This window comes from Microbacterium sp. NPDC089696 (assembly GCF_044749125.1).
Lineage (GTDB): Bacteria > Actinomycetota > Actinomycetes > Actinomycetales > Microbacteriaceae > Microbacterium.
The window spans coordinates 504,371-560,260 of the sequence record NZ_JBIVHF010000002.1 but is presented as its reverse complement, the minus strand read 5'-3'; the positions used below and the strand labels follow the sequence as shown (position 1 = coordinate 560,260).

Genomic DNA, 55,890 nt, shown 5'->3' with positions numbered 1-55,890 from the left:
CGACCCGCGCAGCGCTCGACCAGGCGCTCACGGCACCCGCCGGCGGACGCCAGCTCATCGAGGTCCCCCTCGCACGCTGACCGACGCTCCCGTGCGGTGCGTCGGCGGTGGCAGGATGGGCGCATGAACGCGCACTCCTGGTCCCGCATCCTGCAGGTCGGCGAGGGCTTCCGCCTCGCCGACGTCGACCCCTCGAGCACGCCCGGATACCACGGGCACAAGGCCGAGGGAGAGCGCGATCTCGCCGCCGGTCTCGACGAGCTGAACATCCTGCAGGAGCGCCTCTTCGCCGAGAGTCGCGTCGGAGTCGCGGAGGACTCCGTGCTGCTGATCCTGCAGGCCATGGATTCGGCGGGCAAGGGCGGGATCGTGCGCCATGTGGTCGGCGGCGTCGACCCGCAGGGCGTGATGCTGACGGCGTTCAAGGCGCCGACCGCCGAGGAGCGCGCGCACGACTTCCTGTGGCGGGTCGAGAAGCGTCTGCCGGAGGCGGGGTTCATCGGGGTGTTCGACCGCTCGCACTACGAAGACGTGCTGATCGGGCGGGTGCGCTCCCTCGCGCCGGCCGACGAGATCGAACGGCGCTACGGGGCGATCACGGCGTTCGAGGACGCCGCAGTGGCGGCCGGGACGCGCATCGTCAAGGTCATGCTGCACATCTCGCCCGAGGAGCAGAAGTCCCGCCTGATGGAGCGTCTCGAGCGGCCCGACAAGTACTGGAAGTACAACCCCGGCGACGTCGACGAGCGGATGCTGTGGGACGAGTACATGGCCGCGTACCAGACCGTCTTCGAGCACACCTCGACCGCCGCGGCGCCGTGGCACGTGGTCCCGGCCGACCGCAAGTGGTACGCCCGCCTCGCGGTGCAGGAGCTGCTGCTCGACGCCCTGCAGCGCGTCGATCCGCAGTGGCCGGCCGCTGATTTCGACGTCGAGGCCGAGAAGAAGCGCCTCGCCGCGAGCTGACGAGACGCGCCTCGGCGCCCGCGAAACGCCTCAGGCCAGTGCGTCCACGAGCGGCCGGAACTTGACCCGCGTCTCGAGCAGCTCGGACTCCGGGTCCGACCCCGCGACGATCCCCGCGCCGGCGTACGCGGTGACGGCGATGCCGTCCGCGGCCGACGAGAACTGCGCGCAGCGCAGGGCGATGGCCCATTCGCCGTTGCCCGCGGCGTCCACCCATCCGACCGGGCCGGCGTAGCGCCCGCGGTCGAAGGGCTCGAGCTCGCGGATCGCGGCGATCGCGGCGGGTGTCGGCGTGCCGGCGACGGCCGCGGTGGGGTGCAGCGCCCCGACCAGGTCGAGCGACGAACCGCCCTCGGCGAGCTCGCCCTCGACGTCGGTCGCGAGGTGGAAGAGGTTCGGCAGCTTGAGCAGGAACGGCTGCTCGCTCGCGGCGAGGGCGCGCGTGTGCGGACGCAGCGACGCGAGCACGCTCTGCACCGCGTACTGGTGCTCGTCGAGGTCCTTCGTGCTGGAGGCGAGGTGGGCGGATGCCGCGACGTCGGCGTCCGCATCCGCGCCGCGCCCGATCGTGCCGGCCAGCACGCGGGCCGTGACGGTGCGGTCCTGCACGGTGACGAGCGTCTCGGGGCTCGCGCCGATCAGACCGTCGACGGCGAACGCCCAGGTGTCGGGGTAGCCGGTGGACAGCGCCCGGACGAGACGGCGCAGGTCGGATCCGGCGGGGATGCTGCCGGTGAGATCGCGCGCGAGAACGACCTTGCTCAGCTCGCCCGTGTCGATCCGCCCCAGCGCCGCGCGCACGGAGTCCTGGTAGCCCTGCGGGCTCTGCGCTCCCGGGCCGACGGTTCCCGCCCAGTGCGGCCCGTACGGCCGGGTCTCGGCATCCGCGTCGGTCGTGCCGATGCTCGTGAGCCAGGTGCGACCGCGATGGCGGCCGATCACGCGCGAGGGCACGATCAGCACGCTGTCCGCGGCGGAGTCCTCGTCGAACGCGAGCGCGCCGAAGGCGACGAGCCCGGTGCCGGGAAGACGCAGCGGATCGTCGATGTCGGCGCCGTCGGTCAGGGCACGCCAGGCCTCGGCGATCGCCGCGGAGCGCATCGTCCCCGTGCCCGCGGGCACGCGGACCGTCGAGACGACATCGGCGCCGACGGCCACGATCCCGTCGCCGCGACGCAGCCACGCCAGCGGCCGGTCGGGGTCGGCGTAGGCCAGGGGGTCCTCGATCGGATCGATCTCACGGGTCCGCACGACCAGCCTGCTGCTCACGCCTCCAGCCTAGTTCCGCCTCGGGGCCCTCTCGTCGTTCTCGGCATACCCTGAGGGCATGACCGACGCACGACCCGCACCCGGTGCCCAGATGACTTTCCAGTGGCGCAAATGGGACGGATCGCCGCACTGGCGCCACGACTGCGTGTACCTCGGCGCCGATGACTGGGGCGATTGGCTCGGGCAGCCCACCGGATGGCTCAGCGCCCGGCCGGGGGCGTCTTTCGTCGCCGAGACCCCGAACGTCACCCTGATCCCTCGGCGGACCGACTTCGCCCTCACCGTCAACCGTGCTCACCCGCGGGGGATGCGCGTGTACATCGACCTCGGCTGGGAGATCGGGTGGTCGGACGATCCGCTCCTGGCCACGGGGATCGACATGGACCTCGACGTCGTGCGCGTCGTGGGCGAGCGCGGCACCTGGGTCGACGACCGCGACGAGTGGGCCGAGCACAGCGCGCTGTTCGGATACCCGCCCGAGGTCATGACGGCGCTGGAAGAGCTGGCGCTCGACCTCGAGGATCGCGTGCGTGCCCAGGTGGCCCCCTTCGACGACGCCACGGCGGACGTGTGGCTCGACCGGCTCGAGGCCCTCGGGCTGCCGCCCAGGTCGCCCGCCTAGACTGGACGTGTGACCCCGAACGATGTGAACCGCGCCGACCTCGGCAAGGACCCCGACCGCGTCAGCGGCATGTTCGATCAGGTCGCCGCGGGCTACGACCGCACGAATACGGCGATGACGGTCGGCAACGACGCGCTCTGGCGTGCGGCCACGACCCGCGCCGTCGCGCCGAAGCCGGGGGAGCGCATCCTCGACCTCGGCGCGGGCACGGCCTCGTCGTCGGCCTCCCTCGCCCGCAGCGGGGCCGAGGTCGTCGCCGCCGACTTCTCGCCGGGGATGCTCGCCGAGGGCCGTCGTCGTCACGGCAGCATCCGCAACCTGTCCTTCGTGCAGTCGGATGCGACCGACCTGCCGTTCGCAGACGACGAGTTCGACGCCGTCACGATGTCGTACGCGCTGCGCAACGTCAACGACCCGAAGAAGGCGCTGCGGGAGCTGCTCCGTGTGACGAAGCCCGGCGGTCGCCTCGTGATCAACGAGTTCTCGACGCCGCCGGCGCCCCTGTTCCGCTCCGCCTACCGCTTCTACAACTCCCAGGTGCTGCCGCGGGTCGCCCGCGTGGCCGGCACGAACGGCGAGGCCTACGACTACCTGAACGAGTCGATCAGGGACTGGCCCGACCAGAAGACGCTCGCGGCGTGGATCCGTGACGCCGGGTGGACCGACGTCGCCTACCGCAACCTCTCCTTCGGCATCGTGGCGCTGCACCGCGCACGCAAGCCTCGCACCGGCACGACCGCGTGAGCATCGCGCGCGAACCCGCCCCACGGACGACGGTAGGCTGATCCCGTGACTTCGAGCCGCGTTGCCCCGGGTTCGCGACTGGCGAGCCGTCTCGGTTTCAGCGACCGCGTCTTCATCGGCACGGCCGGTCGCCGCATCGCCCAGGCCATCGAAGACGGGCTGGAGCGCGTCGAGACGGGTCTCGCCGAGGACGTGAGGGTCGCCGACCCGCTCGCCGACGCCGCGAGCCGCTACCTGTACGAGGCCGGCGGCAAGCGCATCCGCCCCGTGCTCACCCTCCTCGCCGCCCAGCTCGGCGACGGCAACACGGAGCAGGTCATCGACGTCGCCAAGGCGCTCGAGATCACTCACCTGGGCTCGCTGTACCACGACGACGTGATGGACGGCGCCGATCGCCGTCGCGGCGTCCCGGCCGCGCAGACCGTGTGGGGCAACAACATCGCGATCCTCACGGGCGACATCCTCTTCTCCCGCGCGAGCCAGCTCATGTCGCGCCTGGGCGAGCGGGCGATCCGCCTGCAGGCCGACACGTTCGAGCGTCTCGTGCTCGGTCAGATGCACGAGACCATCGGCGCTCAGCCCGACGACGACCCGATCGAGTTCTACATCCAGGTGCTGGCCGACAAGACCGGATCGCTGATCGCCGCCGCGACGCAGGGCGGCGTGATCTTCTCGAACGCGCCGAGCGAGTACGAGGAGCCGCTGCGCGTGTACGGCGAGAAGATCGGCGTCGCGTTCCAGCTCCTCGACGACGTCATCGACCTGTCGTCGAACCCCGAGGACACCGGCAAGGTGCCCGGCACCGATCTCCGTGCGGGCGTGCCGACCATGCCCTACCTCCTCCTCAAGGCCGAGACCGACGACGGTTCGATCGACCTCGCCGCGCGCATCGACGAGGGCGTCGCCCGCATCGCCGACGGCGCCGACCCCATGATCCTCGACGGTCCGCTCGCCGAGCTGCGTGACCACACCGGCACGCAGAAGACACTGGCGCTCGCGCACACCTGGACACAGGATGCGATCGACGCGCTCGCCCCGCTCCCGCGCGGCACCGTGCGCGAGGCGCTCACGCGCTTCGCCGAGACCCTCGTCGAACGCTCCAGCTGATCCGGACGCGGCCCACGGCCGCGCGGATCCGGGCGTGACGGCACACGAAAGGACCCTCTTATGACCAAGCTCAGACTGGCCATCGTCGGCGCGGGCCCCGCCGGCATCTACGCCGCCGACATCCTGCTGAAGGCCGAGCGCAAGTTCGACGTCTCGATCGATCTGTTCGAGCAGCTTCCGGCGCCGTACGGCCTCGTCCGCTACGGCGTGGCCCCCGACCACCCGCGCATCAAGGGCATCATCACCGCGCTGCGCGACGTGCTCGACCGCGGCGACATCCGCCTCTTCGGCAACGTCCGCTTCGGTGAGGACATCACGCTCGACGACCTCAAGAAGCACTACAACGCCGTGATCTTCGCGACCGGCGCGATCCGCGACACCTCCCTCGACATCCCGGGCATCGACGCGGTGGCCTCCTACGGGGCGGCGGACTACGTCAGCTGGTTCGACGGGCACCCGGACGTGCCGCGCGAGTGGCCGCTCGACGCGGCATCGGTCGGCGTGCTCGGCAACGGCAACGTCGCGCTCGACGTCGCCCGGATGCTGGCGAAGCACGCCGAGGACCTCCTCGTGACCGAGGTGCCGGAGAACGTCTACGACGGTCTGAAGGCCAGCGAGATCACCGACGTGCACGTGTTCGGTCGTCGAGGCCCCGCCCAGGTGAAGTTCACGCCGCTCGAGCTGCGCGAGCTCGGCGAGCTGCGCGACGTCGACATGGTCGTGTACGACGAGGACTTCGACTACGACGACGCGTCGAAGGACGCCGTGGCCAGCAACAAGCAGGTCATGGTGATCGATCGCATCCTGCAGTCGTGGCGCAAGCGCGATTCCGTCAACAACGCGGGCGGCACGGCTTCGCGTCGCCTGCACCTGCACTTCTGGGCGCGTCCGGTCGAGGTCCGCACCGACGACGCCGGACGGGTCGCCGCTCTCGTGTACGAGCGCACGCAGCCCGACGGGCAGGGCGGCGCCGTCGGCACGGGGGAGATGCGCGAGGTGCCGCTGCAGGCGCTCTACCGCGCGATCGGCTACTTCGGCTCGCCGCTGCCCGACGTGCCGTTCGACAAGAAGCACGGTGTGATCCCGAACCGCGAGGGCCAGGTGCTCGCGAAGGACTCCAACCAGCAGGTGCCCGGCATCTATGCGACCGGCTGGATCAAGCGCGGACCCGTCGGACTCATCGGGCACACCAAGTCCGACGCCATGGAGACCGTGCGGCACATCATCAACGACCAGGGGTCGTGGTGGCACCCGGAGGATCCCTCCGAGGAGGCCGTGGTCGCCCTGCTCCAGGAACGCGGCGTGCGCTGGACCGATCTCGACGGGTGGCACCGGCTCGACGAGCACGAGATCGGACTCGGCGCCCCGCAGGAGCGCGCCCGGGTCAAGGTCGTTCCGCGCGAGGAGATGGTGCGCGTCTCCCGCGGCGAGTGACCGTCATCGGATCGTTGCCCGTCCGCCGCGTGTCGGAGCAGGTGCGTCAATAGGCTGAACGCATGCGACTGCGTCCTCTGCTCGTGCTCGGCACGGCCGCCCTCCTCCTGCTGACCGCCTGCGCCCCGGAGCCCACGCCGAGCCCGACGCCGACCCGGTCGCCGTCGGCCACGCCGACCCCCACCCCGACCCCCGAGCCGATCGTCGAACCGGACGCCGCGTTCGCCGTGACCTGCGACGACGTCGCCGCGGAGATGGCGGGACTGGTGGGCGAGCCGAGCACCCCGGTGAACCCGGCGTTGAGCATCGTGTCGGGGCCGGGATGGCTCCCGGGACCCGCGCAGTACATGTTCCAGCGCGCCGCCGGCATCGCGTGTTCGGCCGGCGACACGACTCGCAACTGGGAGGTGTCGATCGCTCCCGGTGCCGAGTCGATCGTGGCGGGCGCCACGGAGCGCGGCGGGTACTGGGGCGAAGTGGGCTGGTGCGACGCCGGCACCTGCATGTTCGAGTTCCCCGACGGCGGTGTCTTCGTCTCCGCCTCGATCCGCGACTCCGTGATCGGCGCAGGCGACACCGAGCGCGTGAGGGAGGCCCTGCGTCGACTGGCGGCCTCCGCGGCGGCCAGCATCCGCGAGGTCGCGTACGTCGACAGCGACATCGTCGGCATGCCGTGCGAGCACTTCATCACGGAGGAGGGCGTGCGCGACGTCGCGGGCGAGGACGTCACCCTGTCCACGAAGTTCGAGGGGTGGGGCATCCCGGCCGAGATCTACGAGGTCGTGAACGGCTCACGCATCTGCTTCTTCATGTCGACCGAGGGGGACATGGGGACGGCTCGGAGCTATCTGATGGTCACGTCCCTCCCTGCCGGAGCCTGGGCCTTCGAGAAGCAGGTCGGCACGGCCGTCGACATCGAGGGAGCGGATGCCGCACTCGCGAGCGAGGGGCAGCACGGTCAGCGCTACCTCGACCTGCGGATCGGCCTCGACTGGATCCGCCTGATGACCTTCGACAACGGCTCGGGTGCCGCCGACCCGGCCGCGTACGCCGCGACCGTCGTGCGCAGTCTGACCACGGGCGTCACGGCTCCGGAGTGATGACCGGCGTGAGCTAGCCTGGCCGCATGGCTGACTGGATCCCCGACGTCCTCGGAGACGAGTTCGAGCAGCTGACGCTCACGCTCGAGCCCGACGACGAGGGGGACGTGGTCGCCACGGTCGTGCGGGCGCTGCCCTCCGAGCGCGGGTGGTGGGAGCGCTGGCGGGGGCGGACGCGGATGCTGGAGGACGTCGACGTCCTGTACGTGCACGGGTGGTCGGACTACTTCTTCCAGAAGCGTCTCGCGCGGTTCTGGACGGGGCGCGGCGCCCGGTTCTTCGCGCTGGATCTGCGGAAGTACGGACGGAGCCTCCGTGACGGTCAGACTCCGGGATTCGTGACGGATCTCACCACCTACGACGAGGACATCGCGGCCGCGCTCGATGCGATGGGCCGCGGTGCCGAGGGCACGGGTTCCGGCCGGCGCCTCATACTGCTCGGTCATTCGACGGGCGGTCTCACACTGAGCCTGTGGGCGTCGCGACACCCCGGCACCGCATCCGCGGTGATCCTCAACAGCCCGTGGCTCGAGTTCCAGGTGGCCTCGGCCCGTCCCCTCATCGCCCCGGTGGCGGAGCTGCAGGCGCGCTGGGCGCCCCGGGAGGTGGCGCCGCAGGTCGACCTGGGCTTCTACACTCGGGCGCAGCAGGAGGTCGCCGACCCTGACGACCCCGTGGAGGTGAACCTCGCGTGGCGCCCCGCGCAGACCATGGCGGTCCACGCCGGCTGGTTCCATGCGATCCTCACGGGGCATGCGGCGGTGGCGGCGGGCCTCTCGATCGCCGCCCCGGTGTGCGTGCTGCTGTCGGCCCGGTCGGCGACTCCGACCCGATGGTCCGACGACCTCACGCGGGCGGACTCTGTGCTCGTGGTCGACGACATCGCCCGCGCGGCGCTTCGACTCGGACCGTCGGTGACGGTCGAGCGCATCGACGGCGCTCTGCACGACGTCTTCCTCTCACGGCACGATGCCCGCGAGGACGCGTATGCGAGGCTCGACCGCTGGGTGCGAGGCTGGTCGGCGCTCGGCTGATGACCCCGGCGGAGCGCTCAGACGCCGTACATCGCGCGAGCGAGTCGCTCGGCGTCGTCGGCGTCGCCGCGCAGGATCGCGTCGTGGAATCCGCGGTAGATGCGCTGCATCGTCTCGCGGCCGCTCGCGGGGATCGACCACTGACGGAGGTTGCGGGCGAGCGCCATGCTGGCGTCGCGCAGCAGGATCTGGTGCTGCACGTTCCGGCTGTGATCGCTGAGGAAAGTGAAGACGGTCCAGCGGATGTCGAACGTCCGCAGGTCGTCGTGGGGACTCTCGTACAGCTCCTCGACGAGGAGGGCGGCGCTCTCGCGCTCGTGCAGGGTCATGCGAGCGACACCCATGCGTGCGGCCATGCCGGCCTGGTAGCCGGCGAACTCGAGTGTCTGCTCGACCACCTCGGGAGTCACCGAGGTGACCTCCGTGTAGCGGCTCGGATACATCACGACGAGTCCGAGCCGCTCGAGCCGCTGCAGAGCCTCCCGCACCGGCGTGCGCGATACGTGCAGCTCCTCCGCGACATCCACGTCACGGATGCGATGACCCGGCTCGAGCTCGCCGGTGACGATCTGCCCGCCGATGTGCCGGAAGACCTCTTCCGCGAGCAGCTGTTTGCTCTCGCGCACACCCGTCGTCGAACGGTTGTTGTTCATGAACTGCCCCCAGACGCGTTCCCAGACCGGAGCACCCCGAAATGCCCGGAACGCCACTACATCACGAAGTCGATCACTCTGCCAATAATCCACAGGTGTACACGAGGGGCGTTCACACGGACTCGCGCCGAAATGTGATCGCACGCCCGATCGAGCGATGAGGGTCGTGGGTGCCGACGACGACGGGGGCGGATGCCGCAGCATCCGCCCCCGTCGTTCTCGACCGTCGCGCGTCAGCGGTAGTTGATGAACTGCAGGTCGATGTCGAGGTCGGAGCCCTTGAGCAGCGCGATAACGGACTGGAGGTCGTCGCGGCTCTTGGACTGCACGCGGAGCTCGTCGCCCTGGATCTGGCTCTTCACGCCCTTGGGACCCTCGTCGCGGATGATCTTGTTGATCTTCTTCGCGTTCTCCGAGGAGATGCCGTCCTTGAGCGACGAGGCGATGCGGAACTCCTTGCCGCTCGCGAACGGCTCCCCCGACTCGAGGCTCTTGAGCGAGATGCCGCGCTTGATGAGCTTGGACTGGAACACGTCGAGCACGGCGTTCGCGCGCTCCTCGGTGTTCGCGGTGATGAGGACCTGCTCGCCGCTCCAGGCGATGGAGGCGCCGGTGCCCTTGAAGTCGTAGCGCTGCTCGATCTCCTTGCGCGCCTGGTTCAGGGCGTTCTCGGCCTCCTGGTGATCCACTTTCGAGACGATGTCAAAGGAACTGTCAGCCATGACGAAAGTGTATCGACCGCACCGGGATCCCGCTGATGCGCCGTGATTCTGAAAACGTTTCCACTCCTGCGCCGGTCACGGACACCGGTCACAGGTTGATATCAACCGCCGCTTCCGTTTCGCATCAGTCTCCGATCGATGCATACTGTAAGCGCTTGCAGTTCTGCAGGCGATCAGTTCCCAGAGAGGCACACACCAATGAAGGTGACCAAGAGGGGCATCGTCGCCGCCGGCGCCATCGCCCTCGTTTCGACCCTTTCCCTTGCCGGCTGCTCTCCCGCGACGAGCGGGGATTCCGCGGAGTCCGAGGGCGGCACGCTGACCGTCTGGGTCGACGCCGAGCGCGTCGACGCCCTGCAGGGTGCGGCTGACGCGTACCAGGAGAAGACCGGCGTCACGGTCAAGCTCGTGGGCAAGTCCGTCGACGACATGAAGGACGACTTCATCCAGCAGGTCCCGACCGGCAAGGGGCCCGACGTGGTCATGGGCGCGCACGACTGGCTCGGCGAGCTGTCGACCAACGGCGTCGTCGCGCCGCTCGAGCTGGGCGACTCGGCATCCGACTACCTGCCGGTCGCGCTCCAGGCCGCCACCTACGACGGCACTGTCTACATGCTCCCGTACGCGGTCGAGAACATCGCCGTGCTCCGGAACGCGGACCTCGTGCCGACCGCACCGACGAGCTTCGACGACATGATCTCGAAGGGCGCCTTCGTCGTCGAGCAGGGTGCCGAGGGCAACCCGTACCACCTGTACCCGTTCCAGACGGCGTCCGGGGCGCCGGTGTTCGGCACCGACGACTCGGGCGGCTACGACGCGACCGACCTCCAGCTCGGTGGCGACGGCGGCTACGCGTTCGCGGACTGGCTCTCGGCGCAGGGCGCGGCAGGGACGCTGAACACCGACATCGACGGCGAGATCGCCAAGCAGCAGTTCCTCGACGGCACCGCCGCCTTCTGGCTCACCGGACCGTGGAACGTCGGCCCGGCGATCGACGCCGGCATCAACGTCGCGATCGACCCGATCCCGAGCCCCACCGGCGAGACCGCGTCGCCGTTCGCCGGGGTCAAGGGCTTCTTCGTGAGTTCCGAGTCGAAGAACAAGGTCGCCGCGAACGACTTCCTCGTGAACTTCATCGGCACCGAGGACGTGCAGCTCGAGCTGTTCGAAGCCGGCAACCTCCTGCCCGCTCTGACGGCGGCGGCCGACACCGCGGCAGCCGACCCGATCATCGCCGGCTTCCAGGCCGTCGGCGCCGAGGCCGTCCCGATGCCCGCCATCCCCGCCATGGGAGCGGTCTGGCAGTTCTGGGGCGTCGCCGAGGCCGCGATCATCAACGGCGCCGACCCCACGACGACGTGGCAGAAGCTCGTCGACGACGTCACGGCCGCGATCAAGTAACCCACCCAGCACCACCCCTGCCGGGGCGGACCTCGTCCGCCCCGGCAGAACCACGACGGGGACGAGATGACTGACACCGCCGAGCCCACGGCTCCTCCCACCAAGCGCCAGCGCCAGGCCGCGCGCATCGCCGAGGCCGCATCCGCTCCGATCGGCTGGATGCTGCTGAAGATCCTGCTCCTCGCGGTCGTCGACGCGATCGCGCTGTACGCGGTGTTCGTCCTCGCCGGGAAGCACGAGTGGCTCGTGCTCGGCCTCGTGGTCGTCGTCACGATCCTCGTCAACCACATCTACTTCTCGCGGCGGCGCGTGCCGGCGAAGTACCTCACACCGGGGATCATCTTCCTCGTCGTGTTCCAGGTGTTCACGCTCGCGTACACCGGGTACATCGGCTTCACCAACTACGGCACCGGCCACAACGGCAGCAAGGAGCAGGCCGTCTCCTCGCTCCTCGCGTCGGCGCAGGAGCGGGTCGAGGACTCTCCCACCTATCCCGTCACGGTGGTCGAGCAGTTCGGCACGTACGGGCTGCTGGTGACCGACCCCGACTCCGGTGATGCGCTCCTCGGCACGGCCGAGCAGCCGCTGCAGGAGGTCGACGCCGAGTTCGAGGGCGGGCAGGCGGTGGCGGTCGACGGATGGACCACGCTCCCGCTCGCCACGGTGTTCACGCTCTCGGCCGAGCTCGAGAAGCTCTCGGTGCCGTTCAGCGACGACCCGAACGACGGCGCGCTTCGGGCTCCCGATGGGCAGAAGGGCTACCTGTACGTCTCGACGCTGGAGTACGACCAGGCCGCCGACACGATCACCGACACCGAGACCGGCACCGTGTACTCCGACATCGGCACCGGTGCGTTCACGGATGAGGACGGCGCCGAGCTGCTCCCGGGGTGGCAGACCACGGTCGGCGTCGACAACTTCGTGCGCGCCGTCACGGACGAATCCATCCGCGGCCCCCTCATCTCGGTCACCGTGTGGACGTTCGTGTTCGCGCTGCTGTCGGTCGCGACCACGTTCTTCCTCGGACTGCTGCTCGCCCTCGTCTTCAACAACACCCGGATGCGGTTCCGCAACGGGTACCGGATCATCCTGATCCTCCCGTACGCGTTCCCCGCGTTCCTGTCGGCCCTCGTCTGGGCGGGCATGATGAACGAGAGCTTCGGATTCCTCAACCAGGTGGTCTTCGGGGGCGCGGACATCCCGTGGCTCACCGATCCGACGCTCGCCAAGGTGTCGGTGCTCCTGGTGAACCTCTGGCTCGGCTTCCCCTACATGTTCCTCGTCTGCATGGGCGCCCTGCAGGGCATCCCGGAGGACGTGAACGAGGCGGCCGTGATGGACGGCGCGAATCCGTGGCAGATCTTCCGCCGCATCAAGCTGCCGCTGCTGCTCGTGACGGTCGCCCCGCTGCTGATCTCCTCGTTCGCGTTCAACTTCAACAACTTCAACCTGATCTACATGCTCACGAACGGCGGTCCGCGCTTCGACGACGTGAGCATCCCCGTCGGGCACACCGACATCCTGATCTCGATGGTCTACAAGGTGGCGTTCACCGGGCAGACCCGCGACTACGGACTCGCGTCCGCGTTCACCATCCTGATCTTCCTCGTGGTCGCGACGATCTCGATCATCAGCTTCCGCAAGACCAAGGCCCTCGAGGAGCTGAACTGACATGAGCACCACCGGCACCGCCGCAGCCCGCACCTTCGCCCCTCGCCGCCGATCCTTCGGCGCCTGGTTCGCCGACACCGGCTGGCGTCACGTCGTCGCGATCGTCGTCAGCGCCTTCGCGCTCTTCCCCCTGCTGTACGTCGTGTCGGCGTCGCTGAACCCCAACGGCACTCTGACCGGATCGAACCAGCTGTTCTCCGCGATCGGGATCGACAGCTACGTCCGCATCCTCAGCGACCCGCAGAACCCCTATGGGACGTGGTTCCTGAACACGCTGCTCATCGCGGTGGTGACGGGCGCCGTGACGGTCTTCATCGGCGCCTGCGCGGCATATGCCTTCTCGCGCATGCGCTTCGCCGGCCGCCGGGTGGGGCTCGTCACGATCGTCGTCGTGCAGATGTTCCCGCAGCTGCTCGCGGTCGTCGCGATCTTCCTGCTCATGTCGACCCTGGGGGACTGGTTCCCCGCGATCGGGCTGAACACCCACACGGGCCTCATCCTCGTGTACCTGGGCGGGGCCCTCGGCGTCAACACGTACCTCATGTACGGCTTCTTCAACACGATCCCGAAGGAGCTCGACGAGGCCGCACGCATCGACGGCGCGGGCCATGCGCGGATCTTCTTCACGATCATCCTGCGGCTCGTCGCGCCGATCCTCGCCGTGGTCGGGCTGCTGTCGTTCATCGGCACGGTCAACGAGTACGTGATCGCGAGCGTGATCCTCGTGGACGTCGACCAGCAGACGCTCGTCGTCGGTCTCACGAAGCTCGTCGCCAACCCGCGCTACGCGGACTGGTCGGCCTTCTCCGCGGGAGCGGTCATGGCCGCGATCCCCGTCATGATCCTCTTCCTCCTCCTGCAGCGGTACATCGTCGGCGGGCTGACGGCCGGCGCGACGAAGGGCTGATCCGGTCCGGCGTTGCGCCGCGTCCGGGCGACAGTGCGGCCGTACCGTGGAGGCATGGCACGAGTGGCGGGACGCAGCATCACGATGAGCTGGATCGCGGGCATCCTCTGCACCGGGATCGTCGTGGCACTCGTGTGGCTGTCCTTCCCGATCGTCCCCGTCCTGGCGTCCTTCGTCGGCGACGCGCTGCGATCCACGCTGCCCTGAGCGCGACCGCCGCGGTGGTGCCGCGACACGCCCGCGAGGTCGACGACACGTCGGCACGCCTCCGGTCGAGCGTCCCCGCGCGGCGATACCCTCGCAGAGCACACTTCCAAGGAGAGGCGCACCCATGAGTGACCCCGAGGTTCCCCAGCCCGAGCGGCCGAAGGACGTCGACGACGTCGTCGACAGCGCCAACGCTGGACTCGACGCCGCCGAGGCCGCGCGTGCCGACGTGCCCGCGTCGGGCGACGCCGCGGACGCAGCCTTCGTCCCGACGGACGACGTGCCCGCGCCCCGCACCGAGCCCGCGATCGACCCCGACCTCGCCGCGTTCGAGGCCGCCGAGCGCGACCACCCCGGAACGTTCTCCACGCCCGCGCTGAACGACCCGGCGTTCGCGCCGGCTCCTCCGGCCGCGGACGCGGACGCCACGGCCGCGTTCACGACGCCCGTCGCGCACGACTCCTCGTCGATGGCGGACGCCGCCTACACGGCGCCCGACGACACCGAGACCCGCGTGGTCCCGTCCGAGCCGATCGTCGCCGAGACGGTCGTCGCCGAGCCCGTGGTCGCCCCGGCGTTCGCCCAGCAGCCGATCTTCGTGCAGGCGCCCGAGCCGCCGCGTGAGCGCGGCAACCGGGGCACGGCGGGAGCCATCGGGCTCCTCGCGACACTCGTGTTCGCCGTCCTGTACCTCGGCGCCACCCTGGGACTCGGCGCCTTCACGGGCGACGTGACCGGAGAGAACATCGGACAGGCCGCGCTCGCTCCGCTGACGACCTGGGGCTACTGGGTCCCCGTCGTGGTGTTCTTCCTCGGATTCTGGCTTCTCGGGGCGTTCATCAACCGTGGACGCTGGGGTCTGTGGGTCGTGTTCGGCATCCTGGTCGGGCTGATCGCCTACGGCGGGCACCTGCTGGGCCAGCTGTTCGAGGCCCCGTTCTGGCTCCTCACCGCGCGCGAGGGAAACGAGCTGGTCGGCGAGCAGCTGTTCGCCCCGCTCGCGATCGCCGCCTTCGTGTTCGCCCGCGAGCTCACCATCTGGTTCGGCGCCTGGGTCGCCCGCAGCGGCGCCCGCAAGACCGAGCTCAACGCCGAGGCGCAGCGCGAGTACGAGCGCACGCTCGAGGCGGGCCCGACGCTCTCGAGGTAATCACGGACACCTCCTCGCCGAACCCCCGCAGGCCCGAGCCCGCGGGGGTTTCGGCCGTCCTGGCGCTGGTGCTCGCGGTCATCGGGTTCTTCGCGCTCGCGGTGTTCGGCCTCGGTGCGCTGAGCATCGCGACCGACGTCGACATCATCGCCGTGCCCGGTCTCGGTCAGGGGCCGGGGGTGTGGGGGATGCTCGCGGCGCTCCTCGCCTTCGCGCTCACGCTGGGGGCGGCGCTGCGCCGACGGCCTCCGTCGTTCCTGTCGGCGCCCGTGATCGCGCTCGCGACGGCGCTCGCTCATCTCGCGGGGGTATGGATCGCAGTGCTGGTGGGGCGGGGAGACCTCGTGATCGCGACCGCGGTGGTCGGCGGACTCGTCAGCGGGGGAGCGAGCCTCGTGCTGCTCGGCGCCGCAGCGGTGGCCGGATGGAGCGGGATCGCACTGAGACGCACCCGCGCGGAGCATCCTCGATGGCCCTGGGAGCGCGACGACGAGGAGTGACGCCCCGCCGTCCGGGAGGAAATCGCGGCGGCGACGCCGCGCGCGCCGTACGCTCATACTGTGGAGCGCTCGCTGGAGACGCAGGTCGACCAGGCCGTCGAGGCCTGGCTGCGCTGGGTGCCGCGCTGGGAGCCGGCCACCCACCGGGGGAGGGTCGCGCCCTGCCGGCGCTGCCTCGGCTCTCCGATCCTGTCGGCCGCGGGAATCGGCGCGAACGCGCCGCACGGCGTGCAGCACGGCCTCTCGACGCGCATGAAGACGATCGTCGACCATGCGGTCTCGGAGTACACGTCGCGCAACCTGCCGATGCTGCAGCAGGAGCTCGACCAGCAGGCCGCGCGCAACCGCGCGCGCAGCTACCGCCCGGGCGACGACCTCGACCCCGAGTTCGACGGGATGCCGCTGGACCCCGAACCCGTGCCCGGAGCGCCCTTCCTGTTCACGATCGCCGGTCTCGCCGACGACGAGGCCGCGGACCTGCCGCCCCTGCCCCCGCTCAGCGACGAGGCGAAGACGGCGCTGAGACAGGAGGTCGCGCTCGCCGACGAGTACGCCAATCTGGTGGGGCGCGAGATCTGCGGCATGCTGCTCCGCCACCGCATCCGTATCCAGGCCGCGATCTCGCAGCACGTCGAGCCGCAGATCGAGGCCATGCTGGCCGAGCTGACCCAGTCGCTCGACTCCCCGTTCGATCCCGATCTGCCCTAGCGACGTCGCGCCCGGCACTCATTTGACCGGCACGTTACGCGGCATTACACTTGACCAGGTGTGTGCACGTCTCGACGTGCGCGCTGGGCGTCGGCTCCATGGCCGGTCCGCCCCCACGGCATACCCACCACCACAAAAGCTCGTCGGTTCCGGCGTGCCGGTGGGTCATGATGTGAAACCCATCACGCTGTCACCGTGCAGCACTATGAGGAGAGAACGTGCCAACCATTCAGCAGTTGGTTCGCAAGGGTCGCTCGCCCAAGGTCTCGAAGACCAAGGCGCCGGCGCTCAAGTCGAACCCGCAGCAGGCCGGGGTCTGCACCCGCGTCTACACGACCACCCCGAAGAAGCCGAACTCGGCGATGCGCAAGGTCGCCCGTGTGAAGCTCCGCAACGGCACCGAGGTCACCGCGTACATCCCCGGTGAGGGCCACAACCTGCAGGAGCACTCGCTGGTGCTCGTGCGCGGTGGCCGTGTCAAGGACCTCCCCGGTGTCCGCTACAAGATCGTCCGTGGCGCCCTGGACACCCAGGCCGTCAAGAACCGTAAGCAGGCTCGCAGCCGCTACGGCGCGAAGAAGGGCTGAGTCCAATGCCTCGTAAGGGTCCCGCCCCGAAGCGTCCCGTCGTCAACGACCCGGTCTACGGCGCTCCGATCGTCAGCCAGCTGGTCAACAAGATCCTGGTCGACGGCAAGAAGTCGCTCGCCGAGTCGATCGTCTACAACGCCCTCCGCGGCGTCGAGGCGAAGAACGGCCAGGACGCCGTCGCCACCCTCAAGAAGGCGCTCGACAACGTGCGCCCCACCCTCGAGGTCAAGAGCCGCCGCGTCGGTGGCTCGACCTACCAGGTTCCGGTCGAGGTCAAGCCGCACCGCGCGAACACGCTCGCGCTGCGCTGGCTCGTCAGCTACGCCAAGGGCCGTCGTGAGAAGACGATGACCGAGCGTCTGCAGAACGAGATCCTCGACGCGTCGAACGGCCTCGGCGCCGCGGTCAAGCGCCGCGAGGACACGCACAAGATGGCCGAGTCGAACCGCGCGTTCGCTCACTACCGCTGGTGACAGCTTCGCCCGCTCCCGGCCACTCGCCGGGAGTGGGCACCCCCCTCTTCGCAGTACGACTGCACGAAAGATAAGGACACTCCTGTGGCACAAGACGTGCTCACCGACCTGAGCAAGGTTCGGAACATCGGCATCATGGCTCACATCGATGCTGGCAAGACCACCACGACCGAGCGCATCCTGTTCTACACGGGCGTCAACCACAAGCTGGGCGAGACGCACGACGGCGCTTCGACCACCGACTGGATGGAGCAGGAGAAGGAGCGCGGCATCACGATCACGTCTGCCGCCGTGACCTGCTTCTGGAACAACAACCAGATCAACATCATCGACACCCCCGGTCACGTGGACTTCACGGTCGAGGTGGAGCGCTCGCTCCGCGTCCTCGACGGCGCGGTCGCCGTGTTCGACGGCAAGGAGGGCGTCGAGCCCCAGTCCGAGACCGTGTGGCGTCAGGCCGACAAGTACAACGTCCCCCGCATCTGCTTCGTCAACAAGATGGACAAGCTCGGCGCGGACTTCTACTTCACGGTCGACACGATCGTCAACCGCCTCGGCGCCAAGCCGCTGGTGCTGCAGCTCCCGATCGGCGCCGAGAACGACTTCGTCGGCGTCGTCGACCTCATCGAGATGCGTGCGCTGGTCTGGCCCGGCGATGCCAAGGGTGACGTGACCATGGGTGCGTCGTACGAGATCCAGGAGATCCCGGCCGACCTCAAGGAGAAGGCCGACGAGTACCGTCAGCAGCTCCTCGAGACCGTCGCCGAGACCGACGACGCGCTGCTCGAGAAGTTCTTCGGCGGCGAGGAGCTCACGGTCGCCGAGATCAAGGGCGCCATCCGCAAGATGGTCGTCGCCTCGGAGATCTACCCGGTCCTCTGCGGCTCCGCGTTCAAGAACCGCGGCGTGCAGCCGATGCTCGACGCGGTCGTCGACTACCTCCCGAACCCCCTCGACGTCGGCGCCATCGAGGCGCACGACCCGAAGGACGAGGAGAAGGTCATCGAGCGTCACCCCGACGCCAAGGACCCGTTCGCGGCCCTGGCCTTCAAGGTCGCCGTGCACCCGTTCTTCGGTCGTCTGACCTACGTCCGCGTCTACTCGGGTCACCTCGACTCGGGCTCGGCCGTGATCAACTCGACCAAGGGCAAGAAGGAGCGCATCGGGAAGATCTTCCAGATGCACGCCAACAAGGAGAACCCGGTCGACTCGCTCACCGCGGGCAACATCTACGCCGTGATCGGCCTGAAGGACACCACCACCGGTGACACCCTCGCCGCGATCGACGCGCCCGTCGTCCTCGAGTCGATGACGTTCCCCGAGCCCGTCATCGAGGTCGCGATCGAGCCGAAGACCAAGGCCGACCAGGAGAAGCTGGGCACCGCGATCCAGAAGCTCGCCGAAGAGGACCCGACGTTCCGCACGGAGCTCAACCCCGAGACCGGTCAGACGACCATCAAGGGCATGGGCGAGCTGCACCTCGACATCCTCGTGGACCGCATGAAGCGCGAGTTCCGCGTCGAGGCGAACGTCGGCAAGCCGCAGGTGGCGTACCGCGAGACGATCCGCAAGGCCGTCGAGAAGCACGACTACACGCACAAGAAGCAGACCGGTGGATCGGGCCAGTTCGCCAAGATCCAGTTCAACATCGAGCCGCTCGAGCTCGACGGCGACAAGACCTACGAGTTCGTGAACTCGGTCACCGGTGGTCGCATCCCGCGTGAGTACATCGGCTCGATCGACGCCGGTTTCCAGGACGCCATGAACGTCGGCGTGCTCGCCGGCTACCCGATGGTGGGCGTCAAGGCGACCATCGTCGACGGTGCGGCGCACGACGTCGACTCCTCGGAGATGGCGTTCAAGATCGCGGGCTCCATGGGCTTCAAGGAGGCCGCTCGCCGTGCCAACCCCGTTCTGCTCGAGCCGCTCATGGCCGTCGAGGTCCGTACGCCCGAGGAGTACATGGGCGACGTCATCGGCGACCTGAACTCGCGTCGCGGTCAGATCCAGTCGATGGAGGATGCCGCCGGCGTCAAGGTCGTCCGCGCCCAGGTGCCGCTGTCCGAGATGTTCGGCTACATCGGCGACCTGCGCTCGAAGACCTCGGGTCGCGCCGTCTACTCGATGGAGTTCCACAGCTACGCTGAGGTTCCCCGCGCCGTGGCCGACGAGATCGTCCAGAAGGCCAAGGGCGAGTAACACTTCCTGGGAGCCGGGTTCCGGCTCGGCTCCCAGGTCGCCTACAACTTCACATTCCCTCTCTACTAAACTGAGAACCTAACCCGTAGAGAACCGGTCGCAATCCAGTGCCCGGCACCTCTACAACGACGTCCTGAGGAGGACCCAGTGGCTAAGGCCAAGTTCGAGCGGACCAAGCCGCACGTCAACATCGGAACGATCGGTCACGTCGACCACGGCAAGACCACGCTCTCCGCAGCGATCTCGAAGGTGCTTGCTGACAAGTACCCGTCCGACACCAACGTGCAGCGCGACTTCGCTTCCATCGACTCGGCGCCGGAAGAGCGCCAGCGTGGTATCACCATCAACATCTCGCACATCGAGTACGAGACCCCGAAGCGCCACTACGCACACGTTGACGCCCCCGGCCACGCCGACTACGTCAAGAACATGATCACGGGTGCGGCGCAGATGGACGGCGCGATCCTCGTGGTCGCCGCCACCGACGGCCCCATGGCTCAGACGCGTGAGCACGTGCTGCTCGCCAAGCAGGTCGGCGTGCCGTACCTGCTCGTCGCGCTGAACAAGGCCGACATGGTCGACGACGAGGAGATCCTGGAGCTCGTCGAGCTCGAGGTCTCCGAGCTGCTCGCCGCCCAGGGCTTCGCGGAGGACGCTCCTGTCGTCCGCGTCTCCGCTCTCAAGGCCCTCGAGGGCGACGAGAAGTGGACCCAGGCGATCCTCGACCTCATGCAGGCCGTCGACGACAACGTCCCGGACCCCGAGCGTGACCGCGACAAGCCGTTCCTGATGCCCGTCGAGGACGTCTTCACGATCACCGGTCGTGGCACCGTCGTCACGGGTCGCGCCGAGCGTGGCACCCTGGCCATCAACTCCGAGGTCGAGATCGTGGGTCTGCGCCCGACGCAGAAGACGACCGTCACCGGTATCGAGATGTTCCACAAGCAGCTCGACGAGGCATGGGCCGGCGAGAACTGCGGTCTCCTGCTCCGTGGCACGAAGCGTGAGGACGTCGAGCGCGGCCAGGTCATCGTGAAGCCGGGTTCGGTCACGCCGCACACCGACTTCGCGGGCACCGCGTACATCCTGTCGAAGGACGAGGGTGGCCGTCACAACCCGTTCTACACGAACTACCGCCCGCAGTTCTACTTCCGCACCACGGACGTCACCGGCGTCATCTCGCTGCCCGAGGGCACCGAGATGGTCATGCCCGGCGACACCACCGACATGACGGTCGAGCTGATCCAGCCGATCGCCATGGAGGAGGGCCTCGGCTTCGCCATCCGTGAGGGTGGTCGTACGGTCGGCGCCGGTACGGTGACCAGCATCATCAAGTAAGCATCTGCTTCCTGGCACAGGGGTCGGACCTTCGGGTCCGGCCCCTTTGTCGTCCCCTGCGGACGTCGAGATCTCCTCGTATCCGAGGACGACTCGCCGATGTATGTCCTTGAATATGACTTGAAGTGTCGTATACGGTGAGAGGTGCTGCACTTCGTGCGGCCCGTATGCGTCGAGGCGAGGTCAAGGTCGTCTCGACAGCCGACGTGGGTTGATCTGGGGAACCCGAACCTCCTCCGATCCGCGCGCCCGGTGCATGCGCGAGGGGAGTGCCCGCACATCGGGGAGTGGTGTGCGGGGTCATCGGGGAGTTTCAGCATGCGTTCGACCCTGCGTCGGAAGATGGATCAGCGCGCCCGGAGACTGACGGCGATCACCGCCGTCGTCTCGCTCGTCACCGGGGCGCTCGCGCTCGGAGTCACGGCGCAGATGGCGACAGCGGCCCCCTGGGCCCCGACGATCTCGGCGCAGAACGTCGATCCGTCCGGGTCCGGCAAGGATTTCGTGCTCGCGGGCGAGGACGTCTCCTTCGACGTGGCCGTGCGCAACGGCGACGGCGGCGCGCAGTTCAACCTCAGCCTGATCGCCACGTTGCCGGCCTCCGTCGAGTTCGTCTCCGGAGGGTCGTTCGGCACCCCCGTGGTGTACACGGAGGGCGAGACTCTTCCGAACCGCTCGCGCACCGCCGCGGACGATTGCGCGGCCCAGGGGCTCGTCGTCGCGACGGAGGCTCCGCTGTGCGCGGTGCCGACCGGTCAGCAGGTGTGGGTGTGGTCGAACGTCAACGACCTCCCGCAGGGTGCGACGGTCTCGTCGCGCATCACGATCGCGCCGATCAGCGACCTGTACCCCGTGGGCGGCGAGATCGGGTTCTCGATTCGCGCCCACACGAGCGACGACCCCTCGCGACTGCCGACCTTTGACGGCTCGCCCAGCGTGTCGCGCACCACCGACCACACCTCGGGCGCGGGCTCCGCGACCGATGACGTGCCGGTGCGGGCCCTGCGGATCGTCAAGAACGAGCCGAGCGTCGAGAGCGAACTGCTCCGCGGCGTGCACCGCAACGTGACGACGTACACGCTGGAGGTCGAGAACACGACCCGCGGGGCGACGACGGGCGTCACCGTCACCGACTACCTGCCGGCAGGTCTCGAGTACCTCGGCCTCGCGGTCGGCGACAACTCGACGAGCGCGGAGTACGACGGATCCGGCGCACTGGTCGGCGGCGTCACGGCGGCCGAGTCTGTCGACACCGTGCGGATCGACGCGGCCCGCGCGAGTGCTCTCGGCCTGCCCGGTGCCGGTGTCTACACGGTCGTCGTCTGGACGCTCGGCGACCTCGCTGCCGGCGCCGTCGCCGAGATCCGCTATCACGCGGCCGTCCCGCTCTTCGCGAACGCCCTGTGGGCCGAGGGCACCGCCCCCGCCGCGGCGACGGGCGGCCAGGCCGCGAACCTCGACAACAACACCGGCGCCTCGACGCGCCACGGCGGCGAGACCGGACCCGAGGCGGCGCAGTCGTTCCGTAACGTGGCCGCTGCGGCAGGCACCTACCAGGGCGTCGTGCTCGACGGCGACCCGGTGCACCGCGACGCGCGCGACGACGACGACGAGGTGATCGAGGCCGTCGACGTCCGCGTCGTGAAGAGCGTCGAGGCGGGCGCGATGTTCGACACCGGCTCGGTCGCGACCTACTCGGTGCGGGTCGACGTGAGCGAGTACGTCGACGCCTCGCACGTCGTCCTCACCGACGTCATCCCGAACGGCCTGTGCCCGGCGTTCCCGAGCTCGGGCGCGGCGGTCGCGCTGAAGGTGGGCGATCGCGCGGTGTCCGCCGAGGAGTGGAACTCCCAGGTCCCCGGAGACGCCTGCAACTTCCCGACCGAGGCGCAGGGCGCCCAGTTGTCGGACGGACTCACTCTCACCTCGATGACCTATGCGCCGGGAGACGGCACCTTCACGGTGACGTTCGCGGTCGCCGACCTCGCCGCGGGCTCGTCCTTCGTCGGACGGTACGCGGTCATGCAGCGTCCCAACTACACGGGCGCGAACGGCGGCACGAGCTCGGGCGACCGGTTCCTCAACACGGTGCAGGTCGCGGCGCAGACCACGCCGATCGCGGCCATCGCTGACGACCCCGCGCTCAGCGACCGCGTCGGCGGCGTCCGCCACACGCTCGACGACTCCTCCGCACTCATCACCTCGCACTTCACGAGTCTCGACAAGACGGTGCTCGAGCGAGGACAGGAACCCACGGATGCCGGGGCGACCTGGTCCGCCGAGAGCGCGACGCCGTTCTCCCCCGGGGACGACGTCTGGTACCGCATCGTCGTCCCGTTCGCGACGGGTATCGACACCCGCAACCCGATCCTCACCGATTACCTGCCCGAGGGTGTGGAGCTCGCCGAGCTCCGCTACGCCTACCGCGGCATCCCCGGATTCAGCGACGTGACGACGCCGATCGTCTGGGGGACGGGGACGTTCCCCGGCGACTACATCCCGAACACGGCCGCGAGCGGCACGTCGCTCTCGTGGGAGTTCGGCGCGCACAACCGCACCGGCAGCGGCGACCGCTTCATGCCCGCAGGCAGCGCGGTCACCGTGTACCTCCGCGGCGTCGTGCAGGCGCAGTCGGCGTCGCAGGACGACGTCGACAGCCCGCTCAACCACGCGAAGTACCAGCAGGTCAACGTCGACGGCGAGATCTCGTTCCTGCGCGACGACGCCGGCATCGACCTCGACTGGGGTGCGACGCTCACGAAGGGCATCCGCGCGGTCGACGGGTCGGTCATCGGTGCGGGTTTCGGTGCGCGCATCGAGACCAGGCAGGTCGTGCAGGGGCAGGCGGTCGAGTACCGCATCGACGTGAAGGCGCCGCAGAACACCACGACGGACTACGTCGTGTGGGACGTGCTCCCCGCCGGCGTCACGAAGGCCGATGTGTCGACATACACCGCCGAGCGGTACGACGGCGGCGCGACGACGCCGCTCTCGGCCGGAGAGTTCTCCGCGACCGCGTACGACGCGGGGGAGACGCTGCCCGACGGGATCTCGCTCGATCCGGCTCTCGCCGACCGCTCGGTGATCGCCTGGACGGTCGACGCGTCGATCGCCGGGTCCGTCGCCGCGGCGGGCACGGGCGTCGAGCGCGTGCGAGGTGTCAGCCTCGGGTACACGCTCACCGTTCCGGCGGGTGTCGACGGCGGCGGCGCAGCCGCCCAGCTGACCCAGCGCTACACGAACACCGCGGGGATCGTCAGCTACGGCGTCGAGAACACCCCGAGCCGCACGACCACCGTGGTGCCGCAGCGCGAGGGCGGACGTCAGCAACTCACGACGCGCACGCCGCGGGCCGACGAGGTGTCGGCGTCGGACGCCGACACGGTCGACAGCGCAGAGATCCATCTGCCCGACGTCGTCGTCGAGAAGACGCTGGTCTCCACCGAGGTCGCCCCCACCGCGGATGCCGCAGCCGGCGTCGTGGACCTCGGCGACGGGACGCGCAACAGCGCGACGCAGATCGTGCAGGGCGAGCAGGCCACGTTCGAATACTCCGTGACCATCCCGGCGCGCACCACCGTGCGGGGCGCGATCCTCTCCGACGACGGACGGCTCGGCATCTCGCCCGGCTCCGGCTCGATGGCCTACACCTACGTCGAGGGCAGCGCGGCGTTCTTCGGCCCCTCCGGCGGAACCCTCGCGATCGGCACCGGCGCGAACGACTTCCGCGCCTCCGAGCGTGCGGGGGAGTCGCACGGCGTGCTCACCTTCCCCGACGTCTACACCAACGCGACGTCCGCGCCGCAGACCTTCCGCGCGCGCATCACGGTGTGGGTGACCGACAAGGACGCCTCGGCCGACGGCGGCTCGCGAGCCGACATCGCGCACGCCACGGCGCTCACGAACACCGCGCGTCTGACCTTCCTCGACCCGAACGCGACGGGCGGCTCCCGTCTGGCCCGCACGGACACCGCATCGGCGCAGTTCATCGAGCCGTCGCCGACGCTCCGCAAGACCACGTCCTCGTCCACGGTCTCGGCCAAGGGCACGGTGACGTACACGCTCACCGCGGGCAACGCCTCGGGTCGTCCGGCGCTGTACGACGTCGTCGTGATCGACTGCGTGCCGCAGGAGGTCACCCCGAGCGCCCTCAGCGCCTCGGTCGGCACCGCGCGGATCCTCGACGAGGACTGCAGCGGCTCGGCATCCACCGCCATCACCCGGGGCTCCGGCACCGGGACGCTCATCGAGTGGACGATCCCCGCCCTCCACGGTGACGGCGTCACGCCGACGCTGACGTACCTCGGCACCGTGCAGGCCCACGCGGGCGGCGGGTCGGAGTTCGTCAACCGCGCCGAGCTCACGGGGCACACGCTGCCGCTCGCCGTGGGCGCCGACCGCGACACCGCGGATCGCCGCGGCACGTACACGCGATCTGCCACCGCCACGGTGAAGATGCCCGAGGCGTCGATCGAGAAGAAGGTCGGCCCCACGGCGGCCGCCGTCGGCGAGATCGTCACGTACTCCGTGACCGCCTCCCTCCCGTCGAACACCAACTTCTACGACGTCACGCTGAGCGACACGCTCCCGGCCGGAGTCGAGTTCCTCGCCGACGGGACGACCACGCAGACCGTGCAGTGGGCCGGCGGCCCCGACGCCCCGGTCGTCGGCGCGCCGACGGTCGACGGCCGCGCGCTGTCGTGGAGGATCTCCTCCGACGACGTGCTGGCCTGGACGTCCGCCCGGTCCATCACCGTCACGTACCAGGCGCGGATCACGACGGCCGTCACCTCGGCGGCGCCGGTGAACAGCGCGACGTTCGCCTGGAGCAAGGTCGACGGCTCGACGACGTCATCCGACCGTCGCACGCAGACCGCGACCGCACCGCTGACGATCCTCAACCCGAGCGTCACGATCGCCAAGACGGTCAAGAACACGGGAGCGGCGGACAGCGCCTACGGCGCCGCTTCGGCCGGCGGACCGGACCAGTCGTTCACCTACCGGGTCCGCGTCAGCAACGCGACCGGCGTCGGCACCGCGCCCGCCTACGGCGTCGTCGTCACCGACACCGTCGACCGCGGCATCCGCATCGATACGACGCAGACGGTCTTCGACGGCGCGACGTTCTCGGACGAGACCGCACTGCGTGAGGGCCGCGGCGGCGTGATCACCTGGACCCTCGCGGGGCCGCTGAGCAACCTCGCGGGCGCCAACACGCTCGACCTCGTCTACCGTGGCACGTTCGTCGCGGCGGAGGCGCTGGGCACCGGAGCACTCGGCAACCGCGCGGTCGTCACCCGCTACGAGTCCGCCGAGACCGGGGGATGGACGTATCGCCCCGGGACGGGCACGAGGCCGGGCGGCGGCGCGATCCTCTCGACGAACACCTCGGGTGCCGCGGCGATCACGCCGCGCTTCCCGCAGATCGCGCTGAGCAAGCGCGTCGCGTCGGGCAGCGAGGCCTTCGTCGGCGAGTCGTTCTCGTGGACGCTGCAGGCGCGCAGCACCGGCGCCGGCGACGCGCAGACGCTCACACTGACGGACACCCTCCCGGCCAACTGGGCGTACGACGCCACGGTCGTCCCGCGCCTCACGGTCGGCACCGCGTCGCCGGTCGATCTGGCCGAGTCGCCGGTGATCACCGCCGAGGACGGACGTCAGGTCCTGACCTGGACGCTGGGCTCGTCGACGGGACAGCCGCTGCTGCCCGGGACGACGGGGGGAGCGACGGATGCGCAGCGCACGCTGCTCGTGACCTTCGCGACGGTTCCGCACCCCGGTGCCGTGACCGACCCCGGCGCGGGCCTCGCGATCGACCACCGCAACACCGTCAGCGGCGTCGCGACCGACACGACGGGGTCGACCCGCAACGCCTCGGGCTCGTACGCGGGACCGGATGCGGCGGCGGACGCGCACATCGCGCGGGCGGACCTGCGCGTCGTGAAGCAGGCGATCGGCGGCGACCCCCAGGGGACCTGGATCGCGGGCGAGACCGCCCGCACCGGGTACGTGCAGCCGCAGTGGCGCATCACGGTCACGAACCAGGGGCCGGATGCCGCGAGCGGGCCGTTCGTCGTGACCGACGCGACCGATCTGCCGGAGGGCGTCACCACCGGTGCCTTCACCGCGCGGTACCACTCGAGCGCCTCGGATGCGACGGGCGTCGCGCTGACGCTGTCGGGCACCGGCACGGCGGCCGATCCGTTCGTCGTGGGCGACCGTGCCCGGACGCTCAAGGCCGACGGCAGCGATCGCATCGTCCTCCTCGCGAACGTCACGGTCACGGCGCCCGCGACGGGCACCGCCTCGAACACCGCGTCGGCGACCGGACGCACGTACGAGCGACCCGCGGACGTCACGAAGGACAACACCGCGACGGCGACGACCTCGATCTCCAGTGCGGCCGATCTCGCGCTGACGAAGTCCGTGAACACGGCGGAGCCCACGGCCGGTCGCCCGATCACCTGGAGCATCAAGGTGCGCAACAACGGCCCCTCCGTCGCGGTCTCGACCACGGCTTCGCCGATCACCGTGACCGACGTCGTCCCGGCGGGGATCAGCGGCGTGCAGGATCCTTCCGGGAGCCTCACCGCGTGGACGGTCTCGGCCTCCGACGGGTGGCCCGCCACGGCCGGTGACACCGTGACGTGGACGTTCTCCGGATCGCAGCTGCCCATCGGTCCGGCACAGGACCTGTCTCTCACCGGCACGATCGACTCCTCGTGGACGGGCGGCGCGATCCGCAACGTCGCCACGGTCGCGCCGGGCGCCACGACGGATCCGACCCCCGCGAACAACGAGGGCGAGGTCGAGGTCACGCCCGGCGACGACACGACGCTCGCGATCACGAAGACGCGGGTGGTCCTCGACGGCGGCACGTGGAAGGACGCCGCGCAGCTCGGGGCCGCGCTTCCGGCCGTCGTCGCCGGAGAGACCGTCAGCTACCGCGTGATCGTCACGAACAACGGTCCGGCGGATGCCCGCGACCTCCGCGTGGTCGACGAGGTGCCCGAGATGCTCTCCTTCGCCGCACTGCACGACGAGATCGGCGCGTGGACCCGCACCGCGGGACCGGGCGCGTCCGACACCTTCGCCGTCGACGGCGGCGTCTCGGCGGCGGCGGATCAGAACACCCGGTCGTTCGTCGTGACCTACACGATCGATGCCGCACTGACCCCGGACTCCGCGGTGGAGAACTGGGCCAGGGCCGAAGCCGCGAACTCGACGAACGTCCCGCGGGACGGGGACACGACGGGTTCCGACCGCGTGGCCGATCTGTCGATCGTCAAGCAGCCGCTCGACGCGGACGGCGTCGCCGTGGCCGACGGTGTCGTCCCCGAGGTGGTCGCGGGAACGCAGACCCGCTTCCGACTGACCGTGACGAACCGCGGCCCGAGCATCTCGGGCGCACCCGTCACGATCGCCGACCGGCTCCCCGCGGGGCTCGTGTACGTGTCGTCCACGATCGCCGTGGCCGGCGCGGAGCCCACGGCCGCCGACGCGACCGTGGGCGAGGACGGGCGTTCGGTCTCGTGGTCGGCGCTCACCGGTGCGGACACCATCGCGCCCGACGAGACGATCGTGATCGAGGTGACGGCGTCGGTCGCCGCGGACGTCCGTGTGCAGCGACTCGTCAACGCAGCCGACGTGACCGGACCCGACGACTCGGATCCCACGAACAACCATGACGAGGCCGCGATCGACATCGTGAGGCTCGCCGACATGTCGATCGCGAAGGAGGCCGCGACCGGCCCGTGGATCGCCGGCACCGAGGTCGTCTACACGCTCACGGTGGTCAACGACGGTCCCTCGGTCGCGGACGCGTTCGTCGCCGACGTGCTGCCCGCCGGGCTCACCGCGGTGTCGATCGCGGGGGAGGGGTGGACGTGCGAGGACGGCTCGCAGAGCTGCCTGCGCACCGAGCACCCCGTCGGCCAGAGCACCATCTCGGTCGTCGCGCGCATCGGATCGAACGTGCCGACCGGCACGGCGCTGACCAACACCGCGACGCTCACCTGGACGGACAGCCGCTCGACCTCGCCGCACGAGGACAGCGACTCCGCGCAGATCGACGTCACGACCGACGCCGACCTGCAGCTCGTGAAGACCGCGATCACGGTCGACGGCGTCGAGACCGCCGCGGCGATCGCGGGCGAGAGCCTCCGCTACCGCATCGAGGTGGAGAACCTCGGCGCGAGTGACGCGGTCGGGCCCGTCACGGTCGTCGACCGGCTGCCGGACGGCACCGCCTTCGTGGCGCTCGCCGGCGACGCCGCCGACCTGTGGTCCGCGGCGGTCGACGAGGCGGATGCCCGGACCGTGACGTTCACCCTCGACCCGGCCGGCGCCGGACTCGGAAGCGGCGTGGCCGCGCCGGCGATCGAGTTCGACGTGCGGATCGACGCGACCGTGGCGCAGGGCACCGTCCTGCGGAACTCCGCGTCGGTGTCGTCGGGCACTCCCGATTCGAACGCCGACAACGACACCGACGTCGCCGACGTCACGGTCGAGCGAGAGGTCGATCTCGCGGTCGTCAAGCGCCACGACGCCGGCGCCGTGCGGATCGGGGACGAGCTGCCCTTCACGCTGCAGGTCCGCAACGCCGGCCCGTCCGAGGCGACGGGCGTCGTCATCACCGACACGGTGCCGGCCGGGCTCGAGGTCCTGACCGTGCCGGGCGACGCCGTCGGTGCGGGGTGGATCATCGAATCCGTCGCCCCGTCGACGGCGGGACCCCCGAGTCGGGGACCCGCGTGGTCGCCCGGTACACGTCCGTGCTCGCGCCCGGGACGGACTCCCCGGAGCTCGTGGTCGCGACGCGCGTGCGCGTGGGGGCGTACCCGGAGGTCGTCAACATCGCCGAGGTCGCGGCCACGGAGATCACGGACGAGCATCCCGACCGCACCCCCGAGGACAACAGGGTCGAGGATGCCGTGTCGGTGCCCGCGCTGTCGGCCCTCGTCGTGAAGAAGACCGCACTCGGCCTGTTCCAGGTCGGCAAGGAGGGGAAGTACGAGATCGTCGTGCGGAACATCGGCCCGACGGCCGATCCCGGTCCGATCACCGTGACGGATGCGCTGCCCGAAGGGCTGACGTTCGCGAGCTCGCCGGACACCGGGGTGCGCGTCGACGGACGGGTCGTCACCTGGACGCTCGACGAGGGCATCCCCGTGGACGGCGAGGTCACCCTCACCCTCTTCGTGCGCATCGGCGCGACGACTCCGCCGACGGTCATGAACATCGTCTCGGTCGACTCGCCCACAGAGCAGGTCGACGACGCCGAGCTCGTGTCCGACGCGGGCGCCGACGTCGCCCCGGCCGATCCCCTCGCGGCGACGGGAGCGGAACCCGCGTGGCTGCTCGCCCTGGCGGCGCTGCTCATGCTGGTGTCCGGCGGACTCCTGCTCGAACGCAGACGCCGCCGGACAGCGGGCACGGAGGCCTGAGTCTCCGGGGTGTGACGCGACGCGGATGACGTCGCGTCACACCTCTCTTCCGCGCCGGCGTCCGGGCGTGCAGAATGATCGTGGCGCGGGACAACCGGCGCTGATCGGATCATCAAAGGGGGCCCGCATGGGTATCGAAGACACCGTCGGCAACGCCGTGAACAAGGGCAAGGAACTGTTCGAGCAGAACAAGGACAAGATCGAAGAGGCGGTCAAGAGCGAGCAGGCGGAGGAGATCAGCGACAAGGTCCTCGACGGCGTCGCGGACTTCGCGAAGAAGATCGCTCCCGGCGCGGCTGACAAGATCGACGAGATCCGCGACCAGGCCGACAAGGCCGTCGGCACCGAGTAGGTCCTGCCGCACGACGACGGACGGCGGCTCTCCGGGGGGAGGGCCGCCGTTCTCGTGTTCCGGCGCAGCGACATTCTCGATCGCGGTCTCGCGTTTCTGCCTCCGCGTCCTCTATGATGAAGATCGACCGCCTGGGGATCTTGCGGTCGAGGGATGTCGAAGGGGTTCGACATCCTGAATCCACGCGGTTCGCCGCGTCAAACTGGGGAAGCGATTTTGGGGATCATCGTGCGACGCGCGCACTCTGTGCGCTCAGGCGTCTTCCCGCCTGCGCGGCGGTCTTCTCGCCGCGCCCTCGGTCGAGGAATCCGGCGTCCCTTCACGCCGGAGACCTCGCGTTCGGTGTGCCCCCTCGCACTGAACGCCCTCCCCAAGCGGGGCGAGGCATGGGGATGCCTCGCCCCGCTCTCCTCCCGGGCCTGACAGGACGGATCGCCGCGACGTCGACGTCGGCGAGGAGCTGCAGTCGACATCCTCAGGGGATGCTCAGCCAGCGCGACACGCCCGGGTTTGCGGAACCGAAATCCGCCGTGGCAGAATAGACAGGTTCGACATTTCGGCGGCGCTCGCGCGTGCGCCGGATCACCACCAGGGCAGTGCATAGGCGGCGCAGGAGCGCAGGGACCTAGGCCGCGGGTGGCAGAACACCCCCGACACCTTCATCATGAGGGCCCTGCCGTGCGCGGCGGGGGTCGGCAACCGCTCGTCGTGAGGCGTGCGGGCTGACAGCAGAACAGTGGTGCGCAGACCGGCTCCCCGGAGCCGTTCGAGTGCCGAGGCGCGAACAGCGCCGACGTGCGTCCAATGCCCCTGGGTCACCCGATCGAGGACGGTACGACGCCTAAAGAGAGAGAGCAGACAATGGCGGGACAGAAGATCCGCATTCGCCTGAAGTCGTATGACCACGAGGTCATCGACACGTCCGCACGCAAGATCGTCGACACCGTGACCCGTGCGGGCGCGACCGTCGTCGGTCCCGTGCCCCTTCCGACCGAGAAGAACGTCGTGTGCGTCATCCGGTCGCCGCACAAGTACAAGGACAGCCGCGAGCACTTCGAGATGCGCACCCACAAGCGTCTGATCGACATCGTCGACCCGACGCCCAAGGCCGTCGACTCGCTGATGCGTCTCGACCTGCCGGCCGATGTCAACATCGAGATCAAGCTCTGAGGTCCGACATGGCTGACATCAACGCAAAGGTTTCCAAGGGCCTGCTGGGCACGAAGCTCGGCATGACCCAGGTGTGGAACGAGAACGGCAAGCTCGTTCCCGTCACCGTCATCGAGCTCGCTCCGAACGTGGTCACTCAGATCCGTACCCCCGAGAAGGACGGCTACAACGCCGTGCAGATCGCGTACGGCCAGATCGACCCCCGCAAGGTCAACAAGCCGCTCTCCGCTCACTTCGAGGCTGCAGGCGTCACGCCGCGCCGTCACGTCACCGAGGTCCGCACCGCGGACGCCGGCGACTACACCCTGGGCCAGGAGCTCACGGTCGACGGCACGTTCGAGGCCGGCCAGCTCGTCGACGTCGTCGGCACGAGCAAGGGCAAGGGCTTCGCCGGTGTCATGAAGCGCCACAACTTCAAGGGCGTCTCGGCATCGCACGGTGCGCACCGCAACCACCGCAAGCCCGGCTCCATCGGCGCATCGTCGACCCCGAGCCGCGTCTTCAAGGGCATGCGCATGGCCGGCCGTATGGGTGGCGAGCGCGTGACCGTCCTCAACCTCACGGTGCACTCCGTCGACGCCGAGAAGGGACTCATGCTCGTCAAGGGCGCCGTCCCCGGTGCGCGCGGCCGCATCGTCTACGTCCGCAACGCAGTGAAGGGTGCCTGATCATGGCTGACTCCACTCTCGCGCTTGACGTCCTCAAGGCAGACGGCAAGAAGGCAGGCTCCGTCGAGCTTCCCGCCGCGCTGTTCGACGCCAAGACGAACATCCCGCTCATCCACCAGGTCGTCGTCGCGCAGCTCGCGGCGGCTCGCCAGGGCACGCACTCGACCAAGCGTCGTGGCGAGGTCTCGGGTGCCGGCCGCAAGCCCTTCAAGCAGAAGGGCACGGGTAACGCCCGTCAGGGCTCCATCCGCGCGCCGCACATGACCGGCGGTGGCATCGTGCACGGCCCCAAGCCGCGCGACTACTCGCAGCGCACCCCCAAGAAGATGATCGCCGCCGCCCTCCTGGGCGCGCTCAGCGACCGCTTCCGCGGTGACCGCCTGCACGCGATCGACACCTTCGGCACCGAGGGCACGCCCTCGACCAAGGCCGCGGCGAGCTTCCTCGCCCAGGTCGCCACGTCGAAGAACGTCCTCGTGGTCACCGAGCGCGGCGACGAGCTCGCGCTCAAGAGCCTCCGCAACCTCGGCCACGTCCACGTGCTGACGTTCGACCAGCTCAACGCCTACGACGTGCTCGTCTCCGACGACATCGTCTTCACCCAGGCCGCTCTCGAGGGCTTCATCGCCTCCAAGTCCGGCGCCAACCAGGAGGTCTCCGCATGAGCGAGCAGGCATCTGTTCTCCAGACGGCCCTGAACAAGGACCCGCGCGACATCATCCTGAAGCCGGTCGTGTCCGAGAAGAGCTACGGTCTGATCGACGAGGGCAAGTACACCTTCCTCGTGGACCCGCGCGCTTCGAAGACCGAGATCAAGCTCGCCATCGAGAAGATCTTCGGCGTCAAGGTCGCTGGGGTCAACACCCTCAACCGCGTCGGCAAGGCTCGTCGCACCCGCTTCGGCACCGGCAAGCGCAAGGACACCAAGCGCGCCATCGTGACCCTGAAGTCGGGCACCATCGACATCTTCACGGCAATCGGCTGATCCGGGGGATAAAGGACAATCATGGCTATTCGCAAGTACAAGCCCACGACCCCGGGCCGTCGCGGCTCGTCGGTGGCTGACTTCGCCGAGATCACCCGATCGACGCCGGAGAAGTCGCTGCTGCGCCCGCTCTCGAAGACCGGTGGTCGCAACAACCAGGGCCGCGTCACGACCCGTCACATCGGTGGTGGCCACAAGCGCCAGTACCGCGTCATCGACTTCCGTCGCAATGACAAGGACGGCGTGGACGCCAAGGTCGCTCACATCGAGTACGACCCCAACCGCACCGCACGCATCGCGCTGCTGCACTACTTCGACGGCGAGAAGCGCTACATCCTCGCGCCGGCGAAGCTCAAGCAGGGCGACATCGTCGAGTCGGGTGCAGGCGCCGACATCAAGCCGGGCAACAACCTCCCGCTGAAGAACATCCCGACGGGTACCGTCATCCACGCGATCGAGCTCCGCCCCGGTGGCGGCGCGAAGATGGCGCGTTCGGCCGGTGCCTCCGTGCGCCTCGTGGCCAAGGACGGCAACTTCGCCCAGCTGCGTCTGCCCTCGGGCGAGATCCGCAACGTCGATGCGCGCTGCCGCGCGACCATCGGCGAGGTGGGCAACGCCGAGCAGTCGAACATCAACTGGGGCAAGGCCGGCCGCATGCGCTGGAAGGGCGTCCGCCCGACCGTCCGCGGTGTCGCGATGAACCCGGTCGACCACCCGCACGGTGGTGGTGAGGGCAAGACGTCCGGTGGACGTCACCCCGTCTCCCCGTGGGGCCAGGCTGAGGGTCGCACCCGTCACGCCAACAAGGAAAGCGACAAGTACATCGTGCGCCGTCGCAACGCCGGCAAGAAGCGCAAGTAGGAGTAAGAGAAGATGCCTCGCAGTCTTAAGAAGGGCCCCTTCGTCGACGAGCACCTGCTTCGCAAGGTGGTCGTGCAGAACGAAGCCGGCACGAAGAACGTCATCAAGACCTGGTCCCGTCGGTCCATGATCATCCCGGCCATGCTGGGTCACACGATCGCGGTCCACGACGGACGCAAGCACATCCCCGTGTTCGTGTCCGAGACCATGGTCGGTCACAAGCTGGGCGAGTTCGCGCCCACCCGCACCTTCCGCGGCCACGAGAAGGACGACAAGAAGGGGCGGCGCCGCTAATGGTCGAATCCATCGCACGCGTGAAGCACATCCGCGTGACCCCGCAGAAGGCTCGTCGTGTCGTCGCGCTCATCAAGGGCAAGCAGGCCCAGGAGGCTCTCGCCATCCTGAAGTTCGCTCAGCAGTCCGCGAGTGAGCCGATCTACAAGCTTGTCGCGTCGGCCATGGCCAACGCGCAGGTCAAGGCGGATCGCGACGGCGAGTACCTCGACGAGCAGGACCTGTACGTGAAGAACGCGTACGTGGACGAGGGCACGACGCTCAAGCGTTTCCAGCCCCGTGCACAGGGTCGCGCTTTCCAGATCAAGAAGCGCACGAGCCACATCACGGTCGTGCTCTCCACGCCTGAGGCGGCTCCGGTCGCTGCGGGCGACAGCAACAAGAAGGCGAGCAAGTAATGGGACAGAAGGTAAACCCGTACGGCTTCCGTCTCGGCATCACCACGGACCACGTGTCGCGCTGGTTCTCGGACTCGACGAAGCCGGGTCAGCGTTACGCCGACTACGTCGCCGAGGACATCAAGATCCGTCGTCTGCTGCAGACGCAGCTCGACCGCGCCGGCGTCTCGAACATCGAGATCGAGCGCACCCGTGACCGCGTCCGCGTCGACATCCACACCGCCCGCCCGGGCATCGTGATCGGTCGTCGTGGCGCCGAGGCCGAGCGCATCCGCGGCGACCTCGAGAAGCTCACCGGCAAGCAGATCCAGCTGAACATCCTCGAGGTGAAGAACCCCGAGGCCGACGCTCAGCTCGTCGCGCAGGGCATCGCCGAGCAGCTGTCTGCTCGTGTGGCGTTCCGTCGTGCGATGCGCAAGGGTCTCCAGGGCGCGCAGCGCGCTGGCGCCAAGGGCATCCGCATCCAGGTCTCCGGCCGCCTCGGCGGCGCCGAGATGAGCCGCTCGGAGTTCTACCGCGAGGGTCGTGTGCCGCTGCACACGCTGCGCGCGAACATCGACTACGGCTTCTACGAGGCGAAGACCACCTTCGGCCGCATCGGCGTGAAGGTCTGGATCTACAAGGGCGACCTGACCAACAAGGAGCTTGCCCGCGAGCAGGCCAACGCACCGAAGTCGCGTCGTGACGACCGTGGTGGCGACCGCCGCCGCGCTCCGCGCAACGAGGCCCCTGTCGCAGAAGGAGCGTCTGCCTGATGCTTATTCCCCGTAAGGTCAAGTACCGCAAGCAGCACCACCCCAAGCGCGACGGCCAGGCCACCGGCGGCACGAAGGTCTCCTTCGGCGAGTTCGGCATCCAGGCGCTCACGCCGGCGTACGTGACGAACCGTCAGATCGAGTCCGCTCGTATCGCGATGACCCGTCACATCAAGCGTGGCGGAAAGGTGTGGATCAACATCTACCCGGACCGTCCGCTCACCAAGAAGCCGGCTGAGACCCGCATGGGTTCCGGTAAGGGCTCGCCCGAGTGGTGGGTCGCCAACGTCAAGCCGGGTCGCGTCCTCTTCGAGGTCGCGGGTGTCAACGAGGAACTCGCTCGCGAGGCACTCACCCGAGCAATCCACAAGCTGCCGCTCAAGGCACGCATCATCAAGCGCGAGGAGGGCGACGCGTAATGGCGATCGGCACCAAGGAGCTCGCTCCGGCAGAGCTCGACACGTTCGAAGACCAGCGCCTCGTTGAGGAGCTGCGCAAGGCCAAGGAGGAGCTGTTCAACCTCCGTTTCCAGTCGGCCACCGGCCAGCTGGAGAGCCACGGCCGCATCCGCGCCGTCAAGCGCGACATCGCGCGCCTCTACACCGTGATCCGCGAGCGCGAGCTGGGCATCCGTGCGACGCCCGCTCCGGTCGAGGCTCCGGCCAAGAAGGCGTCCAAGTCGAAGGCGAAGAAGGCGGATGCCGCCGACGACGCCGTGAAGGAAGAGGCCGAGTGATGGCTGAGAAGAAGGCTGCGGCCGCTGAGGTCGAGCACGCCGCGCACGACGTCCGCGACGTGGACGCCCGTGGGTACCGCAAGGCCCGCCGTGGCTACGTCGTCAGCGACAAGATGGACAAGACCATCGTGGTCGAGGTCGAGGACCGCGTGAAGCACCCGCTTTACGGCAAGGTCATCCGCCGCACCTCGAAGGTCAAGGCGCACGATGAGGCGAACACCGCCGGCGTCGGCGACCTCGTCCTGATCAACGAGACCCGCCCGCTGAGCGCCACGAAGCGCTGGCGTCTGGTGGAGATTCTGGAGAAGGCCAAGTGATTCAGCAGGAGTCTCGCCTCAAGGTCGCCGACAACACCGGCGCGAAGGAGCTGCTCACCATCCGTGTGCTCGGCGGCTCGCGTCGTCGGTACGCCGGCCTGGGTGACACCATCGTCGCGACCGTCAAGGACGCGATCCCCGGCGGAAACGTCAAGAAGGGCGATGTGGTCAAGGCCGTCATCGTCCGCACCGTCAAGTCCACGCGCCGTCCCGACGGCTCGTACATCAAGTTCGACGAGAACGCCGCCGTGATCCTGAAGAACGACGGGGAGCCCCGCGGCACCCGTATCTTCGGTCCGGTCGGTCGTGAGCTTCGCGACAAGAAGTTCATGAAGATCGTCTCGCTGGCGCCGGAGGTTATCTAAGTCATGGCGAAGATCAAGAAGGGTGACCTCGTCCAGGTCATCACCGGACCCAAGGACGAGCGCGGCAAGCAGGGCAAGGTCCTCGAGATCCTGTCCGAGCGCAACCGCGTCGTCGTCGAGGGCGTGAACTACGTCACCAAGCACACGCGCGTCGGCCAGACGCAGCGCGGCACCAAGACGGGTGGCCTCGAGACCGTCGAGGCTCCCATCCACATCTCGAACGTCGCACTCGTCGACCCCTCGACCAAGAAGCCGACCAAGGTCGGCCACCGGGTCGAGGAGCAGACCAAGGACGGCGTCAAGCGCACCGTCCGCGTGCGCTTCGCGAAGAAGAGCGGTAAGGACCTCTGATGGCATCGACCGACGCTGCGGTGGCTGGCAAGATCCAGCCCCGCCTGAAGGCGAAGTACAACTCCGAGATCAAGAAGGCGATGCAGGACGAGTTCGGCTACACGAACGTCATGCAGATCCCCGGACTGGTCAAGGTCGTCGTGAACACCGGTGTCGGCGAGGCAGCTCGCGACAGCAAGGTGATCGACGGTGCGGTCGACGATCTCACCAAGATCACCGGCCAGAAGCCGATCGTCACGAAGGCCCGCAAGTCCATCGCGCAGTTCAAGCTGCGCGAGGGCCAGGCCATCGGCGCGCACGTCACCCTCCGCGGTGACCGCGCGTGGGAGTTCGTGGACCGCCTGGTCTCGCTCGCACTGCCCCGCATCCGCGACTTCCGGGGTCTGTCGGCCAAGCAGTTCGACGGCAACGGCAACTACACCTTCGGTCTCCAGGAGCAGAGCGTGTTCCACGAGATCGATCAGGACAAGATCGACCGGGTTCGCGGTTTCGACATCACCGTTGTCACCACCGCGAAGACGGATGACGAGGGTCGCGCCCTGCTGCGCCACCTCGGCTTCCCGTTCCGCTCGGACGACGCACAGGCGTGACACCTCGGCAGGCTCAGGGACTCCGGTCACTGAGCCTGCCGAAGTGCCCGTACAATTGAAGATTGCGTGCTCATCGCAGGCCGTCTGTCGTGTAACGGCAGCCGGAACCTCATGAACGAAGGAAAACACCAATGACAATGACAGACCCGGTCGCAGATCTGCTGACCCGTCTGCGCAACGCGAACTCGGCGCACCACGACTCCGTGACGCTGCCGTCGAGCAAGCTCAAGACGCACATCGCCGAGATCCTCCAGCAGGAGGGCTACATCGCGGGCTGGGAGACCTCCGCCGCCCGCGTCGGCACCAACCTCACGCTGCAGCTGAAGTACGGCCCCAACCGGGAGCGTTCGATCGCGGGCATCAAGCGCGTGTCGAAGCCCGGACTCCGCGTGTACGCGAAGTCCACCGAGCTTCCCAAGGTCCTCGGCGGCCTCGGCGTGGCCATCCTGTCCACCTCCTCCGGTCTTCTCACGGACCGTCAGGCTGAGCAGAAGGGCGTGGGCGGAGAAGTTCTCGCCTACGTGTGGTAATTCGACATGTCGCGTATCGGACGACTTCCCATCGACGTTCCTGCGGGCGTGACCGTTTCGGTCGACGGCCGCCAGGTCGCGGTGAAGGGCCCCAAGGGTGAGCTCACCCTGACGGTCGCCACCCCCATCGAGGTCGCGGTCGAGGAGAACCAGGTTCTCGTCACCCGTCCCGACGACGAGCGCGAGTCGCGGTCTCTCCACGGCCTGACCCGCACGCTCATCAACAACAACATCATCGGCGTGACCCAGGGCTACTCCAAGGGTCTCGAGGTCGTCGGCACCGGTTACCGCGTGCAGCAGAAGGGCAGCTCGGTCGAGTTCGCCCTCGGCTTCTCGCACCCGGTCCTGATCGACGCTCCCGCCGGCATCACGCTCACGGTCGAGGGCACCAACAAGCTCACCGTCAGCGGGATCGACAAGCAGGCTGTCGGCGAGGCAGCTGCCAACATCCGCAAGATCCGCAAGCCCGAGCCGTACAAGGGCAAGGGCGTGCGCTACGCCGGCGAGAACGTGCGTCGCAAGGCCGGAAAGAGTGGTAAGTAACCATGGCTCTCAAGTCAAAGTCTGACGCCCGCGCGCGTCGTCACGCCCGCCTTCGCAAGAAGGTCGTGGGCACCGAGGTGCGTCCGCGCCTCGTCGTCAACCGTTCGGCTCGCCACGTCTTCGTGCAGCTCGTCGACGACAGCAAGGGTCACACCGTCGCGTCGGCTTCGACGCTCGAGACCGACCTGCGCGGGTTCGAGGGTGACAAGACCGCCAAGGCCCGCAAGGTCGGCGAGCTCGTCGCCGAGCGTGCGAAGGCCGCCGGCGTTTCCGAGGCAGTGTTCGACCGTGGCGGCAACCGCTACGCCGGTCGTGTCGCCGCCATCGCCGATGGCGCTCGTGAGGGAGGCCTGGCACTGTGAGTGACAACAAGGAGAACGAAGTGACCGAAGCGGCTGCTGCCACTTCCGAGACGGCCGCCGGCACCACGCAGGCCGAGCCGACTCGTGACCAGCGCGACGGTCGCCGCGGCGGCCGTGGTGACCGCAACCAGGGTGGCCGCGACCGCAACTCGCGCGACCGTGGTGACAACCAGTTCCTCGAGCGCGTCGTGACCATCAACCGCGTGTCGAAGGTCGTGAAGGGTGGTCGTCGCTTCAGCTTCACCGCTCTCGTGGTCGTCGGCGACGGCAACGGTCTGGTCGGCGTCGGCTACGGCAAGGCCCGCGAGGTCCCCCTGGCGATCTCGAAGGGCGTCGAAGAGGCCAAGCGCAACTTCTTCCGCGTGCCGCGCGTCGGCAGCACCATCCCGCACCCCGTGCAGGGTGAGGCTGCGGCCGGTGTCGTGCTGCTGCGTCCCGCCGCCGCCGGTACCGGTGTCATCGCGGGTGGTCCCGTGCGCGCCGTGCTCGAGTGCGCCGGCATCCACGACGTGCTGTCGAAGTCGCTCGGCTCGTCGAACACGATCAACATCGTGCACGCGACGGTGACGGCCCTGAAGCAGCTCGAGGAGCCCCGTGCGGTCGCCGCACGTCGTGGCCTCGAGTTCGACCAGGTCGCCCCCGCGCGTCTCGTCCGCGCCGAGGCCGAGGCCATCGCCGCACAGAAGGTAGGTGCCTGATGGCCGCCCGGCTCAAGGTCACGCAGGTGAAGTCCAAGGTGAGCGAGAAGCAGAACCAGCGTGACACGCTGCGTTCGCTCGGTCTGAAGCGGATCGGTGACAGCACCGTCCGCCCCGACGACGCGCAGACGCGCGGCTACGTCAAGACCGTCGCGCACCTCGTGAAGGTTGAGGAGATCGACTAATGGCTGAGAAGAACGAAGCCGTCGAGGCCGAGAAGGCCCCGAAGAAGGCTGCCGCTCCCAAGGCTGCCGCCGAGAAGAAGCCCGCCGCGAAGAAGGCGCCGGCCGCTGCGGCCGACGCCAAGGCCGAGGCTCCTGCGAAGAAGCCCGCCGCCAAGAAGGCCGCGCCGAAGAAGGATGCTCCGGCATCCCGCCCCGGCGTCCTGAAGGTGCACCACCTGCGTCCGGTCCCCGGATCCAACACCGCGAAGACCCGTGTCGGTCGCGGTGAGGGCTCCAAGGGCAAGACCGCCGGTCGCGGCACCAAGGGCACCAAGGCCCGCAACACCGTGCGCGTCGGCTTCGAGGGTGGGCAGATGCCTCTGCACATGCGCACCCCGAAGCTGCGCGGCTTCAAGAACCCGTTCCGCGTGGAGTACCAGGTCGTGAACCTGGAGAAGCTCGCGGAGCTGTACCCCCAGGGCGGCGACGTCACCGTCGGCGACCTGGTCGCCAAGGGTGCCGTTCGCAAGAACGAGAAGGTCAAGGTTCTCGGTAACGGCGACATCGCCGTGAAGCTCACCGTCTCGGTCGACAAGGTCTCGGGTTCTGCCGAGCAGAAGATCGTGGCAGCGGGCGGATCCGTCAAGTAACCACGTCATGAGAGGGGTCGGAGATTCTCCGGCCCCTCTTATGCGTTAGCCTGTTCTTTCAGCCGTCCTTCGGGGATCGGCAACCTTTTCAGGAGGAACGTCCCTTGTTTAGCGCCATCGCGCGGATCTTCCGCACGCCAGATCTGCGTCGGAAGATCGGTTTCACGCTCGCCATCGTCGCGATCTACCGACTCGGCTCCAACGTCCCCGCTCCGTTCGTGAACTTCCCGAACGTCGAGCAGTGTCTGGCGCAGAACACCCAGACCGAGGGCCTCCTGGGTCTCGTCAACCTCTTCTCCGGTGGAGCGCTGCTCCAGCTGTCGATCTTCGCGCTCGGCGTCATGCCGTACATCACCGCGACGATCATCACGCAGCTCCTGCGCGTGGTCATCCCGCACTTCGAGGCGCTGCACAAGGAGGGCCAGGCCGGCCAGGCCCGTCTGACCCAGTACACGCGCTACCTGACGATCGCGCTCGCGCTGCTGCAGTCGACCACGCTCATCACGGTGGCCCGCAGCGGCCAGCTGTTCGGCCAGACCGACATCGCGGCCTGCCAGAACCTCCTCACGAACGACGTGTGGTGGGCGCAGCTGCTCATCATCATGGCGATGACCGCCGGCACCGGCCTCATCATGTGGTTCGCGGAGCTCGTGACCGAGCGCGGCGTCGGAAACGGCATGTCGCTCCTCATCTTCACCTCGATCGCCGCGACGTTCCCCGGTGCGATGTGGCTGATCTGGGAGAGCCGCGGCTTCGAGGTGTTCCTGCTCGTGCTGCTCGTCGGGATCATCGTGATGGGTCTCGTCGTGTTCGTCGAGCAGTCGCAGCGGCGCATCCCGGTGCAGTACGCCAAGCGCATGGTCGGTCGCCGCACCTACGGCGGCACGAACACGTACATCCCGATCAAGGTCAACATGGCGGGTGTGATCCCCGTGATCTTCGCCTCGTCGCTGCTGTACATCCCGGCGCTCATCGCGCAGTTCAACACCCCGCAGGACGGCTCCGAGCCCGCTGCGTGGGTCACCTGGATCAGCACGTACTTCACCACGGGCAACCACCCGATCTACATGGCGGCGTACTTCCTGCTGATCATCGGGTTCACCTACTTCTACGTCGCGATCACGTTCAACCCGGTCGAGGTCGCCGACAACATGAAGAAGTACGGCGGGTTCATCCCCGGCATCCGCGCCGGTCGTCCCACCGCCGAGTACCTCGACTACGTGCTCACCCGCATCACGCTGCCCGGCTCGATCTACCTCGGTCTGATCGCGCTCATCCCGCTCATCGCCCTCGCCACGGTCGGCGCCAACCAGAACTTCCCGTTCGGCGGCGCCTCGATCCTCATCATCGTCGGTGTGGGTCTGGAGACCGTCAAGCAGATCGATGCGCAGCTGCAGCAGCGTCACTACGAAGGGCTCCTCCGATGACAGCATCCGCACGTCTCCTGATCGTCGGCCCTCAGGGCTCCGGCAAGGGCACGCAGGGCGTCCGCATCGCCGAGTCCTACGGCATCCCCGTGGTGTCGACCGGCGACATGTTCCGCGCGAACATCAAGGAGGGCACCGACCTCGGCAAGCAGGTCACGGCGATCCTCGACAAGGGCGACCTCGTCCCCGACGCGCTGACCGGCGAGATCGTCCGCGACCGGCTGTCGCAGGAGGATGCCGCGAACGGCTTCCTGCTCGACGGGTACCCGCGCAACACCGCGCAGGTCGCGCACCTCGAGGAGTTCCTCGGCGCACGCGGCGAGTCCCTGGATGCGGTCATCCTGCTCGACGTCCCGCGCGAGGAGAGCATCGCGCGCCTGAAGCTGCGTGCGGCGGAGCAGGGTCGTTCCGACGACACCGACGAGGCCATCGCGCACCGTCTGGACATCTACGAGCACGAGACCGCTCCGATCCTCGAGGTCTACGGAGAGCGCGGCATCGTCGATCGCATCGATGGCGTGGGAACGCTCGACGAGATCACCGAGCGCGTGTTCGCGGCACTGGCCGCCCGCGGGCTCCGTCTCGCCGCCTGACGCCGACGCCATGTTCCGCCGGTCGATCTACAAGACCCCCGCGCAGCTGCGCGCCATGGTCGAGCCCGGGCTCATCACGGCCGCGGCGCTGGACGCCGTGCGGCCGCTCGTGCGTCCTGGGATCACCACGCTGGAACTGGATGCCGCGGCGAACCGGCTGATCCTGGAGCGGGGCGCCGAGTCGAACTTCCAGCTCGTGCGCGGCTACCGCCACACGACCTGCATCTCGGTCAACGAGGAGGTCGTGCACGGCATCCCCGGCGAGCGGGTGCTGCAGGCCGGTGACATCGTGTCGATCGACTGCGGAGCGCAGTATCAGGGCTGGAACGGCGACAGCGCCATCACGATCGTGGTTCCGGACGAGTCGCAGCCCGAGGTCGTCGCGCGGCGCCAGGAGCTGTCGCGCGTGACCGAGGGGTCGATGTGGGCGGGGATCGCCGCCATGGCCTCGGCCACGCACCTGGGAGACCTGGGCGCCGCGATCCAGGGCTACATCGAGGACCAGGGTCCCTCCGCGGTGTCGGGGAGCACGTACGGCATCCTCCGCGAGTACGTCGGGCACGGGATCGGCCGCAAGATGCACGAGGCGCCGAGCGTCTTCAACTACCGCACGCCGGACCCCGGTGCCGAGATCAAGCCGGGTCTCGTCCTCGCGATCGAGCCGATGGTCACGGCCGGCGGCGAGGAGACCTTCGTCGAGGACGACGACTGGACCGTGTCGACGGTCGACGGCACCGACGGCTCGCACTGGGAGCACAGCGTCGCCCTGCACGCGGACGGGATCTGGGTGCTGACGGCCCCCGACGGGGGAGCGGCGGGCCTCGCTCCGTTCGGCGTCACGCCGACCCCGATCGCGTAACGACGCCGTATCGTCACCGGCGTCACAACCGGCGCATAGGTTTCTCCGGGCACAATGGATGCATGGGTGCGCATGCACCCGTGGACTTCAGGCCGGGTCCGCCTCGAGCGGGCCTCGACAGAAACGGAAAGCAATGGCAGCCGCGAAGAGCAGCAGTCCCAACTGGTTCGTGATCGGCGTCTCGGCGGCCGTGGTGGTCGTCCTGGCCGTCCTCGCGTTCGTCGTGGTGTTCCTGAACAACCAGGCGAGCGCCCCGGGTGCCGCTCCGAAGAGCAACGACACGTTCAACTCCGAGACCGGCGCGATCTCGTTCGGCGACGGCGAGGACACGGTCGCGGTCTATGTCGACTTCCAGTGCCCCGTCTGCAACAGCTTCGAGCAGCAGTTCGGCTCGGCGCTCGAGGCCGCGGCGGCCGACGGGCGCATCACTCTCGAGTACCACCCGATCGCGATCCTGGACCGCTTCTCGCAGGGCACCGAGTACTCCTCGCGGTCTGCGGGCGCCGCGGTGTGCGTCGCCGAGTCGAACCCGGATCTCTACCTCGACTACTCCAAGACGCTGTTCGAGAACCAGCCTGACGAGAACACCTCCGGTCTCACCACGGAGCAGCTCGCCGACTTCGCCACCCAGGTCGGCGCGGACGACGCGGTCTCCTGCATCACCGACGAGACCTACCGCAAGTTCGGCGTCGCGCAGGCGAAGAAGGACGAGATCGCGGGCACCCCGACCGTCGAGATCAACGGGGAGCGTCTGGACCTGCAGAACCAGACCGACCTCAAGAAGTTCACCGATCTCATCAGCTGATCGAGGTTCGTCGATCCCGGGAGTTCCGGCATCCTGCTCAGGTTGCCGGAACTCCCGTCGTCGTCTAACATAGATCTTTGGTGCCTTGCGCCTTGATTCGGCGTGTTCCGAATCGGTGAGGCACCGCAATCCAACCACCACCGCAGATCGACCGGTCTGCAGAAGCGTCAGCGAGGCTATGGCTAAGAAAGACGGTGTCATCGAGATCGAGGGCGTGATCTCCGAGGCTCTGCCCAACGCGATGTTCCGCGTTGAGCTCACCAACGGGCACAAGGTCCTGGCAACGATCTCAGGAAAGATGCGACAGAACTACATCCGCATCATCCCCGAGGACCGCGTGGTCGTGGAGCTCAGCCCCTACGACCTGACGCGCGGCCGCATCGTCTACCGCTACCGCTGATCGGTCGAGAAGTAACACCCCAGGCCCCCGGGCCTGCCCGGTGAAGACAGCGAACAGGAAACATCATGAAGGTCAACCCCAGCGTCAAGCCCATCTGCGATCACTGCAAGGTGATCCGCCGCCACGGCCGCGTCATGGTGATCTGCAAGAGCAACCCGCGCCACAAGCAGCGCCAGGGCTGATCGACCGGATCTGACTCACAACTCAATATCTAACGGCAGGATCAGATCCCACTCCGGTGGGGGACACCTCGGGGCGGAGGCCCGGGCACCGATCCTGCTCCACACCTCCACCACACTCAGGAGAACCGCATGGCACGTCTTGCCGGCGTTGACATCCCGCGCGACAAGCGCGTGGTGATCGCCCTTACCTACATCTACGGCGTCGGCCGTACCCGCTCGGTCGAGATCCTCAAGGCCACCGAGATCGACGAGTCGATCCGCGTGAAGGACCTCTCGGACGACCAGCTCGTCGCACTCCGCGACTACATCGAAGGCAACTACAAGGTGGAGGGTGACCTGCGCCGCGAGGTCGCCGCAGACATCCGCCGCAAGGTCGAGATCGGCTCCTACGAGGGCATCCGCCACCGTCGTGGCCTCCCGGTCCGTGGTCAGCGCACCAAGACCAACGCCCGTACCCGCAAGGGCCCGAAGCGCACCGTCGCCGGCAAGAAGAAGGCCCGCTAAGCGCGGCCCCAGGGACTAGGAGAACACTTTCATGGCTGCACCCAAGGCCGCCGCGCGCAAGCCGCGCCGCAAGGAGAAGAAGAACATCGCGCTGGGCCAGGCCCACATCAAGTCGACGTTCAACAACACCATCGTCTCGATCACCGACCCGTCCGGCGCTGTCATCGCGTGGGCATCGTCGGGTGGCGTGGGCTTCAAGGGCTCCCGCAAGTCGACCCCGTACGCCGCCGGCATGGCGGCGGAGTCCGCCGCCCGCCAGGCTGCGGAGCACGGCGTCAAGAAGGTCGACGTCCTCGTGAAGGGTCCGGGCTCCGGCCGCGAGACCGCGATCCGCTCGCTCCAGGCCGCCGGCCTCGAGGTCGGCTCGATCTCGGACGTCACCCCGCAGGCGCACAACGGCTGCCGCCCGCCGAAGCGCCGCCGCGTCTGATCCGGCTCATGTGAGGGATGCTCCGGCATCCCTCACATGCCCGTTCCGCGGGTTCGCCCGCGCTGCGGGCCGACGGAAACGTCACAACTCAAGACCTCACCCACCACATGTCATATAGCGGTCATGTGATCGAAAGGAACACAGAGTGCTCATTGCACAGCGTCCCACACTCACCGAGGAAAAGATCGTCGAGAACCGGAGCCGGTTCGTCATCGAGCCTCTGGAGCCCGGCTTCGGATACACGATCGGCAACGCGCTGCGTCGCAGCCTGCTGTCGTCGATCCCCGGCGCCGCCGTCACCAGCGTCCGCATCGACGGCGTGCTGCACGAGTTCAGCACCATCCCCGGCGTGAAGGAGGATGTCACCGAGATCATCCTCAACATCAAGCAGCTCGTCGTCTCGAGCGAGCGCGACGAGCCGATCACCGCGTACCTGCGCAAGACCGGTGCGGGCGAAGTGACCGCCGCCGACATCTCGGCTCCGGCCGGTGTCGAGGTGCACAACCCCGAGCTCGTCATCGCGACGCTCAACGACACCGCGAAGTTCGAGCTCGAGCTCACGATCGAGCGTGGCCGCGGCTACGTCTCGGCGACGCAGAACCGCAACGAGTACGCCGAGGCGGGTCAGATCCCGATCGACTCGATCTACTCGCCGGTCCTCAAGGTCAGCTACCGCGTCGACGCCACCCGTGCCGGTGAGCGCACCGACTTCGACAAGCTGGTCCTGGACGTCGAGACCAAGTCGGCGATCAGCCCCCGCGACGCCGTCGCGTCGGCCGCCAAGACGCTCACCGAGCTGTTCGGTCTCGCCCGCGAGCTGAACGTCGAGGCCGAGGGCATCGAGATCGGCCCGGCGCCGGTGGAGGCCGTGAACTCCAGCGAGCTGTCGATGCCGATCGAGGACCTCGACCTGTCCGTGCGCTCGTACAACTGCCTGAAGCGTGAGGGCATCAACACCGTTTCTGAGCTCGTCGCCCTGTCGGAGACGCAGCTCATGAACATCCGCAATTTCGGCCAGAAGTCGGTCGACGAGGTGCGCGACAAGCTCATCTCGCTCGGTCTGTCGCTCAAGGATTCGGTGCCCGGTTTCGACGGCGCCCACTTCTACGGCGGCAGCGAAGACGAGTCCTTCTGATACCCGACCCTTCCTGACCAGGAGTTAGACGATTATGCCCAAGCCCACCAAGGGTCCCCGCCTCGGAGGCGGCCCCGCCCACGAGCGCCTGCTGCTTGCCAACCTCGCCGCTGCGCTCTTCACCCACAAGTCCATCAAGACGACCGAGACCAAGGCCAAGCGCCTGCGTCCGCTCGCCGAGCGCCTGATCACCTTCGCCAAGCGCGGAGACCTGCACGCTCGTCGTCGCGTTCTCTCGGTCATCGGTGACAAGGACGTCGTGCACACGCTGTTCGCCGAGATCGCCCCGCTGGTCGCGGAGCGCGAGGGTGGCTACACGCGCATCACGAAGGTCGGCAACCGCAAGGGCGACAACGCCCCCATGGCCGTGATCGAGCTCGTCCTCGAGCCCGTCACCCCCAAGAAGAAGGCTGCCAAGGCCGCTCCGAAGGCCGAGAAGCCGGCCGAGGAGGCTCCGGCTGAGGAGACCGCCGCCGAGGAGGCTCCCGCCGAGGAGACCACCGCCGACGCCGGTGCCGAGTCGCAGGCCGAGGGCGAGGCCGCTGAGGCCGCCGCTGAGGACGCCGTCGAGAACAAGTAAGTTCTCGCACCGAACGAAGCCCGCCATCCCTCCGGGGTGGCGGGCTTCGTCGTGCGTCGAGCGATGCTCGGGAGTTCGGGAGGTGCTCCGGTCGCAGTTCGTGCCGCGTGATCGCGAAATCGACGGCACCAAGTGCGACCGGAACCGTCGCACGGCGCGTCTCAGCGGGCGCGGAGGTCCTTGCGGAGGATCTTGCCCGAGGCGGACTTCGGGATCACGTCGATGAACTCGACCTGCCGCACCTTCTCGTGCGGAGCGACGTGAGCCGCGACGTGGGTCATGACGGCCTCCGCATCGAGCTCGGCTCCCGGCTGCACGACGACGAACGCCTTGGGCACCTCCTGCCCGTCGTCGTCGAGGGCGCCGATCACTGCGGCGTCGGCGATGGACGGATGCTCGAGCAGCACGGCCTCGAGCACGGCCGGCGCCACCTGGTAGCCCTTGTACTTGATGAGCTCCTTCAGTCGGTCGACGATCCGGAACACGCCGTCGGCCGTGACGGTCGCCACGTCGCCGGTGTGCAGCCAGCCGTCGGCGTCGAGCATCTCGGCCGTCGCGTCGGGGCGGTTCAGGTAACCGGCCATGACCTGGGGTCCGCGGATCAGCAGCTCGCCCGGATCGCTGGCACCCTCCGTCGGCACGTCGACGTCACCGCCGTCCTCGCCGACGAGCCGCGCCTCCGTGTTCGCGAGCAGCATCCCGACCGTGGACCGGTCGATGTCGTCGCGGTCGTAGGGGATCGCGTGGGTGACCGGACTGGTCTCGGTCATGCCATAGCCCTGACAGACCGTGCAGTCCAGTCGTTCGGCGACCGCGGACGCGAGGGCGCCGTCGAGCGGAGCGGCCCCCGAGAACACGACCTTGATCGCCGACAGGTCGTACTGGTCCACGAGCGGATGCTTGGCGAGGGCGACCGCGATGGGCGGGGCGATGAAGATCCAGCTGGTCCGATGATCCTGCACGACGCGGAGGAACTCGGTGAGGTCGAACTTCGGCATCGTGACGAGCGCGGAGCGCTGTCGCAGGGCGAAGTTCAGCAGCACGGTCAGGCCGTAGATGTGGAAGAAGGGGAGCACGGCCAGGACGCGGTCGTCGTCGGCGAGCGAGATCGTCGAGCGGCACTGGCTGACGTTCGCGACGAGGTTGCGGTGCGTCAGCATGACGCCCTTGGGGCGACCGGTCGTGCCGGACGAGTAGGGGAGCACGGCGATGTGCGTCGCCGGGTCGAACGAGACGTCGGGGGCCCCGCGGCCCTCGGCGAGGAGCGCGCCGAGCGAGGGGTGCCCGTCCGCGCCGTCGAGCACGATGACGTGCGAGGCGTCGAAGCCGAGGCTCTCGGCGGCGGCCAGCGCTCCGGGGAGCAGGGGAGAGACCGTCACGAGCCAGGTCGCTCCCGCATCCGTCAGCTGGTTCGCGATCTCCTCCGGCGTGTACAACGAGTTGATCGTCGTGGCCGTCGCGCCCGCGCGGAGGATGCCGTGCAGCACCGTCGCGAAGGCCGGCACGTTCGGGCAGAGGACGCCGACCACCGTGCCGACCCCGACGCCCCGCGCGGCCAGGGCGCCGGCGAAGCGGTCGATCTGTCCGATGAGCTGACGGTAGGTCGTCGTGGCTCCGCTCGTGCAGTCGACGAGTGCGACCGCATCGAGCCGCGTCGGATCGATGTCGCCGAACAGGAAGTCGTGGATCGAGACCTCGGGGACCTCGACGTCGGGATAGGTGCTGCGAACCATGAGATCTCCTTCGATCCGGGTCGGCGACGGCGTCGTCTGTTGCGATCCAGTGTCGCATGACCGGGCACTCGGTCCCAGCGGTTCCTGCGAGACTCGCAGGTTCTCAGACGCCGGTCTCGCGGTAGCGCGTCCCCGGGCGGCCCTTGGTCGAATAGTCGAGCGAGCGCAGCGCGCGTCCGGTGCTCGCGAGGTGCTCGAGGTAGCGCCGCGCGCTCACGCGGGACATCTGCAGATCGTCGCCGATCTCGGTGGCGGAAGCGTCCGGTCGCGCGCCGAGCGCTGCGGCGACGCGGTCGAGCGTCTCGGGGCTCAGGCCCTTCGGCAGGCCGAACCTCTGGCGGAAGGCGATGATCGCGTCGGCCGCCTCGACGCGCTGGACCACGTCGTGGAGCTCGGTGTGGTCCCGGAGCAGGAGGGTGGCCTCCACGCCGGCGCCGTCCACGACGCTCCCGGTGCTGCGAGCCACCAGCACGTGCGAGCCGAGGATCACCGGACGCCCCGCATCCTCGCCCTCGCGCAGCACGGCAAGGAGCTCGGCGTCGAGCACGTCCTCGGCGGCGGCGGCGTCGAGCTCGCCGGCGTCCCTCTCGAGGAGACGGGCCGCGGCATCGTTCGCGAGGGTGATGCGGCCGGCGCCGTTGACCGTGATGACGCCCTCGCTGAGACGGTGCAGCGTGGTCTCCTGGTTCTTCACGAGCGCGGCGATCTGATGCGGCTCCAGCCGGTAGATGCGTCGACGGATGACCGAGGTCACCCAGGCAGAGCCGAACACGCCGAGCACCGCGGCCGCGAGCATGGCCGAGATGAGCCACGCGAGGTTCGCCATGAACTCGTCGTTCAGCTCGGACTCGAGGATGCCGACGGAGGCCGTACCGATCACGGTGCCGGCGTCGTCGCGGATCGGCACCTTGACCCGCCAGGACGTGCCCAGCGTGCCCGTCTGCGTGCCCACGTACACGGCTCCGGAGAGCGGGACGGAGGGATCGGTGGAGACCTTCTCGCCGATGCGGTCGGGGTTCGGGTGCGAGTAGCGGATGCCCTGATCGTTCGCCACGACCACGTAGGCGAGGTCGGACGCCTCGCGGATCACCTCGGCGATGGGCTGGATGACCGAGGACGGGTCTGCGTCGTCGAACGCGTCGCGCACCGTGGGGAGGTTGGCGATCGACTGCGCGACGGCCTGCATCCTGTCCTTGTAGGACTCGCGCAGCGCCTGCTCCTGCGACGCTCCGGCCACGATGCCCGTGGCGAGGGTCACCAGGAACACGATCAGCGCCTGCAGCGCGAGCAGCTGCATCCGGAGCGTCATCTTCGAGGCCACTCGACCATTGTCCTCGCACTCCCCGCACGCCGCGAGCGCGTCATCCGACCGTTCGCGACCAATAGTTTCGGAACGCGACCAATGGTTTCCGAAGCTTGAGCCGACCGGTGCGCGATCCCAGGGTGGACGCACAGCATTCGAACGCTCAAGGAGGAGCGCACATGAACACATCTCGTATCGGAGCCGCGGTCGCCCTGGCCGCTGCAACGGCCCTCGTCCTCACATCCTGCGCGGGTGGCGGAGGCGATGCAGGGGCGGGAGGGGACGCCGGAGGCGGCGAGGACGTCTCGATCTCCGACGTCGACATCGTCGTCCCGGCCGACCCCGGCGGCGGATGGGACCAGACCGGCCGCGCCCTCTCGCAGCTGCTCACGGAGGAGGGCGTCGTGAGCTCGGCGCCCGTCACGAACGTGGGCGGCGCCGGCGGAACGGTCGGCCTCGCGCAGCTCGCGAACGAGAAGGACGCCAACACCCTCATGGTCATGGGCCTCGTGATGGTCGGCGCGATCGAGACGAACGCCTCGGCCGTGCGCCTGGAGGACACGACGCCGATCGCACGGCTCACGGACGAGCCTCTCGTGGTCGTCGTCCCCGCGGACTCGAAGTACGACACCCTCGAGGACCTCGTGGAGGACGTCGTCGACAAGGGCCAGGCCGTCACGATCACCGGAGGCTCGGCCGGGGGAGCCGACCACATCCTCGCCGGTCTCATGCTCGAGGAGGCCGGTCTCGACGGCGCCGAGATCGCCGAGAAGCTCAACTACACGCCCAACTCGGGCGGCGGCGAGGCCACGTCGCTGATCCTCGGCGACAAGGTCGCGGCGGGCATCTCCGGCGTCGGGGAGTTCCTGCAGCACATCGAGGCCGGCACGATGCGCGCGCTCGCGGTGTCGTCCGAGGAGCCGGTCGCGCAGCTCGCGGACGTCCCGACCATCACCGAATCCGGCTACGACGTCGTGCTCACGAACTGGCGCGGCGTGATCGCGCCCGGTGGGATCTCGGATGCGGAGAAGGACGAGCTCGTGCGGATCGTGACCGAACTGCACGAGTCGCAGGCGTGGACGGACGAGCTCGAGACCAAGGGCTGGGCGGATGCATTCCTCACCGGTGCGGACTTCGACGAGTTCCTCACCGGGAACATCGAGGAGGTCACCGCGACCCTGAAGAACATCGGTCTGGTGAGCTGACATGACGATCGGGTCCTCCGGGCCCGGCGACGTGCGGACCGGCGAACGCCGGTCCGCACGTGTCGTCGGATCACTCCCGGTCGGCGAGCTCGCGTTCGCCCTCGTCATGGTCGCCCTCGGCGTCTTCGCGCTCGTCGGCGTCTTCGCGATCCACGTCCCGGTCGGGTCCCAGGTGGGGCCGACCGTCTTCCCGATCTTCGTGGCGGTGCTGCTGCTCGGCTCCGCCGTCGTCGTGCTCGTCGGCGTACTCCGAGGGCAGCGCGGCGTGCCCGAGGACGGGGAGGACGTCGACCAGTCCCTCCCGACCGACTGGATCACGCTCCTGAAGATCGTCGCGTTCCTCGTCGCGCACCTGCTCCTCATCGAGGCGATCGGCTGGGCTCCGGCCGCGGCGATCCTGTTCGGCGGCGTCGCCTGGTCGCTCGGTGCGAAGCGCTGGTGGATGGCGCTGCTGATCGGCGTCGTGCTCGCTCTCGTCGTGCAGATCGTGTTCGGCGGTCTGCTCGGGCTCTCGCTCCCGTGGGGACCGGCGCTCGGATGGCTGGGGAGGATGTTCTGATGGACTCCTGGTCCCTGCTCCTCGAGGGCTTCGCGACGGCGCTCCAGCCGCAGTACCTCGTGTTCGCGTTCCTCGGCGTGCTGATCGGCACCGCCGTGGGCGTGCTCCCCGGCATCGGGCCGGCCATGACGGTCGCCCTGCTGCTGCCGCTGACCTACACGCTCGATCCCGCGGCGGCACTCATCACGTTCGCCGGCATCTACTACGGCGGGATGTACGGGGGCTCGACCACCAGCATCCTGTTGAACACACCGGGGGAGTCGGCCTCGATCGTCACGGCGATCGAGGGCAACAAGATGGCGAAGATCGGCCGAGGAGCAGCCGCGCTCGCGACCGCCGCCCTCGGGTCGTTCGTCGCCGGCACGATCGCCACGATCGGCCTCACGCTGCTCGCGCCGGTGCTCGCGCAGTTCGCCGTGAACCTCGGCCCCGCCGACTACGTGGCGCTGATCGTGGTCGCCTTCATCACGGTCGGCGCGCTCATGGGCTCGTCCGTGCCGCGCGGCCTGCTGTCGCTCGGCCTCGGACTGTTCCTCGGACTGATCGGCACCGACCAGCTCTCCGGTCAGCAGCGCTACACGCTCGGGCTGCTTCCCCTCGCCGACGGCATCGACATCGTGCTCGTCGCGGTGGGACTGTTCGCGGTGGGGGAGACCCTCTACATCGCGGCACGGTTGCGGCACGGCTCGATCGACGTGATCCCCGTGACGAAGGGGTGGCGCAGCTGGATGACCCGGGAGGACTGGAAGCGCTCGTGGAAGCCGTGGCTGCGAGGGACGGCGATCGGCTTCCCGATCGGCACGATCCCCGCGGGAGGCGCCGACGTCGCGACGTTCCTCTCGTACGCCACGGAGCGGAAGCTCTCCCGCCACAAGTCCGAGTTCGGCCACGGGGCGATCGAGGGCGTCGCAGGGCCCGAGTCCGCGAACAATGCGGCGGCGGCGGGCGTGCTCGTGCCGCTGCTCACCCTGGGCCTCCCCACGACCGCGACCGCCGCGATCATCCTCACGGCGTTCCAGTCGTACGGGCTCCAGCCGGGACCGATGCTCTTCACGAGCCAGTCGAACCTCGTGTGGGCGCTGGTCGCGAGCCTCTACATCGGCAACATCATCCTGCTGGTGCTGAACCTGCCGCTCGTGGGCATGTGGGTCAAGCTCCTGCAGATCCCACGGCCGTACCTCTACGCCGGCATCCTGCTGTTCGCTGCCTTCGGCGCCTACGCGCTGAACTACTCGGTCGTCGACATCCTGCTGCTGCTCGTCATCGGCGTGCTGGGCTACTTCATGCGGCGGTTCGGCGTGCCGGTCGCACCGCTCGTGGTGGGCATGATCCTCGGACCGATGGGCGAGGCGCAGTTGCGTCGTGCCCTGCAGCTCAGCCAGGGCGATCTCACGACGCTCGTGGCGCAGCCGTTCGCGGCCGTGGCCTACGCGGTGCTGGCGCTGCTGATCGTCGGCGGGCTGTGGCTGCGCCGCCGCCAGCGCCGCTACGAGCAGGCCCTCACCGAGTCGATCGCCGTGCCGATCAAGAGCGACTCGGAGGTCTGACCCCGACGTACACGAGCGCGAGCAGAGGAGGCCTGCGGGAGTAGGCTGATCCGGTGAGCGACGCCGAGACCCTGACCCGAGGGCCTCGTGCCTACGCATCCTTCATCGTGATCGGCCTGGTCGCGGGCCTCCTCTCCGGCCTGTTCGGCGTCGGCGGCGGCACCGTGATCGTCCCGCTGCTCGTGCTGTTCCTGCACTTCAACCAGCGCCTCGGCGCGGGCACCTCGCTCGCCGCGATCGTCCCGACCGCGACCGTGGGCGTCATCTCCTACGCGATCCACGGCTCGGTGGCGTGGATCCCCGCGCTCATCCTCGCCGCGGGCTCCGTGGTCGGCGCGCAGATCGGCACCCGGCTCCTGCCGAGGATCTCGCAGACCGTGCTGCGGTGGTTCTTCGTCGGGTTCCTCCTGGTCGTGATCGTGAGCCTGTTCCTCGTCATCCCCTCGCGCGACGCCGTGTTCGAGCTGACCCTGCTGAGCGGCATCGCCCTCGTCGCGGTCGGCATCGGCACCGGCATCCTCGCCGGCCTGATCGGCGTCGGCGGCGGGATCGTCGTCGTCCCCGTGCTCATGCTCGCCTTCGGCACGAGCGACCTCGTCGCCAAGGGCACCTCGATGCTCATGATGATCCCGACCGCGATCTCGGGGACCATCGGAAACCTCCGCAACCGCAACGTCGACCTCGTCGCCGCGGCGTTCGTGGGCGTCTCGGCGTGCACGACCACGGCCCTCGGCGCCTGGCTCGCGACGATCATCGATCCGGCCCTCGCGAACATGCTGTTCGCGGCATACCTCGTCGTCATCGCGGTGCAGATGGCGCTGAAGGCGATCCGCGGTCGCAAGAAGCCCTGACCCGGGCTTTCGTCCGGTCGGCCGCACCCGAGCCGTACGCGCGAGAACGTAGGATCGAGGGGTGGCAGTGAACCAAGATCTCGTCGGCCGGGAGTTCCCGCCGACCACCCCGTACCTCGTCGGACGCGAGAAGGTGCGCGAGTTCGCGCGAGCCGTGTTCGCCGACGCCCCGCAGCACACCGACGTCGAGGCCGCACGCGCCGCAGGCTTCGCCGATGTCGTGGCGCCGCCCACGTTCGCGATGGTCATCCAGGACCTCACCCTGCAGCAGCTCCTCGGCGAGCCGGACTCGGGCATCGTGCTCGCCCGGACGATCCACGCCGAGCAGCGCTTCGCCTACAGCCGTCCGATCGTCGCGGGCGACGAGCTCGTCGGGCAGCTCCGCGTCACCGGCATCCGCATGATGGGCGGCAACGCCATGATCACGAGTGAGGCCGAGATCACGGATGCCGAGGGCGCGCACGTCGTGACCGCCACCAGCGTGCTGCTGGTCGGCGCGGAAGAGGGAGCACAGTGATGCCGTACGCCGTCGGAGACGTGGTCGCCGAGCGCACCGTCCACCTGACCCGGGAGTCGCTCGTGCGCTACGCCGGCGCGTCGGGCGACTTCAACCCGATCCACTACCGCGACGACGTCGCCGCGGCCGTCGGCCTCCCGGGCGTGCTCGCGCACGGGATGCTGACGATGGGCATCGCCTCCTCGGTCGTCGTCGCGGCCATCGACCCGGCCGCACGAGTGCTCGACTAC

At 68.8% G+C, this 55,890-nt stretch carries 63 protein-coding genes (2 of these 63 only partly in view); 58 read left to right on the top strand and 5 right to left on the bottom strand.

Annotated features, from left to right (window positions below; genetic code table 11):
* Both menD and ACIPY8_RS13075 read left to right on the top strand, forming a co-directional pair.
* On the top strand, positions 1-80 hold the final stretch of the coding sequence (menD, locus tag ACIPY8_RS13080) for a 2-succinyl-5-enolpyruvyl-6-hydroxy-3-cyclohexene-1-carboxylic-acid synthase (RefSeq protein ID WP_400818821.1). It extends 1,597 nt beyond the left edge of the window; 80 of the gene's 1,677 nt are visible here — the last part of the coding sequence; its start codon lies off the left edge, out of view; it ends in the stop codon at positions 78-80.
* A gap of 43 nt (positions 81-123) precedes the next feature.
* Positions 124-966 (top strand): polyphosphate kinase 2 family protein, encoded by an 843-nt coding sequence (locus ACIPY8_RS13075; RefSeq protein WP_400818818.1) that lies wholly within the window; start codon positions 124-126, stop codon positions 964-966.
* 30 nt (positions 967-996) lie between these two features.
* Here the strand turns inward: ACIPY8_RS13075 and ACIPY8_RS13070 are convergent, their stop codons facing one another.
* Positions 997-2,235, bottom strand: coding sequence for an isochorismate synthase MenF (locus ACIPY8_RS13070; RefSeq protein WP_400818815.1), 1,239 nt, complete (start codon positions 2,233-2,235; stop codon positions 997-999).
* A gap of 58 nt (positions 2,236-2,293) precedes the next feature.
* On the opposite strand from ACIPY8_RS13070, the gene ACIPY8_RS13065 reads away from it, so the two are divergent.
* The 6 genes from ACIPY8_RS13065 (at position 2,294) to ACIPY8_RS13040 (ending at position 8,276) form a co-directional block, all read left to right on the top strand.
* Positions 2,294-2,857, top strand: a complete 564-nt coding sequence (locus tag ACIPY8_RS13065) for a hypothetical protein (protein ID WP_400818813.1) — start codon at positions 2,294-2,296, stop codon at positions 2,855-2,857.
* A gap of 9 nt (positions 2,858-2,866) precedes the next feature.
* Complete coding sequence (locus ACIPY8_RS13060) at positions 2,867-3,601, top strand: class I SAM-dependent methyltransferase (protein WP_400818811.1); 735 nt, start codon at positions 2,867-2,869, stop codon at positions 3,599-3,601.
* Positions 3,602-3,646: 45 nt separating this feature from the next.
* A complete protein-coding gene (locus tag ACIPY8_RS13055; RefSeq protein ID WP_400818808.1) occupies positions 3,647-4,708 on the top strand; it encodes a polyprenyl synthetase family protein in 1,062 nt (353 codons plus the stop codon).
* 60 nt (positions 4,709-4,768) lie between these two features.
* Complete coding sequence (locus ACIPY8_RS13050; protein WP_400818806.1) at positions 4,769-6,142, top strand: FAD-dependent oxidoreductase; 1,374 nt, start codon at positions 4,769-4,771, stop codon at positions 6,140-6,142.
* A 62-nt stretch (positions 6,143-6,204) separates the two neighbouring features.
* Entirely contained in the window at positions 6,205-7,242 is a 1,038-nt protein-coding gene (locus ACIPY8_RS13045) for a hypothetical protein (RefSeq protein ID WP_400818804.1), read from the top strand.
* Between the two features lie 26 nt (positions 7,243-7,268).
* On the top strand, positions 7,269-8,276 hold the full coding sequence (locus ACIPY8_RS13040; RefSeq protein WP_400818801.1) for an alpha/beta hydrolase: 1,008 nt from the start codon (positions 7,269-7,271) through the stop codon (positions 8,274-8,276).
* A 17-nt stretch (positions 8,277-8,293) separates the two neighbouring features.
* Here ACIPY8_RS13040 and ACIPY8_RS13035 read toward each other — a convergent pair whose 3' ends face one another.
* Complete coding sequence (locus tag ACIPY8_RS13035; RefSeq protein ID WP_400818799.1) at positions 8,294-8,929, bottom strand: GntR family transcriptional regulator; 636 nt, start codon at positions 8,927-8,929, stop codon at positions 8,294-8,296.
* 233 nt (positions 8,930-9,162) lie between these two features.
* The gene (locus tag ACIPY8_RS13030) at positions 9,163-9,651 is read right to left on the bottom strand and encodes a YajQ family cyclic di-GMP-binding protein (RefSeq protein ID WP_400818797.1); all 489 of its coding nucleotides are present in this window, start codon (positions 9,649-9,651) and stop codon (positions 9,163-9,165) included.
* Between the two features lie 198 nt (positions 9,652-9,849).
* Here ACIPY8_RS13030 and ACIPY8_RS13025 point away from each other — a divergent pair, with 198 nt between their 5' ends.
* The 44 genes from ACIPY8_RS13025 (at position 9,850) to rplQ (ending at position 47,945) form a co-directional block, all read left to right on the top strand.
* Positions 9,850-11,052 (top strand): extracellular solute-binding protein, encoded by a 1,203-nt coding sequence (locus tag ACIPY8_RS13025; protein WP_400818796.1) that lies wholly within the window; start codon positions 9,850-9,852, stop codon positions 11,050-11,052.
* A 66-nt stretch (positions 11,053-11,118) separates the two neighbouring features.
* Positions 11,119-12,723: an ABC transporter permease subunit gene (locus tag ACIPY8_RS13020; RefSeq protein WP_400818794.1), complete on the top strand. Its 1,605-nt coding sequence runs from the start codon at positions 11,119-11,121 to the stop codon at positions 12,721-12,723.
* A gap of 1 nt (position 12,724) precedes the next feature.
* Positions 12,725-13,630: a sugar ABC transporter permease gene (locus tag ACIPY8_RS13015; RefSeq protein WP_400818792.1), complete on the top strand. Its 906-nt coding sequence runs from the start codon at positions 12,725-12,727 to the stop codon at positions 13,628-13,630.
* A 54-nt stretch (positions 13,631-13,684) separates the two neighbouring features.
* Positions 13,685-13,837: a hypothetical protein gene (locus ACIPY8_RS13010; protein WP_400818789.1), complete on the top strand. Its 153-nt coding sequence runs from the start codon at positions 13,685-13,687 to the stop codon at positions 13,835-13,837.
* A gap of 124 nt (positions 13,838-13,961) precedes the next feature.
* Positions 13,962-14,987, top strand: coding sequence for an ABC transporter (locus ACIPY8_RS13005; RefSeq protein ID WP_400818787.1), 1,026 nt, complete (start codon positions 13,962-13,964; stop codon positions 14,985-14,987).
* 68 nt (positions 14,988-15,055) lie between these two features.
* Positions 15,056-15,487 (top strand): hypothetical protein, encoded by a 432-nt coding sequence (locus ACIPY8_RS13000; protein ID WP_400818786.1) that lies wholly within the window; start codon positions 15,056-15,058, stop codon positions 15,485-15,487.
* Positions 15,488-15,547: 60 nt separating this feature from the next.
* Positions 15,548-16,195, top strand: coding sequence for a spermidine/putrescine ABC transporter substrate-binding protein (locus tag ACIPY8_RS12995; RefSeq protein WP_400818784.1), 648 nt, complete (start codon positions 15,548-15,550; stop codon positions 16,193-16,195).
* A gap of 218 nt (positions 16,196-16,413) precedes the next feature.
* Positions 16,414-16,782, top strand: a complete 369-nt coding sequence (gene rpsL, locus ACIPY8_RS12990) for a 30S ribosomal protein S12 (protein ID WP_013584051.1) — start codon at positions 16,414-16,416, stop codon at positions 16,780-16,782.
* Between the two features lie 5 nt (positions 16,783-16,787).
* On the top strand, positions 16,788-17,258 hold the full coding sequence (gene rpsG / locus ACIPY8_RS12985) for a 30S ribosomal protein S7 (RefSeq protein WP_050722490.1): 471 nt from the start codon (positions 16,788-16,790) through the stop codon (positions 17,256-17,258).
* A gap of 84 nt (positions 17,259-17,342) precedes the next feature.
* Positions 17,343-19,457, top strand: coding sequence for an elongation factor G (gene fusA / locus ACIPY8_RS12980; protein WP_050722491.1), 2,115 nt, complete (start codon positions 17,343-17,345; stop codon positions 19,455-19,457).
* Positions 19,458-19,604: 147 nt separating this feature from the next.
* Positions 19,605-20,795 (top strand): elongation factor Tu, encoded by a 1,191-nt coding sequence (tuf, locus tag ACIPY8_RS12975; RefSeq protein WP_050722492.1) that lies wholly within the window; start codon positions 19,605-19,607, stop codon positions 20,793-20,795.
* A gap of 318 nt (positions 20,796-21,113) precedes the next feature.
* On the top strand, positions 21,114-29,762 hold the full coding sequence (locus ACIPY8_RS12970; RefSeq protein WP_400818778.1) for an isopeptide-forming domain-containing fimbrial protein: 8,649 nt from the start codon (positions 21,114-21,116) through the stop codon (positions 29,760-29,762).
* On the top strand, positions 29,729-30,241 hold the full coding sequence (locus ACIPY8_RS12965) for an LPXTG cell wall anchor domain-containing protein (RefSeq protein WP_400820337.1): 513 nt from the start codon (positions 29,729-29,731) through the stop codon (positions 30,239-30,241). Before ACIPY8_RS12970 ends, ACIPY8_RS12965 begins: the two co-directional genes overlap by 34 nt.
* Before the next feature lie 127 nt (positions 30,242-30,368).
* Complete coding sequence (locus ACIPY8_RS12960) at positions 30,369-30,593, top strand: hypothetical protein (RefSeq protein WP_400818776.1); 225 nt, start codon at positions 30,369-30,371, stop codon at positions 30,591-30,593.
* Between the two features lie 861 nt (positions 30,594-31,454).
* Entirely contained in the window at positions 31,455-31,763 is a 309-nt protein-coding gene (rpsJ, locus tag ACIPY8_RS12955; RefSeq protein ID WP_017201594.1) for a 30S ribosomal protein S10, read from the top strand.
* An 8-nt stretch (positions 31,764-31,771) separates the two neighbouring features.
* Complete coding sequence (gene rplC / locus ACIPY8_RS12950) at positions 31,772-32,431, top strand: 50S ribosomal protein L3 (RefSeq protein ID WP_400818774.1); 660 nt, start codon at positions 31,772-31,774, stop codon at positions 32,429-32,431.
* 2 nt (positions 32,432-32,433) lie between these two features.
* Entirely contained in the window at positions 32,434-33,096 is a 663-nt protein-coding gene (gene rplD, locus ACIPY8_RS12945; protein WP_400818771.1) for a 50S ribosomal protein L4, read from the top strand.
* The gene (rplW, locus tag ACIPY8_RS12940) at positions 33,093-33,416 is read left to right on the top strand and encodes a 50S ribosomal protein L23 (protein WP_017829206.1); all 324 of its coding nucleotides are present in this window, start codon (positions 33,093-33,095) and stop codon (positions 33,414-33,416) included. Before rplD ends, rplW begins: the two co-directional genes overlap by 4 nt.
* Positions 33,417-33,437: 21 nt before the next feature.
* Positions 33,438-34,277, top strand: a complete 840-nt coding sequence (rplB, locus tag ACIPY8_RS12935) for a 50S ribosomal protein L2 (RefSeq protein WP_400818769.1) — start codon at positions 33,438-33,440, stop codon at positions 34,275-34,277.
* Between the two features lie 12 nt (positions 34,278-34,289).
* A complete protein-coding gene (rpsS, locus tag ACIPY8_RS12930) occupies positions 34,290-34,571 on the top strand; it encodes a 30S ribosomal protein S19 (RefSeq protein ID WP_017201589.1) in 282 nt (93 codons plus the stop codon).
* Complete coding sequence (rplV, locus tag ACIPY8_RS12925; protein WP_226531406.1) at positions 34,571-34,969, top strand: 50S ribosomal protein L22; 399 nt, start codon at positions 34,571-34,573, stop codon at positions 34,967-34,969. The genes rpsS and rplV overlap by 1 nt, the downstream gene beginning before the upstream one ends.
* On the top strand, positions 34,969-35,724 hold the full coding sequence (gene rpsC, locus ACIPY8_RS12920; protein WP_050722499.1) for a 30S ribosomal protein S3: 756 nt from the start codon (positions 34,969-34,971) through the stop codon (positions 35,722-35,724). The genes rplV and rpsC overlap by 1 nt, the downstream gene beginning before the upstream one ends.
* Positions 35,724-36,143 (top strand): 50S ribosomal protein L16, encoded by a 420-nt coding sequence (gene rplP, locus ACIPY8_RS12915; RefSeq protein WP_045275476.1) that lies wholly within the window; start codon positions 35,724-35,726, stop codon positions 36,141-36,143. Before rpsC ends, rplP begins: the two co-directional genes overlap by 1 nt.
* Positions 36,143-36,460: a 50S ribosomal protein L29 gene (gene rpmC, locus ACIPY8_RS12910; protein ID WP_050722500.1), complete on the top strand. Its 318-nt coding sequence runs from the start codon at positions 36,143-36,145 to the stop codon at positions 36,458-36,460. The genes rplP and rpmC overlap by 1 nt, the downstream gene beginning before the upstream one ends.
* Positions 36,460-36,777 (top strand): 30S ribosomal protein S17, encoded by a 318-nt coding sequence (gene rpsQ / locus ACIPY8_RS12905; RefSeq protein WP_400818763.1) that lies wholly within the window; start codon positions 36,460-36,462, stop codon positions 36,775-36,777. Before rpmC ends, rpsQ begins: the two co-directional genes overlap by 1 nt.
* Positions 36,774-37,142: a 50S ribosomal protein L14 gene (gene rplN, locus ACIPY8_RS12900; RefSeq protein ID WP_053097479.1), complete on the top strand. Its 369-nt coding sequence runs from the start codon at positions 36,774-36,776 to the stop codon at positions 37,140-37,142. The genes rpsQ and rplN overlap by 4 nt, the downstream gene beginning before the upstream one ends.
* Before the next feature lie 3 nt (positions 37,143-37,145).
* Entirely contained in the window at positions 37,146-37,493 is a 348-nt protein-coding gene (rplX, locus tag ACIPY8_RS12895; protein ID WP_050722503.1) for a 50S ribosomal protein L24, read from the top strand.
* Positions 37,493-38,083 (top strand): 50S ribosomal protein L5, encoded by a 591-nt coding sequence (rplE, locus tag ACIPY8_RS12890; RefSeq protein ID WP_400818759.1) that lies wholly within the window; start codon positions 37,493-37,495, stop codon positions 38,081-38,083. Before rplX ends, rplE begins: the two co-directional genes overlap by 1 nt.
* 131 nt (positions 38,084-38,214) lie before the next feature.
* Positions 38,215-38,613 (top strand): 30S ribosomal protein S8, encoded by a 399-nt coding sequence (gene rpsH, locus ACIPY8_RS12885; RefSeq protein ID WP_050722505.1) that lies wholly within the window; start codon positions 38,215-38,217, stop codon positions 38,611-38,613.
* Between the two features lie 6 nt (positions 38,614-38,619).
* Complete coding sequence (gene rplF, locus ACIPY8_RS12880) at positions 38,620-39,156, top strand: 50S ribosomal protein L6 (protein WP_400818756.1); 537 nt, start codon at positions 38,620-38,622, stop codon at positions 39,154-39,156.
* Between the two features lie 2 nt (positions 39,157-39,158).
* Complete coding sequence (rplR, locus tag ACIPY8_RS12875) at positions 39,159-39,518, top strand: 50S ribosomal protein L18 (RefSeq protein WP_247625170.1); 360 nt, start codon at positions 39,159-39,161, stop codon at positions 39,516-39,518.
* A gap of 20 nt (positions 39,519-39,538) precedes the next feature.
* Positions 39,539-40,216 carry a 30S ribosomal protein S5 gene (rpsE, locus tag ACIPY8_RS12870; RefSeq protein WP_269406194.1) on the top strand — a complete coding sequence of 226 codons (678 nt, stop codon included), beginning with the start codon at positions 39,539-39,541 and terminating at the stop codon, positions 40,214-40,216.
* Positions 40,216-40,401 carry a 50S ribosomal protein L30 gene (gene rpmD, locus ACIPY8_RS12865; protein ID WP_042538783.1) on the top strand — a complete coding sequence of 62 codons (186 nt, stop codon included), beginning with the start codon at positions 40,216-40,218 and terminating at the stop codon, positions 40,399-40,401. The genes rpsE and rpmD overlap by 1 nt, the downstream gene beginning before the upstream one ends.
* Positions 40,401-41,030 carry a 50S ribosomal protein L15 gene (gene rplO, locus ACIPY8_RS12860; protein ID WP_082297539.1) on the top strand — a complete coding sequence of 210 codons (630 nt, stop codon included), beginning with the start codon at positions 40,401-40,403 and terminating at the stop codon, positions 41,028-41,030. The genes rpmD and rplO overlap by 1 nt, the downstream gene beginning before the upstream one ends.
* A 104-nt stretch (positions 41,031-41,134) precedes the next feature.
* Entirely contained in the window at positions 41,135-42,457 is a 1,323-nt protein-coding gene (gene secY / locus ACIPY8_RS12855; RefSeq protein WP_400818751.1) for a preprotein translocase subunit SecY, read from the top strand.
* Positions 42,454-43,050, top strand: a complete 597-nt coding sequence (locus ACIPY8_RS12850) for an adenylate kinase (RefSeq protein ID WP_400818749.1) — start codon at positions 42,454-42,456, stop codon at positions 43,048-43,050. The genes secY and ACIPY8_RS12850 overlap by 4 nt, the downstream gene beginning before the upstream one ends.
* 10 nt (positions 43,051-43,060) lie before the next feature.
* Positions 43,061-43,909 (top strand): type I methionyl aminopeptidase, encoded by an 849-nt coding sequence (gene map, locus ACIPY8_RS12845; RefSeq protein ID WP_400818746.1) that lies wholly within the window; start codon positions 43,061-43,063, stop codon positions 43,907-43,909.
* A 133-nt stretch (positions 43,910-44,042) separates the two neighbouring features.
* Positions 44,043-44,714 carry a DsbA family protein gene (locus tag ACIPY8_RS12840; protein WP_400818744.1) on the top strand — a complete coding sequence of 224 codons (672 nt, stop codon included), beginning with the start codon at positions 44,043-44,045 and terminating at the stop codon, positions 44,712-44,714.
* Between the two features lie 178 nt (positions 44,715-44,892).
* Positions 44,893-45,114, top strand: coding sequence for a translation initiation factor IF-1 (infA, locus tag ACIPY8_RS12835; protein WP_028496510.1), 222 nt, complete (start codon positions 44,893-44,895; stop codon positions 45,112-45,114).
* 65 nt (positions 45,115-45,179) lie between these two features.
* Positions 45,180-45,296 carry a 50S ribosomal protein L36 gene (rpmJ, locus tag ACIPY8_RS12830; RefSeq protein ID WP_005050492.1) on the top strand — a complete coding sequence of 39 codons (117 nt, stop codon included), beginning with the start codon at positions 45,180-45,182 and terminating at the stop codon, positions 45,294-45,296.
* Positions 45,297-45,425: 129 nt separating this feature from the next.
* A complete protein-coding gene (gene rpsM, locus ACIPY8_RS12825) occupies positions 45,426-45,800 on the top strand; it encodes a 30S ribosomal protein S13 (RefSeq protein ID WP_050722514.1) in 375 nt (124 codons plus the stop codon).
* Between the two features lie 31 nt (positions 45,801-45,831).
* Positions 45,832-46,230 carry a 30S ribosomal protein S11 gene (gene rpsK / locus ACIPY8_RS12820; RefSeq protein WP_050722515.1) on the top strand — a complete coding sequence of 133 codons (399 nt, stop codon included), beginning with the start codon at positions 45,832-45,834 and terminating at the stop codon, positions 46,228-46,230.
* 145 nt (positions 46,231-46,375) lie between these two features.
* Positions 46,376-47,365: a DNA-directed RNA polymerase subunit alpha gene (locus ACIPY8_RS12815; RefSeq protein WP_050722516.1), complete on the top strand. Its 990-nt coding sequence runs from the start codon at positions 46,376-46,378 to the stop codon at positions 47,363-47,365.
* A gap of 34 nt (positions 47,366-47,399) precedes the next feature.
* Entirely contained in the window at positions 47,400-47,945 is a 546-nt protein-coding gene (rplQ, locus tag ACIPY8_RS12810; RefSeq protein WP_400818738.1) for a 50S ribosomal protein L17, read from the top strand.
* A gap of 161 nt (positions 47,946-48,106) precedes the next feature.
* Here rplQ and ACIPY8_RS12805 read toward each other — a convergent pair whose 3' ends face one another.
* On the bottom strand, positions 48,107-49,678 hold the full coding sequence (locus tag ACIPY8_RS12805; RefSeq protein WP_400818736.1) for an AMP-binding protein: 1,572 nt from the start codon (positions 49,676-49,678) through the stop codon (positions 48,107-48,109).
* A gap of 103 nt (positions 49,679-49,781) precedes the next feature.
* The gene (locus tag ACIPY8_RS12800; RefSeq protein WP_400818734.1) at positions 49,782-50,999 is read right to left on the bottom strand and encodes a hypothetical protein; all 1,218 of its coding nucleotides are present in this window, start codon (positions 50,997-50,999) and stop codon (positions 49,782-49,784) included.
* Positions 51,000-51,160: 161 nt separating this feature from the next.
* On the opposite strand from ACIPY8_RS12800, the gene ACIPY8_RS12795 reads away from it, so the two are divergent.
* The 6 genes from ACIPY8_RS12795 to ACIPY8_RS12770 all read left to right on the top strand — a co-directional run.
* Entirely contained in the window at positions 51,161-52,186 is a 1,026-nt protein-coding gene (locus ACIPY8_RS12795; RefSeq protein WP_400818732.1) for a Bug family tripartite tricarboxylate transporter substrate binding protein, read from the top strand.
* Position 52,187: 1 nt separating this feature from the next.
* Positions 52,188-52,745: a tripartite tricarboxylate transporter TctB family protein gene (locus ACIPY8_RS12790; RefSeq protein ID WP_400818730.1), complete on the top strand. Its 558-nt coding sequence runs from the start codon at positions 52,188-52,190 to the stop codon at positions 52,743-52,745.
* A complete protein-coding gene (locus tag ACIPY8_RS12785; protein WP_400818728.1) occupies positions 52,745-54,292 on the top strand; it encodes a tripartite tricarboxylate transporter permease in 1,548 nt (515 codons plus the stop codon). Before ACIPY8_RS12790 ends, ACIPY8_RS12785 begins: the two co-directional genes overlap by 1 nt.
* A gap of 53 nt (positions 54,293-54,345) precedes the next feature.
* Positions 54,346-55,143 carry a sulfite exporter TauE/SafE family protein gene (locus tag ACIPY8_RS12780; RefSeq protein WP_400818725.1) on the top strand — a complete coding sequence of 266 codons (798 nt, stop codon included), beginning with the start codon at positions 54,346-54,348 and terminating at the stop codon, positions 55,141-55,143.
* A gap of 61 nt (positions 55,144-55,204) precedes the next feature.
* Positions 55,205-55,660: a MaoC family dehydratase N-terminal domain-containing protein gene (locus tag ACIPY8_RS12775; protein ID WP_400818722.1), complete on the top strand. Its 456-nt coding sequence runs from the start codon at positions 55,205-55,207 to the stop codon at positions 55,658-55,660.
* Positions 55,660-55,890, top strand: partial view of a MaoC/PaaZ C-terminal domain-containing protein gene (locus ACIPY8_RS12770; protein WP_400818720.1) — the 5' portion only. Its footprint extends 168 nt past the window's final position; only the first 231 of its 399 coding nucleotides appear in the window; its start codon is at positions 55,660-55,662; its stop codon lies beyond the right edge, outside the window. Before ACIPY8_RS12775 ends, ACIPY8_RS12770 begins: the two co-directional genes overlap by 1 nt.

Coding starts and splice junctions, on each gene's coding strand:
- ACIPY8_RS13075 (WP_400818818.1), top strand. CDS start 124: ATGAACGCGCACTCCTGGTCCCGCATCCTGCAGGTCGGCGAGGGCTTC.
- ACIPY8_RS13065 (WP_400818813.1), top strand. CDS start 2,294: ATGACCGACGCACGACCCGCACCCGGTGCCCAGATGACTTTCCAGTGG.
- ACIPY8_RS13050 (WP_400818806.1), top strand. CDS start 4,769: ATGACCAAGCTCAGACTGGCCATCGTCGGCGCGGGCCCCGCCGGCATC.
- ACIPY8_RS13045 (WP_400818804.1), top strand. CDS start 6,205: ATGCGACTGCGTCCTCTGCTCGTGCTCGGCACGGCCGCCCTCCTCCTG.
- ACIPY8_RS13040 (WP_400818801.1), top strand. CDS start 7,269: ATGGCTGACTGGATCCCCGACGTCCTCGGAGACGAGTTCGAGCAGCTG.
- ACIPY8_RS13035 (WP_400818799.1), bottom strand. CDS start 8,929: ATGAACAACAACCGTTCGACGACGGGTGTGCGCGAGAGCAAACAGCTG.
- ACIPY8_RS13030 (WP_400818797.1), bottom strand. CDS start 9,651: ATGGCTGACAGTTCCTTTGACATCGTCTCGAAAGTGGATCACCAGGAG.
- ACIPY8_RS13025 (WP_400818796.1), top strand. CDS start 9,850: ATGAAGGTGACCAAGAGGGGCATCGTCGCCGCCGGCGCCATCGCCCTC.
- ACIPY8_RS13020 (WP_400818794.1), top strand. CDS start 11,119: ATGACTGACACCGCCGAGCCCACGGCTCCTCCCACCAAGCGCCAGCGC.
- ACIPY8_RS13015 (WP_400818792.1), top strand. CDS start 12,725: ATGAGCACCACCGGCACCGCCGCAGCCCGCACCTTCGCCCCTCGCCGC.
- ACIPY8_RS13010 (WP_400818789.1), top strand. CDS start 13,685: ATGGCACGAGTGGCGGGACGCAGCATCACGATGAGCTGGATCGCGGGC.
- ACIPY8_RS13005 (WP_400818787.1), top strand. CDS start 13,962: ATGAGTGACCCCGAGGTTCCCCAGCCCGAGCGGCCGAAGGACGTCGAC.
- rpsG (WP_050722490.1), top strand. CDS start 16,788: ATGCCTCGTAAGGGTCCCGCCCCGAAGCGTCCCGTCGTCAACGACCCG.
- ACIPY8_RS12970 (WP_400818778.1), top strand. CDS start 21,114: ATGCGTTCGACCCTGCGTCGGAAGATGGATCAGCGCGCCCGGAGACTG.
- ACIPY8_RS12960 (WP_400818776.1), top strand. CDS start 30,369: ATGGGTATCGAAGACACCGTCGGCAACGCCGTGAACAAGGGCAAGGAA.
- rpsJ (WP_017201594.1), top strand. CDS start 31,455: ATGGCGGGACAGAAGATCCGCATTCGCCTGAAGTCGTATGACCACGAG.
- rplC (WP_400818774.1), top strand. CDS start 31,772: ATGGCTGACATCAACGCAAAGGTTTCCAAGGGCCTGCTGGGCACGAAG.
- rplD (WP_400818771.1), top strand. CDS start 32,434: ATGGCTGACTCCACTCTCGCGCTTGACGTCCTCAAGGCAGACGGCAAG.
- rplW (WP_017829206.1), top strand. CDS start 33,093: ATGAGCGAGCAGGCATCTGTTCTCCAGACGGCCCTGAACAAGGACCCG.
- rplB (WP_400818769.1), top strand. CDS start 33,438: ATGGCTATTCGCAAGTACAAGCCCACGACCCCGGGCCGTCGCGGCTCG.
- rpsS (WP_017201589.1), top strand. CDS start 34,290: ATGCCTCGCAGTCTTAAGAAGGGCCCCTTCGTCGACGAGCACCTGCTT.
- rplV (WP_226531406.1), top strand. CDS start 34,571: ATGGTCGAATCCATCGCACGCGTGAAGCACATCCGCGTGACCCCGCAG.
- rpsC (WP_050722499.1), top strand. CDS start 34,969: ATGGGACAGAAGGTAAACCCGTACGGCTTCCGTCTCGGCATCACCACG.
- rplP (WP_045275476.1), top strand. CDS start 35,724: ATGCTTATTCCCCGTAAGGTCAAGTACCGCAAGCAGCACCACCCCAAG.
- rpmC (WP_050722500.1), top strand. CDS start 36,143: ATGGCGATCGGCACCAAGGAGCTCGCTCCGGCAGAGCTCGACACGTTC.
- rpsQ (WP_400818763.1), top strand. CDS start 36,460: ATGGCTGAGAAGAAGGCTGCGGCCGCTGAGGTCGAGCACGCCGCGCAC.
- rplX (WP_050722503.1), top strand. CDS start 37,146: ATGGCGAAGATCAAGAAGGGTGACCTCGTCCAGGTCATCACCGGACCC.
- rplE (WP_400818759.1), top strand. CDS start 37,493: ATGGCATCGACCGACGCTGCGGTGGCTGGCAAGATCCAGCCCCGCCTG.
- rpsH (WP_050722505.1), top strand. CDS start 38,215: ATGACAATGACAGACCCGGTCGCAGATCTGCTGACCCGTCTGCGCAAC.
- rplF (WP_400818756.1), top strand. CDS start 38,620: ATGTCGCGTATCGGACGACTTCCCATCGACGTTCCTGCGGGCGTGACC.
- rplR (WP_247625170.1), top strand. CDS start 39,159: ATGGCTCTCAAGTCAAAGTCTGACGCCCGCGCGCGTCGTCACGCCCGC.
- rpmD (WP_042538783.1), top strand. CDS start 40,216: ATGGCCGCCCGGCTCAAGGTCACGCAGGTGAAGTCCAAGGTGAGCGAG.
- rplO (WP_082297539.1), top strand. CDS start 40,401: ATGGCTGAGAAGAACGAAGCCGTCGAGGCCGAGAAGGCCCCGAAGAAG.
- ACIPY8_RS12850 (WP_400818749.1), top strand. CDS start 42,454: ATGACAGCATCCGCACGTCTCCTGATCGTCGGCCCTCAGGGCTCCGGC.
- map (WP_400818746.1), top strand. CDS start 43,061: ATGTTCCGCCGGTCGATCTACAAGACCCCCGCGCAGCTGCGCGCCATG.
- ACIPY8_RS12840 (WP_400818744.1), top strand. CDS start 44,043: ATGGCAGCCGCGAAGAGCAGCAGTCCCAACTGGTTCGTGATCGGCGTC.
- infA (WP_028496510.1), top strand. CDS start 44,893: ATGGCTAAGAAAGACGGTGTCATCGAGATCGAGGGCGTGATCTCCGAG.
- rpmJ (WP_005050492.1), top strand. CDS start 45,180: ATGAAGGTCAACCCCAGCGTCAAGCCCATCTGCGATCACTGCAAGGTG.
- rpsM (WP_050722514.1), top strand. CDS start 45,426: ATGGCACGTCTTGCCGGCGTTGACATCCCGCGCGACAAGCGCGTGGTG.
- rpsK (WP_050722515.1), top strand. CDS start 45,832: ATGGCTGCACCCAAGGCCGCCGCGCGCAAGCCGCGCCGCAAGGAGAAG.
- rplQ (WP_400818738.1), top strand. CDS start 47,400: ATGCCCAAGCCCACCAAGGGTCCCCGCCTCGGAGGCGGCCCCGCCCAC.
- ACIPY8_RS12805 (WP_400818736.1), bottom strand. CDS start 49,678: ATGGTTCGCAGCACCTATCCCGACGTCGAGGTCCCCGAGGTCTCGATC.
- ACIPY8_RS12795 (WP_400818732.1), top strand. CDS start 51,161: ATGAACACATCTCGTATCGGAGCCGCGGTCGCCCTGGCCGCTGCAACG.
- ACIPY8_RS12790 (WP_400818730.1), top strand. CDS start 52,188: ATGACGATCGGGTCCTCCGGGCCCGGCGACGTGCGGACCGGCGAACGC.
- ACIPY8_RS12785 (WP_400818728.1), top strand. CDS start 52,745: ATGGACTCCTGGTCCCTGCTCCTCGAGGGCTTCGCGACGGCGCTCCAG.